Source organism: Roseibium sp. AS2, assembly GCF_038900065.1.
Taxonomy (GTDB): domain Bacteria; phylum Pseudomonadota; class Alphaproteobacteria; order Rhizobiales; family Stappiaceae; genus Roseibium.
Genome location: NZ_JBBMQN010000001.1, coordinates 1,030,056 through 1,086,745, shown reverse-complemented (window position 1 = coordinate 1,086,745; position 56,690 = coordinate 1,030,056). Strand labels below are relative to the sequence as shown.

The following is a 56,690-nucleotide window of genomic DNA, read 5'->3' as shown; positions in this document are numbered from 1 at the left end:
TGCCGTCGACCGTGGGCGCCGGAGCCATCATGTCGAGATCGACGCCGACGATCGAATTGATGGTGTTGATCAGCGAGACCGCGTCCGCCCCGCCGGCACGGGCGGCCTGGGCAGGCTTGCGGACATCCGTGATGTTCGGGGTCAGCTTGACGATGCAGGGCATGCGCGAATGCTGTTTGACCCAGCGTGTGACCATCTCGATGTATTCGGGTACCTGTCCGACCGCGGAACCCATGCCGCGTTCGCTCATGCCGTGCGGGCAGCCGAAATTGAGCTCGACCCCGTCCGCGCCGGTGTCCTCGACCTTGCGCAGGATGTCGATCCAGCTCTGTTCCTCGCACGGGACCATCAGCGATACGACGAGTGCCCGGTCCGGCCAGTCCCGCTTGACCTGCTTGATTTCGCGCAGGTTCACCTCAAGCGGCCGGTCCGTGATCAGCTCGATGTTGTTGAGGCCGATCAACTCCCGATCCTTGCCGTGGATGGCGCCGTAGCGCGGTCCGTTGACATTGACGACCGCCGGGTCCTCGCCCAGCGTCTTCCAGACGACGCCGCCCCAGCCGGCCTTGAAGGCGCGGACGACATTGTATTCCTTGTCGGTCGGCGGCGCGGAGGCCAGCCAGAACGGGTTCGGCGATTTGATGCCGATGAAATCAGTACGCAAGTCAGCCATGGGAACTCTCCCTCAAAATACGGGGCGCCGAACGCCTGGTGGTATCAGGCGCTCAGGGCGGCGTTGATGCTTTCGGCGGCAATCTTTCCGTCCTCGACGGCGGTGACCGTCAGGTCCTCGCCGCCGGACACGCAATCGCCACCGGCCCACACATCCGAAAGGCTGGTCCTGCGGTCGGCATCGACCACGATGCGGCCCTTTTCCAGGTCCAGCGCCCCGCCGAGATCTGTCTGCACCAGCGTCTGGCCGACGGCCTTGAACACCATGTCCGCGGGCAGCGTGATGGTTTCTCCCGTCCCGGCCAGCATGCCGCTCCGGTCCTCGGTTCGTTCCAGCTCGACCGCGGTGACCGCGCCATTCGCGCTGACCAGCGCCTTCGGCTGTGCCCAGGTCACGATCCTGACGCCATTGGTCTGGGCCAGATGCTGCTCATATTCCGAGGCGTTCATGCGGTCCTGGCCGCGGCGGTAGGCGATGGTCACATCCTCCGCGCCAAGAAACCTTGTCTGAACCGCGATATCGACAGCGGTCATGCCGCCGCCGATCACGACGACACGGCGGCCGACAGGCAGCCGGGAGAGATCGGTGGCCTGACGCAGGTCGGCGATGTAGTCGACTGCATCGAGCGCGCCGCTCATGTCCTCGCCGTCGATGCCGAGCGCGTTGACCCCGCCCAGGCCGATGCCGAGGAAGACCGCGTCGTATTCGGCGCGCAGGCCGGCCAGATCGAGCGTGTCGCCCAGGCGCATCCCGGTTTTCAGCTCGATGCCGCCGATGGAGAGAATGAAGTCGGCTTCCCGGGCGGCGAAATCGTCGACCGACTTGTAGGACGCGATGCCGAATTCATTGAGGCCGCCGGCCTTGTCCCTGGCATCGAACAACGTGACATCGTGGCCGTGAACCGCCAGGCGGTGGGCACAGGAAAGCCCGGCCGGACCGGCGCCGACAACGGCGATCTTCCTGCCCGTCGGCGCGGCGCGGGTGAACGGCGTGGTGTCGTTTCCGGCCATGTAGTGATCGGTGGCGTAGCGCTGGAGTTCACCGATCTTCACCGGCTTGCCTTCCGCCACTTCGCGCACGCAGACCTGTTCGCACAGGGTCTCCGTCGGACAGACGCGGGCGCACATGCCCCCGAGGATGTTCTGCTCGAAGATCGTCTTCGCCGACCCGGTCGGGTTGCCGGTCGAGATCTGGCGGATGAATTGCGGAATGTCGATGCTGGTCGGGCAGGCCTGCATGCAGGGCGCATCGTAGCAAAAGTAGCAGCGGTCGGCTTCGACCCGTGCCTCATGCGGTTCCAGCAACGGGTGCAGGTCGCTGAAATTGTCAGCGTATGCGTCCTCAGGCAAGCGCCCGGCGGCAATATCGGAGCCGGCTTTGGTCTGGGTCATGGAGATCTCCGGAAGGTTGGCGATCGTTTTCTGGCGCGGCCGCCTTCGTTGGTCGAGGAAGCTCACACCGTCATTGGAAGAAAATTTGAACAGTTAGTCAAATTTTTTTTGGAATGATTATAAACTTGAGAAAAATAGTCATAAATAAAGATGCCGATAAAACAGCAGCTTAATCGAAAAACATGCAATTGATGAAATTAGCGCCATGGCGCGGAATCCGGCTCTGGATCAGGCCAAACGCCGGGAATGCGTGCGGTTCGGGCGCATTGCGGACAGGCTCAGCACTACAAGCGTGGCCGGCCAGAATACCGCGGCGACCAGATCCCCCATCAGCTGGAAAGGGTTGCCGGGGCGGCCGGCCCGGACCCTGGTCGAGGCCACGATCAGATAGACAAGCGTGACGGCGCCATACATCACGGCTCCGGCGAAGAAAGCCAAAAACATGTCAGTCACCCATCTTCATGGTACCCGGGCCCATATCTCCCGGGTCGCGTCCTTTGCCCCGCAGTCTATCCCGCAGCACATCTATGGAATAATTGTGACCGCTGCCCTCCCGCGCCTGTAAAAACCGGGTCAAGGCATCCGCTGCTGTGGAGGAATGGGGATAAGTTCCGCCATGCCTGCCGGGCGAAGACCGGAATTTCGGGCCGGGGCAGGAGCGCGCCCGCCAGCAGCAGGGGGCGCCCCTGCCGCGGGTCCCGAGCCGCCGGATAACACGGTAATTCCGCTGGTGAAGGGTCTCGCGGCCATTGACGCGTGCGTTCGCCCGCACACAAAAAGGCATCGGCCTGCGGACATAATGATGCTTTTCATGTGCCGCTGACTTGCCTACGCCATCAAGACCGGATCGCGGGATGACGAGTGGGGCGCAACAGATGGCAAAGCAATTTTTCTGGAACGAACTGAATGCTGCGGATTTTGCCGGGCTCGATCCGGAGCGTGTCATTGCCATCCTGCCAACCGCTTCGACGGAACAGCATGGGCCCCACCTGCCGATCGCGACCGACGTGGCCATTGCGGACGGAATGCTGGCTGAAACGCGCAGGCAGCTTCCGGACGACCTCGACATTCTGGTGCTGCCCGTCCAGGAAATCGGCAAGGCGAACGAGCACAAATACGGACCGGGCACTCTGTCCTTCGGTGCCGAGCTGCTGATTCCGATGTGGACCGCCATCGGTCAGAAAGTCTTCGAGGCGGGCATCCGCAAGATGGTGATCGTCAATTCGCATGGCGGCAACACGGACATCATCAGCATTGTCTCCCGGGAACTGCGCGTCCGGTTCGACATGGCGGTCCTGGTGACCCATTGGGGACGATTCGGCCATCCGGAGGGTCTCATCTCTGCTCACGAATCCAAATTCGGCATTCACGGCGGCGAGGTCGAGACGTCGCTGATGCTCCATTTCCGCCCGGAACTGGTGCGGATGGACAAGGCGGAAAACTTCGTGTCGAAGGCCGAAGACATGCTGAAGCAGTCGAACTACATTCAGCCGACCCCTCCGCACGCTCTGGCGTGGATCGCCCACGACCTCAATCCGGCCGGTGTGGTCGGCGATGCGTCGAAGGGCACGGCGGAGAAGGGGGCGGTGATCAGCGCGTATCAGGCAGGCCGCTTTCTGGAAATGCTGCGCGATTTCGCCAATTACCCGCTCGCCGGCCTTTACCGCCCGGACTGATCTTTCGCGCGCGCACACGGCTCGGTCCAGCGCCGTCGCCTCTCTGTTCCCCCGGCATTTGGTTTCTCCGGCCTTGCGCCCCCGAAGTTTGCTTCCCCGGCCTTGCGCCCCCAAAGTTTGTTTCCCCGGCCTTGCGCCGGGGTCTAGGGGCAAGCCTTGGGGCAGGTCCGGGACGGCGCGGAGGAGCGGTTTGGTCTCTGGCTGCACAGCCTATCCGTGAAGTGCCGGTGCCGGAAGCGTTCCGCCGGCGAGGAGGTGTCAAACCGGCAGGCTGCCCTCTTTCTGCAGTTCCTCCACCTGTGCGACGAGTTCCTGAATCAGAAACTCGATGAACAGGCTCGTCGCCGCATCCGCCGAGGCGCGTGCACGGGTGAACAGCTTCATCGGCTGATGCTGGCCCCGCGCCGCGTTCAGCGGGCGGAACACAAGTTCGCCCCGCCGGCATTCCGCGATCACGTCGAGTGGATTGAGCAGACTGATGCCGATGCCGCGCCGGACCAGCTGGCGGACGGTTTCCGAAGAATTCGTCTCCAGGACGGGTTCCACCGGGATCGGGACGGAGGACAGCACGAGATTGATCACGTCGCGCAGGCTGGTGCCCGACTGGGCCAGAACCAGACGTTCCTGAACGACGTCGACCAGGTCGACCGGCCCGGTTTCCTGCGCCAGCCTGTGGTCGGGGGGGAACACCGCGCCGATCGGGATGTCGAAGGTCGCCAGCGTGCGCAGACCGGGCGTCGTTGCGATGTTGAAGCCGAGACCGATATCGACCTCGCCGGTGAGGACCGGATTGACCGTCGTCGTGCCGCCGTCGCTGCGCAGCTTGATGTGCACGCGCGGGTTCTTCTCGATGAATTTGGAGATGATTTCCGGCAGCGGGCCCGAGGCGAGCCCGACCGTCGTCGACAGCGACACCTGCCCCGCCTGCGGCATCTTGAGCGCCCGTATCCGGGTTTCCAGCCGCGCATAGTCTTTCAGGACGCTGCGGATATGTTCCACGCAAAGCTCTCCCGCCGCGGTGAGGCGCAGTCCGCGCGGCAGCCGCTCGAACAGCGGAACCCCGAATTCCTCTTCCAGCGCAAGGACCTGGCGGTTGATGGCCGAGGAGGACACATTGAGACGGTCTGCCGCTTTGCGGATCGATCCGGCGCGTGCAATCTCGTCAAGGTAGATCAGCTTGCGCGAGTGGAGCAGGGCCAAGGCGTGCCTCCTTTTTGGGCATGTGGCATAATTGAACGCCAGAAAAGGCAGAGATGACAAAAAGGCATCGCTGCGGGCGAATTTTGATGCTTTTCAACGCGCACTACAAGAGCTCAACTAAAGCTGAAAATATGCGGTTTCAAGGCAATTTGCTTTACTGGAGGGTATCAAATGACAGTTTTCCCATCCGCGAAGACACTTCTCGCGGCTGTTCTTCTCACCGGGACCGCTGCTTCCCACGCAGTCGCCCTGGACGAGGTGACCTACGGCACCAACTGGCAGGCGCAGGCCGAACACGGCGGTTTCTACCAGGCCGTCGCCGACGGCACCTATGAAAAATACGGTCTCAAGGTGACGATCGCGCCGGGCGGCCCGCAGGCCGCCAATGACGCGCTGCTGATCTCGGGCAAGATCGATTTCTACATGGGCGGAACCCTGAAGGGCTTCGACTACGTCAAGCAGGGCATTCCGCTGATCAATGTCGCCAGCATGTTCCAGAAGGATCCGCAGATCCTGACCACGCATCCGGATCAGGGCATCGACACGTTCGAGGATCTTGCCAAGCTCGAAACCATCTACATGGGCAAGGACGGGTACGTCACCTACTTCGAATGGATGAAGAAGAACTTCGAAGGCTTCTCCGATGCCCAGTTCAAGCCCTACACATACAACCCGGCGCCATTCATCATCAATCCCAAGGCGGGGCAGCAGGGCTACCTGACCTCCGAACCCTATGAGATCGAGAAACAGGCCGGCTGGGCCCCGAAAGTGTTTCTCCTGGCAGATGCGGGGTGGACCCCCTATTCGACGATGATCACCACCTCCACGTCCCTCGTCGAGGAAAATCCGGACCTGGTGCAGCGGTTCGTCGATGCCTCCGTCGAAGGCTGGTACAACTACCTCTACGGCGACAACGCCGCCGCCAACGACCTGATCAAGGCGGATAACCCGGAAATGACCGACGGTCAGCTCGCCTATTCGCTGGAAAAGATGAAGGAATACGGCATCGTCGATTCCGGCGACACCCTCGAAAAAGGCATCGGCTGCATGACCGACGCGCATTTCAAGCAGTTTTTCGACACGCTGGCGTCGATCGGTGTCGTGGAGGCTTCCCTGGATTATTCGAAGTCCTACACGACGGAATTCGTCTGCAAGGGTGTCGGTCTCGACCTGAAGAAGTAAGATAGCCCTGACGACAGACAATCCGCTCCGCGCTTGCGTGCGGGGCGGCCGCCTCCAGATACAGAGTTCAGTATGGCCATAGCCGAACAGGGCAGCACACACGCCGGCGCACCGGCGGCCCGCAGTCCCAGATCTTCCCGTCCACTTGTCGCCATGGACACTGTTTCAAAGGTCTTCTCCAACGGCACAGTTGCGCTCTCGGGCATGTCGATGACCGTCCGTCCGGGAGAATTCATCAGCCTGCTGGGGCCCTCCGGCTGCGGCAAGTCGACCGCTCTCAGGATCATCGCCGGTCTCGGCGGCATCTCCGAAGGCGCCATCGACTGGCCGAGTTTCAGGATAAATGCGCGCGGCCTGCCCGATGGAGACATCGGTTTTGTGTTCCAGGAACCGACGCTGATGCCCTGGCAGACCGTTTTCGGCAACGTCTACCTGCCGCTGCGCCTCAATGGCATGTCGAAAAAGGCGGCGGCCGGCCGTATCGACGCAGCGCTGGAAAGCGTCGGCCTCAAGGATTTTCACAAGGCCTATCCGCGGGAACTGTCGGGCGGCATGAAAATGCGCGTGTCCATCGCCCGTGCCCTGGTGACGGAACCCAAACTGCTGCTGATGGACGAACCGTTCGCGGCCCTCGACGAGATTACCCGCCAGAAACTGAACGACGATGTTCTGGATCTGTGGAAGACAACCGGGATCACGGTGATCTTCGTGACCCATTCGGTCTACGAATCGGCCTATCTGGCCAACAGGATCGTGGTGATGAAGGCCCGCCCGGGCCGTGTCCATGCGGATTTTCCGCTGCACACGAGTCTTGAAAGGGATGCCGAATACCGCGTCTCCGAAGAATACCGTCAGGCTTGCGCAGAGGTCTCCGGCATGCTGTCCGAAGCCATGGGAGGCGAGGAGCATTGACGATGTCTTCCACCACTGAAACGGCCGATCGCGTGCCGGCAGGCGGGGCGGCCGGCACCGGCCAGGAGCCGGTCCGCGCCCGCATCCCGGCAGCCGTCAAGCTGCCGACGAAGGAGAGCGCCGCCGCGGCCAAACGCCGGGACCGCGTCCTCACCATTCTCGTGCCTCTGTGTGTGATCGGTGTACTGATCGGGCTCTGGCAGGTCATGGTCACGGTCAATGACATCCCGCCTTACATCCTGCCGGGTCCGGGGCTTGTGCTGAATTCGCTGCTGACCGACTGGCCCGTGCTTCTGCCCGCCCTTTGGGTGACGACAAAAATCACGCTGGCCTCCCTGGCCCTGGCGCTGATCGGCGGCGGCGGCATGGCGATCCTCCTCGTCCAGTCGCGCTGGATCGAGACCGCGCTTTATCCCATCACGGTGATCCTGCAGGTCACGCCGATCATCGCGGTCGCGCCGCTCATCCTGATCTATGCGCCGACGACCCAGTCCGCGCTGCTGATCTGCGCGTTCGTGGTCGCCTTCTTCCCGATCCTGTCCAACATGGTCCAGGGCCTGAAAAGCGTCGATCACAATCTTCTCAACCTGTTCGAGCTCAATGGCGCTTCGCGCTGGCAGACGCTGATCTACCTGAAGCTGCCGGCCTCCCTGCCCTATTTCATGACCGGGCTCAGGATCGGCGGCGGACTCGCGCTGATCGCCGCCGTCGTTGCCGAATTCGCCGCCGGATCCGCCGGGGCGGGCTCGGGTCTTGCCTTCCGTCTTCTTGAGTCCCAGTTCCGTCTCAATATTTCCCGCCTGTTCGCCGCGCTCTTCCTCCTGGCCAGTCTGGGTGTGGTGATCTTCGCGATGACGTCCTTCATTTCCTGGTGGACGCTGCATCGCTGGCACGAAAGCAGCCTGAAGCGGGAGAACTGATGGTGCTGGATCTTCCCAGAAGCGACAGGTTCGCGCTGCGCGCCGCGACCCTTCCCGCAGCCGTGGTGCCCGGATTTTCCGGTCCGACGGCAAACGGGCTCTGCAGCGCGGATCTCATCGTTGCGCAAGGAAAGATCGAGGCGGTGCTTGCCGCCGGCATGGCACCTGCCGGGATCGAGGGCCCGGACCTGCGGCACAAGATGGTCTGGCCCTGCTTTGCCGACATGCACACCCATATCGACAAGGGTCATATCTGGGACCGCGAGCCCAACCGGACCGGTGATTTCGAAGGGGCGCTGGCGGCGGTGCGGACCGACCGGGAAGCCAGCTGGACGGCGGACGATGTCAAGACGCGCATGGAGTTCTCGCTGCGCTGCGCCTATGCCCATGGCACCGGCCTGCTGCGCACCCATATCGACAGTCTTGCGCCCCAGCACCGGATCTCGTTCGAGGTGTTCCGTGACATGCGCGCGCGCTGGAAAGACCGGATTGCCCTGCAGGCGGTGGCGCTGTTTCCGATCGACGCTCTGGACGATGAAGCCTATTTCGCCGACCTGGTCTCGGTGGTTTCCGCGAGCGGTGCCTTGCTGGGCGGCGTCACCTATCCGATGCCGGATCTCGACCGGCGGCTGGATGTCCTGTTCCGGACAGCATCGGACAACGGGCTCGATCTCGATCTCCATGTCGACGAAACCCAGGATCGGAATGTCCTGACGCTGCGCGCGATCGCCGAGGCCAAGCTGCGCAACAGGTTTGAGGGCGCCGTCACCGTCGGCCATTGCTGTTCGCTGGCGCGCCAGGACGACAGCACGGCGGAGGCCACGATCGGCAAGGTCGCAGAAGCCGGCCTTTCCGTGGTCTCGCTGCCGATGTGCAACATGTATCTCCAGGACCGTCAGCCGGGACGCACGCCGCGCTCGCGCGGCATCACCCTGCTGCACGAGTTGAAAGCGGCCGGCGTGCCGGTGGCCGTCGCCTCCGACAACACCCGTGATCCGTTCTATGCCTACGGCGATCTCGACATGGTGGAAGTGCTGCGCGAAGCCGTCCGGATCGCGCATCTGGACCATCCTCTCGATGACGCGGCCACGGTTGTCACGTCGCTGCCGGCCGATATCTTGAAGGTGCCGGAGGCCGGGCGCATCGCGGCCGGGCTGTCCGCCGATCTGGTCATCTTCAACGCCCGAAGCTGGAGCGAATTTCTGTCCCGTCCGCAGGCGGACCGCATCGTGATGCGGAATGGCATGGGCATCGACCGCCGCCTGCCGGATTATTGTGAACTTGACCCGCTGATGAGAGGCTGATCATGGCCGACTACGAGAAGATCAAGGCCGAACTCGACGGCATCGCCGTGGAAGACAATCCGCGGCTGGTACAGGCCAAAAGCCGGGATTTCTACTGGTATTCCCCGATCCTGAAGAACCAGCTCGACAATGTCACCGGCGATCTTCTGGTCTCTCCGAAGGATGAGGGCGAGGTGATCCGCGTGCTCAGGACCGCCTTCGCCCATGGCGTTCCGGTCACGCCGCGTGGTGCAGGCACCGGCAATTACGGCCAGGCGATGCCGCTCTCCGGAGGTATCGTGCTCGACATGTCGAAGATGGACGAGGTCAGGGAAATTGCGCCGGGCCGCGTGGTCTGCGGACCGGGCATCGTGCTGGCGAAACTCGACAGGCAGACGAAGGAACACTCCGGTCAGGAGCTCCGGTTTCATCCATCCACGGCCCAGACGGCAACAATCGGCGGCTTTATTGCCGGCGGGTCCGGCGGTGTCGGGTCCGTGCATTGGGGCGGCCTCCGGGATCTCGGCAACATCCTGCGCTTGCGCATCGTCACGATGGAGGCGGAGCCCCGCGTGATCGAGCTGTCCGCCTGGGACCTGCAGAAGGTCAGCCACGCCTACGGCACCAACGGCATCATCACGGAAGTCGAGATGCCGCTGACGACCGCCTACGACTGGGTCGACGTCATTGTCGGCCATGACACCTTCATGGATGCGGTGGTCTTTTCCGACAGGCTGGCACGCAGCAACGGTCTGTTGCTGAAGGAAGTGGCTCCGATTTCAGCGCCGATTCCGTTCGACTATTTCACGCGGCACAAGCCCTGGCTGAAGGAAGGCGAGGCGGTCACCGTGCTGATGGTGGCACCGCATTCCATGCCTTCGGTGCTGGCCCTGGCCGAGCGGATGAAAGGCGAGGTCCGCTTCCGCTCCGACGAAGTCGAGAGCATGAAGGGCATTCCCCACGCCTATGAGCTGGCATGGAACCACACCACGCTCAGGGCGCTCAAGTTCGACAATTCCTTCACCTATCTCCAGACCCAGTATCCGGGTCCGGATCATGTGGAGCTGGTGCGCAAGACGACAGAAATGTTCCCGGGCGAAATCTTCGGCCACCTGGAATTCCTGCGTTTCGACGGCCAGGTCCAGTGCTCCGGCCTGCCGCTGGTCCGCTACACCACCGAGGAACGGCTGGAGGAAATCATCCGCCTTCATGAGGACAACGGCTGCCGGATCTTCAATCCGCACCGCTATACGCTGGAGGAAGGCGGCATGAAGCAGACCGACCAGGTGCAGCTCGCCTTCAAGAAGGAGACCGATCCGAGGGGCCTGCTCAATCCGGGCAAGATGATCGCCTGGGACAATCCGGATTTCGATTTCAATTCGGGCAAGAATTACCTGTTTCCGGGCCTTCAGGCCTTTGCCGAGGCATAATCCATGCGTGTACTGGTTGTTCACTCCCACCCGCAGGAGCAAAGCTTCGGCCGGGCGCTTTATCAAAGGACCTGTGAAGGCCTTGAAAAGGCGGGCCATGAGGTCGACGGCTGCAACCTCTATGAGGAAGGCTTCGATCCGGTCCTGTCGGCGCATGACCGGGACATCTACCATGACGTTCCGGAAAACCGGCAACGGGTCGACGCCTATTGCGAGCGCCTCAAGGCCGCCGAAGGTCTGGTGATCTGCACACCGGTGTGGAACTTCGGCTTCCCCGCCATGCTGAAAGGCTATTTCGACCGGGTCTGGCTGCCCGGCGTGTCCTTTGATCTGGAAGACGGCAAGCTGACGCCCACCCTGCGCCACATAACCAAGCTCGCGGCGGTCATGACCTATGGCGGCAGCCGGTGGCGGGCCTTCCTGGTCGGCGACCCGCCGCGCAAGATCGTCACAAGGGTCGTCCGGGCGCAGATCAAACTCGGCGCCCCCGTCAGGTACCTTGCCCATTACGACATGAACAACGCGACACCGCAGACCACCGGCGCGTTTCTGGACAAGGTCGGGCAGACGATGGAGCGGTTCTGAGAGAGCGGTTCTGCTTCAACGCGCCAGCGCAGCAAGACCGCAAAACGCCGATTGGCCAGAAGCTTGCGTCTCGGTCATCAGAGCGACCCCTGATAAAATGTTAGGCCGTGGTGTCTGAGCGAATCCGAATCGGCCTTCCCCGCCTCCGAGCGGGGATCCAATCCACTTCGGAGCCTGTTGCGATGGACACTTCCTCCGCGCCCTGCCGCTCTGGAAAAGATTGGATCCCCGATCAAGTCGGGGAAGGCCACGAGGGGGGGCCAACTTGATGTGACTGGAAACGCGGGGACCGGATCTGTGTGAGCATGGCCGGGGTGGGACGCGTTTTGCGCAGCCGGATCTCTGTCCCGGATGAGTTTTCTGCACCAGCCGCAAGCTTGTCTCACCCGGCTAGAAAACCTTCGCCGCCGTCACTTCCACCTCGACCACAAACTCCGCGCGGGTGAAACCGCCGACGATGAGCAGGGTCGACACCGGCTTGAGCGCACCGGTGTAGCGGTCGCGGACGGCCATATAGGCCGGGAAATCTTCCCGCTTGGTGACGAAACCGGAGATCCGGATGACATCCTCGAACCCCATGCCGGCCTCTTCCAGGATGGCGCCGATGGCCTCGAAGCAGATTTCGGCCTGTGCCGTGACGTCCGGAGGGATGGTGTCGTCCGGCCGAATGCCGAGCTGGCCTGACGTGACCAGCAGGCTGGCGCCTGCCGGCACCAGAAGACCGTGGTTATAGTCCCCGAAGGGCGTGCGCACGGAAGGCGGATTGAAAACGGTTTTGTCGTGGGGACCGGCCATGGTCACGAAAACTCCAAAGCATTGAATGTTCCCGGCATTTTCAGGCAGATTGGCCGCAATGTCACCCTTTGAAACGCGGCCCGGCCACGCCTATTCCGGATACCAGAGCCTGGCCTTTTCCGCGCCGCGTTCGATGATCACGTGACTGTTGGCGAAGACACGGTAGGCGTGGCTCCAGTCCCCGTCCGGCCATTTGATGCGGATGTTGGCACGTTCGGCGACCCCGAGGCCGAAATGGACGAACCCCAACTGGCCGGAGGCATGCCCGGCGCCGATCTGGATGTCCTTCACCCGTGTGTGATTGCCGGTCTTGACGCTGATCCGTGCCCCGACCGCGCGTCGGTTGGACTGGCCCGGCTGGCGGATATCGACCGCGAGCCAGTTGCCGAGCGGTTTCGGCGCTTCCGCCGTTCCCTGCCCGAGGTTCCGGAACAGGCTGACGGGCGCGGCCCGGTTGACGACGACCAGATCCAGCAGCCCGTCCGAATTGAAATCAGCCAGGCCCGCACCCCGGCCGCGCCGGTCGAGGCCGATGCCGGCAAGTCCGCCGGCTTCGGTGAACCGGCCGTCCCACTGGCCGATCAGAAGATTGTCCGGATCGACGGCGGCGAAATCCGGCATCGCCTCGACATTGCCCTTGGCGATAAACAGGTCCCACAGGCCGTCATTGTTGACGTCCTGGAATTCGGAATGCCAGCCGGTCGAGGGCTTGAGGTCCTCGCCCTTGTAGGGGCGGTGGGCGGTAATCCCGAGATCGAAGGCGATGTCCTGGTAGACCGGAACGGTTTCGTCCGTTTCCGCGTCCAGTTTCTGCAGCTTGGTATCGCCCATGCTGGTCAGGGCGTATTCGGGAAAGCCGTCGACATCGAGATCGATCGAGGCGATGCCCATGCCCCAGATCTTGAGATGCTGCCAGCCGTCGGACTTGCGGTATGGCCTGGGCGGGCGGCCCGCAGGCACGGCCCAGAGCTGTTCCTCGCCGCCGCGGTAATAGTGCCGGTCGTTCGAGACCCGGAGCGCGGCTTCGCCGGACCGGTTCCAGTCGGTGAACAGGATCGACAGCGTGCAGAACCCGGGCGACAGGCGCGTCGGCTCCGGATAGGAGGCGCTGCCCTCCGCCGTCTTGTCCGGCCGGAACAGGAAATTGTCGTGGCAGGTGCCCCAGGGCGAACCGGGTGCGGAGCGGTCGACATAGTTGCCGAAGGCCAGTGTCGGATAGTCGAGGTCCGGCTCGAACGTGGCCGAGAACGCGGTTGTCCAGTCACGCCCGCCATCGAAGCCGAGAGCCCGGTTGGCCACCTCGAAGCGGCAGTCCCCCTTGCCCTCGAGCAGCAGGTTCTCACCCAGGCGTAACACCGCGAGATCAGGCACGTCGTCATTGTTGAAGTCGAGCGGATACGCGCCGAGGACCCGAACCGCCTGCCGTTCGTTCATGCCGGTCGGCAGCGCCGTGAAGGTGAGCGGTCCCGCCGTCGGGCTGCCGTTTTGAAAGAGCTGCGCCGGGTTCCTGCCGCCGGCCAGGAACAGGTCCGGTCGCCGGTCGCCGTTGCAGTCGAAAATGGCCGCGCCGCCACCGACGAAGAATTCCCAGGCCCCGTCATACCTGTGCTCGATGCCCGCGCTCCCAGCTTCCTCCACGAAGGAAGGCACCGGTGCGAGGGAGGCTTCGGGTACGCTGTCCTGAGCCAGACCCGGGGACGCTGCGAGCAGTGCCGGCAGCATGACGGAAAGTTTGAAGGCCGCACGGCTCATTCGGCAATCTCCAGACTGCGCAGGAAGGCGACGATGGACTGGCGGTCGGTCTCCGGCAGTGCCGCATAGGCCTTGCGGCTCTCCGTTGCCTCGCCGCCATGGGCCAGGATCACTTCACTGAGTGTGGTCAGGTCGCCGCGGTGGCCATAGGGCGCCGTGCTGCCGATGCCCCACAGTTCCGAGGTGATGAAGACATCCCTGGCGACAAAACGCTGCGCCAGCAGTTCGTTGCCGAAGGTGTCGTTCTGTGCGTCGGCGATCCTGTGGCGCTTCAGATCGCCGTAAAGCGGCACCAGAACCCGGCCCTGTTCGTCGCGCGGCAGGGCCTTGACCCAGTCCAGCGTGCCGAGATCGTAGACCAGCGGCGTGGCGACATCGCTCTGGCGCAGGGTGCCGGCAGTGTCGTACGGGCCCGGGTCCTGAAATTTGAGGGAGTCCAGCGGCAGGGCCGGAATGTGGCAGGACGTGCAGCCGATCTCGCCGAACAGGGTCTCGCCCTGGCCGGCGGCGCTCTGCCACAGATCCGGCAGGTCCTGTTTGCGCCCCGGTGCGGGCAGGGTGGCCTGCCACGCGACCAGCGCGGAGATCTGGCCCGGTGTCATTTCGTTGCTGTGGCCGTCGCCGTCGAAATCGTCCGTGCCGGTCCAGGCCGCGCCGAACCGTTCCTGTGGCTGAATGCCGTGGTGGGCGTTCATGGCGTTGACTGTGAACTGGCGCAGGGAGGCAAAGACCCCCTTCTGGCTGAACGGGCGCAGGGTCAGGTCGTCGTCGATCCCGTCCAGGCCGGACACGTCGAGCGTGCCGTCCGGAAAGGCCTTCAGCGATCCGAAGGAAACCCCTTTCGCTTCCAGAGCGATCTCCTCCGGCCGGCCGCTGGAGCGCGTCTTTTCCAGGACCGATTGCCGCTGGATTCTCAGCTCCGCCGTCATTTCACGGGCAAGCAGCTCGATCAGGCCCGCGCCCTGAAGGGCGTTGGTATTGCGTTCGTTGGAAAACTGCGGATCGATCGTGTCGAAATCGGCGCTCTCGAAACCTTCGGAGACGAAGACATTGGCCGTGAAGGCGCCGGCACCGCCGATGACGGGTTCATTGTGGCAGGACGCACAGGCATTGGCATCCATGCCGGCAAGCCGCTGGAAGGCGAGGTGGGAGCGGCGGCGCACCTTTGTCGGCACGATGGCCCCGGTCGCATCCGGCCGGCCCGCGCCGTCCAGCGAGGTGAACTTGGCCTCGAAAAGCCGCTCGCCGATCGGCTGCAGCACCGCGACGGGATCTTCTCCGGAGGCTGCCAGAGCCTCGATGTCGACGTCCTCGACAAGGACGCGTTCACTCCAGGGAAGAACGGGAGGTTCGGCGCCGGCCGCTCCGGCCGGCATCAATGCGACCGCAAGCCAGACGACCCCTGGCAGGAAGTTTCGCGGGCTCATGCCGGGGTCTCCGGACCGTCGCTGGGCGCCTCACGATCGGGGGAACTGGGGGAACCGGTCTCCAGTCCGAGAAAATCCATGTCCAGCCGTTCCATGGACTGGGCGATCAGCCCGCTGCGGATGAGGTTCTCGTTCCAGGGCATCACGTCGAGGGTGAAATTGTGCCTCAGGTCAGCGACCAGAGCATCCTCGAGCCCTTCCCACATGCCTTTTTCCATGAAGGCGAAGGCACGCATCGCGGCGCCCGTCAGCACCACCCGCTTCGGGTCGATCATCGCGATCATCCGTGCAAGACCGTAGCCGAGGACCCGGCCGGCCTCGTAAAAGGCGTTGCAGGCATCCGTGTCGCCCGATCCGGCCAGCGCGATCAGCCGGGCCAGGCCGTCGACACCGGCCTTGATGGTGACGGGATCGGTGTCTTCCGGCAGGTGCGAGGCGGCCCGGACCAGCGCATAGTCGGACAGGTAGGCCTCGATGCAGCCTTTCTTGCCGCACCGGCACAGCGCGCCGTCCGGCAGGTGATTGGCGTGGCCGAATTCGGCGGCGGTGCCGCTGGCGCCGGAAAAAAGCCGGTTGTCGAGATAAAGACCCATGCCGACGCCGTAATCGAGCATGATCACCGCGAAAGTGCCGCTGTAGCGGTTCGGGTCCGACCAGTGCAGCGCCTCGGTGATCATGTTGGTATCGTTGGAGATATGACAGTCGGCACCGAATGCCTCATGCAGCGGACCGACGATCGGGATCTTGCGGCCGGCAAAGGCCGGGCTCCAGGCGACCATGCCGGTTTCCGTTTCGACAACCCCCTGGGCGGCGACGCCGATCTCCCGGACGCGGTCCGGGCCGATGCCGGCTGTCTGCAGGAACAGCCTGATGGCTTCGGTCAGCGTGTCCGGAAAGCTCGACGCGTCCGCGGATGCCGTGTCGAACCGCAGGCGCTCTTCCGTCACCACCTGACCGGAAAAATCGACCAGCGACAGGTCGATGCTGTTGACGGCAAGGCGAACCCCGACGGTATAGACCGCTTCCGGATTGAGCTTCAGCAGCGCGCGCGGCCGGCCGCGCGCCAGCGGTGCCTTGGGCTCTTCGCTTTCCAGATTTAGGATCAGCCCCTGCTCCAGAAGGTCCGACGTGATCGCCGTCACTGTGGCGGGGCTCAGGCGGGTTGCCTGCCCGAGGTCGATGCGTGCCATCGGGCCGTTCCGGCGCAGGGCCTGTAGAACAATACTGCGGTTCTGGCGCCGGATCTGATCCCGGTCCGCTTTGCGTGTCATGCTCGCTCAGCTCTTCCCTCGGTGTTTCCTCAGTCCCGGGTTTTTCCCGGCGTTTCCGCCCTTTTTCGGAAGATCGCGCTCCCGCTGGGCAGAGTTTTGTAAAACCATGTTGACAGGAGCAGCGCTTTCCTGCAACTTTTTTTCGGGGACCAAAAAAAATAGCAACAAGGTTGTCCTATCTGAAGGCGTCTCCAAAAGTCGCTTCAACATACAAGTATATTTCGGTGCGGCCGATCGACGTGAGCTGCGCCACCTGGAGGAAACATCGCAATGCGTAAAATCACCACTTTGCTGGCGGGCGCCCTGCTGTCCGCAACCGCAGTAACCGTAGCCAGCGCGGAAGACATTGTCGTCGGCGTGAGCTGGTCCAATTTCCAGGAAGAACGCTGGAAGACCGACGAAGCCGCCATCAAGGGCGCGCTGGAAGCTGCCGGTGCGAAGTACATCTCCGCCGATGCGCAGAGCTCGTCCGCGAAACAGCTGTCCGACGTTGAAGCGCTGATCGCGCAGGGCGCGACGGCTTTGATCATCCTGGCCCAGGACTCGCAGGCCATCGGCCCGGCTGTTCAGGCCGCAGCCGACGAAGGCATTCCGGTTGTCGGTTACGACCGTCTGATCGACGATCCGCGCGCATTCTACCTGACCTTCGACAACGTCGAAGTCGGCCGCATGCAGGCACGCGCTGTCCTGGCCGCCGCGCCGAAGGGCAATTACGTCATGATCAAGGGCTCGCCGACCGACCCGAACGCGGATTTCCTCCGCGGTGGTCAGCAGGAAGTGCTCCAGTCCGCGCTTGATGCAGGTGACATCACCATCGTCGGCGAAGCCTACACCGACGGCTGGCTGCCAGCGAACGCACAGCGCAACATGGAACAGCTCCTGACGGCCAACGACAACAAGGTCGATGCGGTCGTGGCGTCCAACGACGGCACCGCCGGCGGTGTTGTCGCCGCGCTGACCGCGCAGGGCATGGACGGCATTCCGGTGTCCGGCCAGGACGGCGACCACGCCGCTCTGAACCGCGTTGCACGCGGCACCCAGACCGTGTCCGTGTGGAAAGACGCCCGCGAACTCGGCAAGGCAGCCGGTGAAATCGCGGTCTCCCTGGCGGGTGGCAGCGAGTTGTCCGGTGTTGACGGCGCGGCCGTCTGGACGTCTCCGTCCGGCTCCGAGCTGACCGCCAAGTTCCTGGCGCCGCTTCCGGTCACCAAGGACAACCTGACCGCCGTCGTCGACGCGGGCTGGATCTCCAAGGAAGACCTGTGCCAGGGCGTGGAAAACGGTCCGGCTCCCTGTAACTGATAAGAACGCGTACTGAATACGGCCCCGGTTGATGGAACCGGGGCCGCTCCAACAGGGACGGCCGCAAGAGCCGCTCTCCGGGATGGGCCACCCGATGCGAAAGCGTACTGGTCTCCAAGCAGGAGTAACCTCGATGTCCGACACCGCACTGTCGGGGCAGAAAAGCCCGACAGCACGAAACTTGTTTGCCGCATTGCAGCTCGACACCCGGTTTCTTGGCATGATCGGAGCGTTCGTCGTTCTGTGCCTGGTGTTCAATGTGTTCACGGATGGCCGGTTCCTGACACCGCGCAACATCTTCAACCTGACGATCCAGACCGTGTCCGTCGCCATCATGGCGACAGGAATGGTGTTCGTCATCGTCACCCGCCATATCGATCTGTCCGTGGGTTCGGTCCTTGCCACCATCGCGGCGGTCATGGCGGTCGTCCAGACCGATTTCCTGCCCGAAATCCTGGGTCTCGGCCACCCCGCCAACTGGATCCTGGCGATCCTGGCCGGGGTCGTCGTCGGTGTCCTCATCGGCGCGTTTCAGGGCTGGATGATCGGCTATCTCGCCATTCCGGCGTTCATCGTCACGCTCGGCGGCCTGCTGGTCTGGCGGAACGTCGCCTGGTTCATAACATCCGGTCAGACGATCGGCCCGCTCGATGAGACCTTCACCAAGATCGGCGGCATCGGCGGCACCATGGGCGAAACCGGCTCCTGGATTTTCGGCGTACTGGCCGTCGCGGCCGCATTGTGGCTGCAGATCGCCTCGCGCCGCCGCAAGGCCTCCCACGGATTTCCGGTCAAGCCGGCCTGGGCCGAAGCGGCCATGGCGATGATCACCGCCTGTGCCATTCTCGGTTTCGTCTGGGTCCTGAACGCCTATGACATTCCAAAGGCACGGCTGAAGCGCATTTTCGAGGCCAGCGGCGAGACCCTGCCGGAAGGCCTGACAATGGGCTACGGCATTCCCTATTCGGTGGTCCTCCTGATCGTCGTGGCCATCGTCATGACGGTGGTTGCCCAGAGAACCCGCCTCGGCCGGTATATTTTCGCGACCGGCGGCAACCCGGATGCGGCGGCACTGTCGGGCATCAACACCCGTTTCCTGACCGTCAAGGTCTTCGCCATCATGGGCGGGCTGGCGGCACTGGCAGCGGCTGTGGCCGCCGCCCGGCTCGGCTTTTCGACCAACGACATCGGCACCCTCGACGAACTTCGGGTGATCGCGGCTGCGGTCATCGGCGGCACGGCCCTGGCCGGCGGGATCGGAACGATCTATGGCGCGATCCTGGGTGCCTTGATCATGCAGTCCCTGCAATCGGGCATGGCCATGGTCGGCGTGGACGCGCCGCTTCAGAACATCGTGGTCGGCACCGTGCTGGTCCTCGCCGTTCTGGTCGATATCATCTACCGCAAGCGCACGGGAGACTGAGCGATGGCAACACCTCTCGTAGAACTGAAAGACATGAGCATCTCCTTCGGCGGAGTGCAGGCCGTCGACCGGGTCTCCGTGGATCTCTACCCCGGCGAAGTGGTCGGACTTCTGGGCCACAACGGCGCTGGCAAGTCGACGTTGATCAAGATGCTGTCCGGTGCCTATCGGGCCGACAGCGGCGAGATCCGCATCAACGGCGAGGAAGTGCACATTCATTCGCCGCGCGACGCGCGGGCACAGAATATCGAGACCATCTACCAGACGCTCGCGCTGGCGGACAATCTCGATGCGGCGTCCAATCTGTTCCTCGGACGGGAACTGACCTCGCCGCTCGGCTTTGTCGACGACGATGCCATGGAAGCGGAAACCCGCAAGATCCTGGGCAAGCTCAATCCGAATTTCAGCAAGTTCCACGCACCCGTGAAAGCCCTGTCCGGCGGCCAGCGCCAGTCGGTCGCGATTGCCCGGGCGGTCTACTTCAACGCCAAGATCCTGATCATGGACGAGCCGACGGCGGCGCTCGGGGTTCACGAGACCCAGATGGTGGCCGAACTCGTCCAGGAACTGAAAAAACAGGGCCTCGGCATTTTCCTGATCAGCCATGACATTCATGACGTGTTCCAGCTCTGCGACCGGATCGCGGTGATGAAGAACGGCCAGCTTGTGGGATCCGCCCGCACCACGGATGTGACCGACGACGATGTGCTCGGCATGATCATTCTGGGCAAATGCCCGGAAGGCGCGACACCCGGACCGGGCGCCCTTGTGGACGACACCGTGCTCGGCTAAACCGGATGGCTCCGCGGGCTGCTGTCCGCGGAGCTTCGGCTGTCCGGGCGACGCCGGATGGCATTGTTCGGCAGGAACAAGACCCTGTGCCGAAATCTCGGAAAACGGGCCTCGGCATTCTTTTTTACTCTTCTTGAGGAACGCACCTCATGTACATCGGTCTCGATATCGGCACGAGTTCGGTCAAAGCCATTCTCCTCGACGAGGACCAGGCACTGATCTCCTCCGCGACTGCGGAGCTGACGGTGGAACGCCCTCATCCGGGCTGGTCCGAGCAGGATCCGGACAGCTGGTGGACGGCGTGTGAAACGGTTCTGGACGCGTTGAAAAGCCGGGCCCCGCAGGCGATGGCCGCGGTCAGGGGCATCGGCTTGTCGGGACATATGCACGGTGCCACCCTGCTGGACGATGCCGGCAGGACCTTGCGGCCGTGCATCCTCTGGAACGACGGCCGGTCCGGACGGCAATGCGCCGAGCTGCAGGCCGTCGAGCCGAAGTTCCTGACGCTGGGCGGCAATCTGGTGATGCCCGGCTTCACGGCGCCGAAGCTGCAATGGGTGCGCGAAAACGAACCCGACATTTTCGCCCGGACAGCCATGGTACTGTTGCCCAAGGACTATGTCCGCTTCAGGCTGACCGGCGAGTATGCGGGCGACATGTCCGACAGCGCGGGCACGCTCTGGATGGATGTCGCGAAGCGGGACTGGAGCGACGACCTTCTGGGGGCGACGGGACTGACCCGTCGCAACATGCCCCGCCTTGTGGAAGGCTCTGAAGCTTCCGGCATATTGAAACCGGACCTGTGTGCCCGCTGGGGTATCGACGGGGCGCCTGTTGTCGCGGGTGGCGGCGGAGACAATGCCGCCTCGGCGTGTGGTGTCGGGGCCGTCGATCCCGAATCGGCCTTCGTCTCGCTTGGAACATCCGGTGTTCTGTTCGTCACCAACGACAGGTTCTCGCCCAATGTCGAGGGGGCCGTTCATGCCTTTTGTCACGCGGTGCCGGACACATGGCACCAGATGGGGGTCATCCTGTCGGCGACCGACAGTCTGAACTGGCTCGCCGGAATCTTGCGCAAATCACCGGCGGATCTGACCGGTCTGCTCGATCGGGTCTCCGGCCCGTCTCCGGTCTCTTTCCTGCCTTATCTGGGCGGCGAGCGAACGCCTCATAACGATGTCGATATCCGCGCCGGCTTCCTGGGCATTTCCCACGAGACCGGCGAAGCGGAGCTGACCCACGCCGTGCTGGACGGCGTTGCCTTCGCGCTGATGGACTGCATGCAGGCCTTGAGCGTCGCGGGCACGAAATTCGACCGGGTCCTTGCTGTGGGCGGGGGCTCGCGGTCACGGCTCTGGCTGGAGATTATCGCCAGCCTCTTGAACGTCACGGTGGACGTGCCGGTCGATGGCGATTTCGGCGCATCGCTCGGGGCTGCCCGTCTCGGCCAGGCCGCGGCGCTCGGCACGACGGAAGCGATCTTCGCCAGGCCGGCGCTCAAGGCCAGTATCGACCCGGTACCGGCCCTGACGGAAACCTATGCCGAAGCCTATGGCCAATGGCGCAAACTTTATCCGGCGCTCAAACAAGCCGGTTTTTGAGGAGACAGAAGATGAGCACTGGTTTTTTTGGCGATCTGCAGCCGATCCGATACGCTGGACCCGACAGCCGTGATCCGCTGACCTACCGCCACTACAACAAGGACGAGGTGATCCTGGGCAAGCGCATGGAAGACCACCTGCGTCTGGCCGTGTGTTACTGGCACAGCTTCTGCTGGCCGGGTTCGGATCCGTTCGGCGGCGAGACCTTCAATCGCTCCTGGATGGCCGCGGGCGGTGACCCGATGGAACAGGCCAGGCTGAAGGCGGACGTCGCCTTTGAAATGTACCAGATCCTCGGAATGCCGTTCTTCACCTTTCACGACCGCGACATCGCGCCGGAAGGAAACACGCTGGCGGAAAGCAACGCCAACGTGAACGCCATTGCCGACATCTTCGAAAAGAAAATGGCGGCGACCGGCGTGAAGCTGCTCTGGGGCACCGCCAACATGTTCTCCAACCGCCGCTTCATGAGCGGCGCTGCCACCAATCCGGATCCGGACGTCTTCGCCTATGCCGCCGCCCAGGTCAAAAACGCCATGGACGTCACGTATCGGCTCGGCGGTGAAAACTACGTGCTGTGGGGCGGGCGCGAAGGCTACGAAACGCTGCTCAACACCAGCATCGGACAGGAACTCGACCAGCTCGGCCGCTTCCTCAACATGGTGGTGGAGTACAAGCACAAGATCGGCTTCAAGGGAACGATCCTGATCGAACCGAAGCCGCAGGAGCCCAGCAAGCACCAGTACGACTATGACGTCGGCACCGTCTTCGGCTTCCTCAAGGCCTATGGTCTCGAGAACGAGGTCAAGATGAACATCGAGCAGGGCCACGCCATCCTGGCCGGCCACTCCTTCGAGCACGAACTGCACATGGCCCGCTCGCTCGGCATCCTGGGCTCCGTCGACATGAACCGGAACGACTACCAGTGCGGCTGGGACACCGATCATTTCGCCATGAACGTACCCGAACTGGCACTGGCCTATTACGAGATCCTGATGGATGGCGGCTTTACGACGGGCGGCACCAATTTCGACGCCAAACTGCGCCGGCAGTCCATCGATCCGGCCGACCTGATCCAGGCACACGTCGGCTCTGCGGACGCGATCGCCCGTGGTCTGAAGGCGGCCGCCGCCGTGATCGAGGACGGGCGCCTGAAGGGCTTTGTCGATGACCGCTACGCAGGCTGGAAGAAACCGGAAAACGCGGCGATCCTGAATGGCGGCTCGTCTCTGGAAGCCCTGGCCGAACGGGTTCACGGCGAAAACCTGGAACCGCAGCCGAAATCCGGCAGGCAGGAACACCTGGAGAGCCTGGTCAACCTGTTCGTCTGAGCCTGTTGCCGACCAGCAGCGGCCGTTCCGGCATTGGCGCCGGGACGGCCGCGACGGGTTTTGGAAGCTGTTTCTAGAGCCGGTCGAACAACTGCGTGCCGTCCGGGTCGGTCAGGTTGTGCAGCCGGTAGGCGGCATGGCGGGCGAAACGGAGGGTCACGGCCTTCCTTGTGGCGGGGGGCAGCTTGTGAACCGGGGCTTCGCGCAGGATTTCCGCGCCAAATCCGTCCGAGACGATCAGGCCGGCCTCTTCGGGAAAAATGTCCAGGGGCACATCCGGGTGGGTCGCGAAATAGAGCCGGTCGCAATGCTGGCGGTACTCGGGCCACTTGCTGTCGGCCCGAAGATCCGCGATCGACGATTTGACTTCCACGATCCACAATTCGTGCCTGGGGCCGAGCGCCAGCAGGTCCGCGCGGCGGGCGGAGGCCAGGGTCACTTCCGCAAGGCAGGCGAAATCGAACTGGCGCAGCAGCCGGGCCGTGCCGCGCCAGACCTTGAGCGCGGTCTCGGACTGGCGGCCGTCCTTGAGCGGGTCGTCCAGCAGGATTCTTCCGGCAGGTGGCTGGCTGTCGTCGTTCATTCTTTTTTTGTTCCACTTTTGTTCGGAAAATACAAGCGTCACTAACGTCAAGGTTGCTTTTTGCGAGACGATTTGCCTGTTCCCGCTTCAAATTGCATAATCTGGAAAGTGACATGTCAATCGGGAAGGAGAATGCGGTTGAACGGTTTCAAGGGACGGGCCTTGCTGGCAGCTCTCTTCGTGCTCGTCGGCGGGCCGGCGCTTGCAGGCAAGGGGGACCTGATCTTTCAGGTTCCGAAGGCAGCGCCACTGCTCCAGGGAAGAACGCTCGACCTGAGATTCGCTGATTTCGCGCAAGGGATCTGGGTGCGGGATCTTGAGCAGTGCCCGGCTCCGCAGATCGATCGAAGCCCACCGGGCTCGGCGCTGGCCATCTACCGGGGCCTGCTGGAGACACCGGGCCGGATCTGTCAGGTCTATGGCGCGGAAAAGAGCGGCATCCGCACCCAGCGCGCGGCGATCAACTGCCAGTTGACCGATGGCGCCGAGGTTATCGAACTGGTCACCGTCCAGCCCCGCGGCTCCAAGGGGCTTCTGGTTCAGGAGGGCGAAAAACCACCGGTTCACTTCCGGTTCTGCGAGAAGATCGTGCCGATCCTGCAGTCTGCCCACAGCAGATGATCCCGGCGCTCCGCTTCAGCCCGGGACGGCTTGAAATCGCGGTGACCGGCGGAGCGCGGCGCTTTTCCGGCGTCGGGCCGGAACCGGCAGTGCGGACCCTAGATCTCCGGTCCCGACCAGATGTTTGACTGAGCCGCCTTCTTCGGGGTGCGGCTCTCGGAAATATGCGCCGTCTGCGGGTCGAGCGTGCACAGGGCTTCGTACTGGCTGAGAAACACCTGTCCGGTCAGATGCTCCAGGAAATCGGTTCGCTTCAGCCGGTCCATCACCGGTCCCTTGACCTCGGACAGGTGAAAGTTCACCCCGGAATCGGACAGGCGGTGGTTGATTTCCTCAAGGCTCTCCAGGGCGCTGGCGTCGATTTCGTTGACCGCCGGACACATCAGTACAACATGCTCGATCTCCGGTTTTTGCGCTACCAGGGCATAGACCTTGTCTTCCAGAAACCGGGAATTGGCGAAGAACAGGCTTTCGTCGACGCGGAGCGTCAGGACCTTGTCGCCCGTCGCTGCCGTGTGCCGGTCGACATTGCGGAAATGCTCGGTTCCCGGAACGATGCCGACGATCGCCATATGCGGCCGGCTGCTGCGGTAGAGATACAGCGCGATCGACAGCGCCACCCCGGTGACCACGCCCGGCTCGACCCCGAAAAACAGGGTGATCACGATGGTCGCGGCCATGGCGGTGAAATCGCTCCTGGAATAGGCGAAGGTCCGCTTGATCGCGCCCAGATCGACCAGCGACAACACGGCCACGATGATGGTCGCCGCAAGTGTCGCCTGCGGCAGAAAGGTAAGCAGCGGTGTCAGGAACAGGGTCGCCAGCGCGATGCCGACGGCGGTGAAGGCACCGGCTGCCGGCGTCGCCGCGCCCGCATCGAAATTGACCACGGACCGGGCAAAGCCGCCGGTCACGGGATAGCCGCCGGAGACAGCCGAGGCGATGTTGGAGGCGCCCAGGCCGATCAGCTCCTGGTCGGGTTCGATGCGCTGGCGTTTCTTGGCCGCCAGGGTCTGCGCGACGGAGACCGATTCCACGAAGCCGATCACGGATATCAGCAGGGCGGGCCCGGCCAGGGCCAGCCACAAGTCGCTGTCGAAGGCGGGCAGGTGGGGCATTGGCAGGCCGGAGGGAATGTCGCCGACGATCCGCACACCCTTCTCGCCGAGATCGAAAGCGGCGGAAATCACGGTCGTGACCGCGACGGCGGCAACGGGGCCTGCCTTGGTCAGGATATCGGCCAGGAACGGCTTGAAACCCAGGGCAAGCAGCCGTTTTTTCAAACCCTTGCGCACCCAGAAGAGAAAGCCGGTTGCCGCGGTGCCGATCGCAAGGGTGATCCAGTTGATCTCGGTCAGATGCGTGGCGATGGACAGCAGGATTTCATAGAGCGTGTGGCCATTGGCGGGCACGCCGAGAATATGTTTCAGCTGGCTGGAGGCGATGAGCAGGCCGGAGGCCGTGATGAAGCCGGAAATCACCGGATGACTGAGGAGATTGGCCAGAAAGCCGAGCCGGAACAGCCCCATGGCGACGAGCATCAGTCCGGACAGGAAGGCGAGCACGATGGCCGCGCCGAGATATTCCGGTGTGCCCTGACGGGCGAATTCGCCGACGGCGGAGGCGGTCATCAGCGAGACCACGGCGACCGGACCGACTGCGAGCGCGCGGCTCGTGCCGAACAGGGCATAGGCCACCAGCGGCAGGATCGACGCGTAAAGACCGACTTCTGGCGGCAGCCCGGCCAGCAGCGCATACGCAAGCGACTGCGGGATCAGCATGATTGTGACGATCACCGCGGCGACGAGATCGCTGGTCGCGGTTGTCTTGTCGTAGCTTCTGCCCCAGTCGAGAATGGGCAGGTAGCGCTGCAGCCGGATCATTGCATGACCTTTTGATCTGATTGGAACAACGCGAGCCGGGGATCCGGCTCGCGTATCAGGTACTGATGGCACCCCTTTTCAGGAAGTGCTTATGCCGCCGAGACTTTTTCCGGCTTGGCCAGCCACTCCTTGCCGCGCAGCATGGCGCGCCAGTAAACGGGCGGCAGGATCCGCTCCTTCAGCAGCCATGCAGTCCGCGTTGGCCTGGTCCCGTCCACCAGCCAACGCGGAAAGCTCGGCAACAGCGTTCCGCCATAGCCGAATTCCGCCAGAACGATCTTGCCACGCTCAACCGTGAGCGGGCAGGAACCGTAGCCGTCATATTGCGCCGTCGCGCTGTGTCCGCGAATGTCGGAAACGATATTCGCGGCGACAACGGGCGCCTGTTTGCGCGCCGCGGCGGCGGTCTTGGCGTTCGGGGCGTTCATCACGTCGCCGAGCGACCAGACATTGTCGTAAGTCGCGTGGCGCAGGGTCGCCTGGTCGACATCGACCCAGCCTGCGGCATCCGCAAGCGGCGAGACCCGGATGAAATCCGGCGCGGTCTGCGGCGGCGTCACGTGGATCATGTCGAACTCCGTTTCGATCCGGCGCACGTCCTTGTCCGGCTCCTTGACCTCGAACACGGCCTTTCTGGCCGGTCCGTCGATCGAAACCAGATTGTGGAAATAATTGAGATCGGCGTCGTAGCGCTTCACGTATTCCATCAGCGCGGGAACGTAATCCTTGACGCCGAACAGCACGCCGCCGGCATTCATGAACTGAATGTCGATCTTGTCCAGGCGTCCGCTCCTGAGCCAGTGATCCCCCGAAAGATACATCGCCTTTTGCGGCGCGCCGGCACATTTGATCGGCATCGGCGGCTGGGTGAACAGGGCCCTGCCTTCCCTCATGTTCTGAACCAGCTCCCAGGTATAGGGCGCCAGGTCGTAGCGGTAGTTGGAGGTCACACCGTTCTTGCCGAGTGTGTCGACCAGCCCTTCAACCCGGTGCCAGTCCAGTTTCAGGCCGGGGCAGACCACGAGCCGGTCGTATTTGACCACCCGGCATCCGTCCAGGATGACCGCGTTGTCCTTCGGCTCGAAGGCGGCAACGGCGGATCTGATCCAGTGCACGCCCCTGGGGATGAGCGAGCCCATGGTCTTGGCCGTGTCGGCGGCCTCGAAGATGCCGCCCCCGACCATGGTCCAGCCCGGCTGGTAATAATGGACGTCCGCCGGATCGATGATGGCGATGTCGAGATCGCTGTTGCGTGACAACAGGCTGGAGGCCACGGAGATGCCGGCCGCGCCGCCGCCGACGATCACGACGTCGAAACGCGCATCTTCGGCTGTTTCCGTCGGTGTGCGCCCGCCGTTGGCAATCCGGCGCACGACCCCGCTCATGTCGTATCCGGCGGCCCTGGACTGCGCCAGAATGTCGGACAGGGGCTGTTTGTCTGCCTGGGAGAGAGACCACAGCGTGGCTGACCGCGTTCCGGTCCGGCAATAGGCCAGCACCGGCTTCGGCAGGGTGTCCATCAGCTCACCGAAGGCGTCGGCATCCGCGTCGCGGACCTTGCCCGCGACGATGGGAAGATAGCGCACCTCGAGCCCGAGGCGTTTCGCTGCCGCCTCGATTTCCTCGAACACGGGCTGGTCCGCGCCTTCGCCGTCCGGGCGGTTGCAGATCACGGACCGGAAGCCCTGCTGGGCATAGTCCGCCAGATCTTCGGGACGGATCTGCGGGGCCACCGAGATCTGCGAGTTGATTGCCTTCATGATTGTCTCCCGCCGCTTGCCGGCGCTGATGTGTTCCGGCCGGACCCGACCGCGGTCCGTCCGCCGAGATGGCGGACAGGCCGGTGGTTGTGTTCCGGTCTTCTAGAGGCCGTTGACCGGCACCTTCAGGAAGGTCTTGCCGCTGTCATCGGCGGGCGGCAGTTTCCCGGCGCGCATGTTCACCTGCAGCGACGGAATGATCAGCTTGGGCATGTCGAGCTGGGCATCGCGCTCGGTCCGGAACTTGACGAAGTCCTCCTTTGTCTTGCCGCCACCGACATGGATGTTGTGTTCCTTTTCCGCGCCGACCGTGGTTTCCCACTGGATGTCCCGGCCATTGGGGCCGTAGTCGTGGCACATGAACAGGCGCATGTCGTCCGGCAGGGAGAGCACCTTCTGGATCGAGTCGTACAGTGTTGCCGCGTCACCGCCCGGGAAATCGGCCCGGGCCGAGCCGCCGTCCGGCATGAACAGCGTATCGCCGACAAAGGCGGCATTGCCGATGACATGCACCATGCAGGCCGGCGTGTGGCCCGGCGTGTACATGGCGAAGGCCGTCATGCCGCCGATCTGGTAGGTGTCGCCGTCCTGGAAAAGCTGGTCGAACTGGCTGCCGTCGCGCTGAAACTCGGTGCCTTCGTTGAAGACCTTGCCGAAGGTGTCCTGCACAACGGTGATCTTGTCGCCGATGCCCAGCTTGCCGCCCAGTGCCCGCTGGATATAGGGCGCGGCCGACAGGTGGTCGGCATGGACATGGGTCTCGATCAGCCATTCCAGCTCCAGATCGTTGGAGCGGATGAAATCGATGATCTTGTCCGCGTGATCATAGGTGATCCGCCCGGCCGCGTAGTCGATGTCCATGACACTGTCGACAACAGCGCAGGACTGCGAGGCCGGATCCTTGACCACGTAACTGATGGTGTTGGTTGCCGGATCGAAGAAAGCGGTGACGTCCGGCTTGAGGGTCATGTCGACCGGGTAATTTGAACTGCTCATGTGAATCTCCCATGTGTGTTGCCGGCGAAGGCCGTCCGTTCAGGCCTTGGCCGGGGTATCGCGATAGGTCTGGGCCATCATCCAGCGGGCGGTCACGATGCCGGCGGCGATGGCAAAAGCCGTGATCAGGGGGTCCGTTCCAAGGCCGATCACCGGAATGAGGCCACCGGGACAGAAGCCGCTCAGGCCCCAGCCGATGCCGAACACTGCCGACCCGCCGACAAGTTTCAGGTCCAGGTCCGTCCTGGTCGGCAGGGTGAAAGCCTGTGCCAGCACCGGCTGGTTCATCCGGAACACCAGGCGGTAGCCGATGGCGGTGACGAGGAGGGCACCGCCCATCACGAAGGCAAGGCTCGGATCCCAGGTTCCGGCGATGTCGAAGAAATTCAGCACCTTGGCCGGATTGCCCATGCCGGAAATCAGGATGCCGCAGCCGAAAACGATGCCGAAGGCGAATGCTGTCAGGAATCTCATACCATTATCCTCCGAACACGTGGCGGGTGAGGAACACCGTCACGACGGCGGTTGCCATGAAGGTCAGGGTCGCGACGATCGAGCGCGCCGAGAGCCGCGACATGCCGCAGACACCGTGTCCGCTGGTGCAGCCGGACCCGTAGGTCGTGCCGATGCCCGTCAGAAAACCGCCGACCAGCAGAAGTACGGGCGAGGACGGAACGCTGATTGCCGGAAGCTGTCCTGTCAGTCCGAGCAGGACCAGCGGGCTGACGATCATGCCGCCGAGAAAGGCGGCGCGCCAGGCCCAGTCCTGCTTGAACTGGGTTGTCAGGAAGCCGCTGACGATGCCGTTGATGCCGGCGATGCGTCCGTGAACAGCCATCAGGGCGACTGTGGCCAGGCCGATCAGCGTTCCTCCGAGGAAGCTGAGTAGGGGTGTGAATTCGGTCATGGTGCGCTCTCAATTATTATATATTCGAATATATGAATATATAGACGGACTTTCAAGGGGCCTGTCCCGGGCGTCAGGCTGACAGGTTGGCAAAAAAGATCAAGCTGGTGGCTTCACGTAATTTGCGGGCAATTTGATCCGGGCGACGGAAGGCTGGTGACGAGGCCGGCAAGGTCGACCGGAGGAGGAATTGCCACCGGGCCGCGCCTGGCCTCAGGTCATTGCTGATGTTTTCTCTGCGCCCGGGACCTTGGCTTGTCCGCTTCCGCCATCGGAACCGCTGGCCTTGACCCGAGCGCCAGAACCACACGTGTCCCGTCCGCTCTTTCGCGCACGACGGCACCCGGCAGCAGCAGGGCCGGGTTGTCCTCCGGGTGGGGAACCTGAAGGTCCGTGCGCGGACCGGAAAATTCGCCCATCGGCCTGAGGATGTCCTCATGGACGACACTGCCGAGATAGAGCGCCCGCAATCTGCCGGTATCCAGGATCTGGTAGCGGCTCGGCCAGAGCCTGAGCACCCAGCGCCCGCCTGCCTCGTCCTTCCGGATCAGGACCAGATCCGGCTGGCGGCCGTTCTGGCTGCGCGGCAGGATCGGCAGCGAGTCGGGCGGTGTCTTGCCCTCGACAAAGCCGCCCGCGGTGGACAGCGACCATTTCGGCGGCCGTTGCCAGCCGGCCTTTTCGGCGGTGCCGGCAAACCCGTCGAGTGAGCCGCTGTACTGGACCACCAGCGGTTCTTCCCGGTCGCCGTTCAATTCGATCCGCCGGGCCGGCAGCGCCTGCCAGGCGCCGTCCAGCCAGCCGGAGCCGGTGAGCACCTCCTTGTCGGAACGCGGCTCGTAGGTCAGCAGCGCCTTGTCATAGGTGCCGGACAGATGCCAGCCACCGAAGACGGCAAGCGTCGCGACGACAATGGCGGCCAATGTTCTTCGGCCGACTTTCTCGTTGTGGATCGGGCCGAACACGAAGGCGAAAGCCGAGACCATGGCCGTGCCGAACAGAAGACCGGCCAGCACGTCCGACATCCAGTGGGCTCCCAGATAGATGCGGGAAAATCCGATCGTGATCACATAGGCCGCCGTGACGGTGAAGACACTGGCCTTGGCCCACCGGCTGAGGTCGTGGACGATGAGCACCGCGCAGATGCCGAACAGCACGGCGTTCAGCGTCGCGTGGCCGCTCGGGAAACTGTAGGCATGCGCGTCCGAATAAAGCTCCAGCGGACGTGAGCGGTGCAAAAGCAGCTTGAACAGCGGCACGAACAGCGCCGTGACCGTCATGGCGATGATGAAGCCGGTGGCGCGCCGCCAGGCCTTGCGCGCGAACAGATAGGCCCCGACGACAAGGGTCACGGCGGTGACCACGATCCCGTCGCCGAGCGAGGTCACGAACACCATGATCCGGTCGCCGGCCGGCGTGCGCAGGCTGTCGAACAGGTTGAGGATGGCCAGATCCGCCCGCACCATCGTTTCGCCCGGGGCAACTTCACCCATGAGCCAGAAGAAGCTCGGCATGGTGATCAGCAGCAGCAGCGCGGAGGCGAGCATGCCGCTGGACCGTGGGTGCGCCGGATCGAAATTGCGCGCGATCCACTGCGAAATCCGGCCCTGGCGTCTGGCGAAGCCCTTGACGATGGCTGCGTGGGCGTTGGGAAACAGCGGCAGGATGATCAGGATCAGCCAGCGGCCCAGCATCACGATCAGGAAGATGACCAGGAGCAGGGCGCCCAGAACCAGGGCCAGCCGGCCGCTGATCTGGCCGATGGCGCCGAGCGCCGATCCGGCGATGATCCCCGGTCCCATATGGGCGATGGTCCAGGCGATGGCCGAGGTGACATTGACCACCGAAAAACGTGTGAAATTCATGCCCGCCATGCCGGCGATGCCCGGGACGACCGATTTTACGCCCGGCACGAACCTGCCGATGAAAACGCTCTTGCCGCCGTGGCGCTTGAAGAAGGCCTCGCCGCTTTCCACCATGTGGGCATACCGTTTGAGCGGCCACATGTTCTTGAGCTTGTCCTTGAACGTGTAGCCGACCCAGTAGGAAATGGCATCGCCGGCGGTCGCGCCGAGCGTCGTCCAGATGAAGATCGGCACCACATCGAGCTTGCCGAGACCGACCAGCGTTCCCGCGCCGACGAGCACGACCGTGCTCGGGACAAAAAGGCCGACGAGAAAGAGCGCTTCGCCCATGGCGGCAAGAAAACAGATCAGGCCCGCGAGCGACGGGTTGTCCGCGATAAAGGTCAGAACGGGATCTAGAAATTCGGTCACGGATGTCGGTCGGGTTCGGTCTCGAAAACGTTGAACAAGGAACACTGGCCGGGTCGCGGCCCTGCCGTCTGATTCGGGTATCGTTTCATATAGGCGCGCGCTCTTCCATCCAACAGCGAAAAATCCGGTTCTCCCGGATTAGCGCAATGCCGTTCGAGAGATGGTTTTTTAAGCGCGCCTGGGTCAGGATGCATTCAGCGCGTCTTTTACAGGAGATCTTCGTGTTCGAATCCGCCCGCCTGCCGCAGAAGATGACCAAGAAAACCTTCAAGAAGCTTGAACCTGAGCTTCGCGAGGCCTTGCTTGGCGCGCAGCTGCCGGTCATAGAGAAGCAGCCGTTTTCGACCATGATCCTGGTCGACGGTCTCGACGGCGCGGGCAAGGGCGAAGCGGTCGCCAGGCTCTACGGCTGGATGGACGCGCGCCACCTGGTCTGCAATGCCTATGGCGATCCGATGGACGAGGCCCGCCTGCGCCCGCCGCTGTGGCGCTACTGGCGCGACCTGCCGCCCAAGGGCGAGACCGCGATCGTGTTCGGCAGCTGGTACCAGAAGGTTCTCAGGGACCGGATCTACAACAAGATCGACGAGGACGCCTTCGAGAAGGAACTCGCGCGTATCCAGCGGTTTGAGGAAATGCTGGCCAACGAGGATGTGCTGATCCTCAAGTTCTGGTTCTTCCTGCCCAAGCAGGTCCAGAAGGAGCGGCTGAAAAAGATCGAGAAGAAAAACGCCGCCCGCCACGTGCTGGCGGACTGGGCGGCGCTCAAGCATCACAAGAAGGCGAGCGAGACCGGCGAGAAGATCATCCTGGAAACCAGCAAGGGGCACGCCCCCTGGTTCGTGATCCCGTCCCAGGACCCGGAATACCGCGATGCCGCCCTGGCCCAGACGGTGGCGAACGCCATGAAGCTGAAACTGAAGGACGGCGAACCGAGATCGGTTGCCGCTCCGCCTGTCATCGGCGGCCTGAAACGCGAAACCGCTGTCGACATGATCGACCTCTCGGAGAAGCTGGACAAGGCCGACTACGAGGAGCAGCGTGACAGGTATCAGAAGCAGTTGTCCGATCTGTCGGACCGCAAGGCGATGTCGAAGACCGGCGTCGTGCTCCTGTTTCAGGGCAACGACGCGGCCGGCAAGGGCGGGGCCATCCGGCGGGTGATCCGCCCGCTCGATCCGCGCATCTACAAGGTCCATCCGATTTCCGCGCCGAGCGACGAGGAAAAGGCCCGGCCCTATCTGTGGCGCTTCTGGCGCCGGGTGCCGCGCAAGGGGCACTTCGCGATATTCGACCGGTCCTGGTACGAACGGGTTCTGGTGGAGCGGGTGGAAGGCTATGCCGGTCACGACGACTGGCTGCGGGCCTACAACGAGATCAACGAGTTTGAACAGGAACTCACCAACTTCGGCTACATCGTCTGCAAATTCTGGCTGGCGATCTCCGAGGAGGAACAGCTGCGCCGGTTCAAGGCCCGCGAGGACACGGCCTACAAGCAGCACAAGATCACCGACGACGACTGGCGCAACCGCCTGAAATGGGATCAATACGCCATCGCCGCCGGTGACATGGTCGACCGCACCTCCACCCACTACGCCCCCTGGACGCTCGTCTCCGCCGAAAACAAGAAACACGCCCGCATCAAGGTGCTGAAGACGATATGCGAGAAGCTTGAGGAGCGGCTGTGAGGGGGCTTGGCAGAGCCCACGTCTTTTCTCCGTGACCGTGTCGGTGCGCCTCAAAAGTCGTGACTTTTGAGGCGAAAGTCTTTCCCGAAACCTCAACGCCGGTTTCGAGGCAAGTCTGGTGTTCTGACCCATGACGCCCCTCAACCTCCCCCCCGCCGGATAATCCATCGCCGCCTCGACACCCTTGCCGGCGAATCCTGTCGACCCGTCATTCCCCCTTCCGCGAGGGCGTCAGCGTATGCTAGCGTTCTGCAACCATGGGCGGTTGGGGTGTCGAAGTGGCAGATATCACGTTAACGGAAAAAGGCTGCTGGACACATGCAACTGCCACTGAGCGACAAGAGATATGGTGTTCCCGGCATCGCGTGGATGTGGGTGCAGAAGACGGGTGAGATCGACGTTTACCACGGTCACTCCCTGAGCTACTATTCCAAGGCGATCTACGGTAACTTCAGCCATATCAACGAGTTCTACCGACCCGGCGAGAACGGTGGCCTGCAGGAGATCGTCAACAAAGACCTGATCCGCATCGGCGAGAAAATCATCTGGAAGCCGCAATATGACTACTACATAGAGATGAACGGGCCCCGCTCGGGGACCTCCGTGACACTGCCACCGGACCAGGCGCCGTTCTTCACCGGGGCGGAAATCATCGCCATCGAAACCACCTACTCCTGGGATGATGCTGCCGGACTGTTGGAAACCGTCACCACGTTCGGGGAAGTCCAGTTCAACAGCATGCCGACCTTCGTCGACGGCGTGCTCAGCGCGCTCGGGACCCGCTCGCTGTCGGTGCTGCATGTCCAGGTGCATGGCAGCTCGGAGGGGAGCGGCATAGATTTCGGCTCTCACGACATGTTGCGTGAGGGCACTTTCCATAATTACGAGCCGTTGTTGCGCAAGCTGGCAGGGCGATTCCGCGCCGATGGCTGGGTGTTCTTCCGGGCCTGCTTCGGCGGTCAGTACCACGTCCTGATGCGCCAGATCCGTGACCTGTGGCAATGCAACGTCATTTCCGGCGTGAACTGGCAGAGCAACTGGTTACCGCTGCAAGGTGGAGATTTCAACCAGGGCGCCTATTATGTGGTGAAGGCCAACGGTGAGGAGTATACGACCCAGATGCTGCCGGGCAGCCTGCGGCATCTTACGGGGCGCCGGTTGATCCGCTGGGCGACGGGCGAGTGACCATTGCCTCGACCGGGCAACCCCTGAACGCGGTCAAACGGGGTCCGGTCGGGTGGGTCCGGTCGGGTGGGTCCGGTTCACGGGCATTGCCAGGGTGGACTGACCTCACAGCGCCTCCGCCAGATACTCCATCGCCGCCTGAACGCCTCCGTTTCCGTGCGGAATGTCCAGCTTCTTGAAGCCCAGTTCGATCGCCGACAGGGTTCCCAGCAGCATCACCGCGTTGACGTGGCCCATGTGGGCGATGCGGATGCCCTTGCCGGCGAGATCGCCGATGGTGCCGCCGACGGTGACACCGCAGATCTCCCTGGTGAAGGCGCGCAACGCGGCCGCATCGCCCTCGTTGAAGCGCAGCACGGTGACGGAGTTGGAGCGGGCGTGCGGATCGGCGATGTTGAAATCGATCGCGCCCGCTTCGGCCCATACGGAAACGGCGTGCCGGGTGGCTTCGGCGAGAAGCGCATGGCGGTGCCACACCTGTTCCAGACCTTCCTCGAACAGCATCTCCAGCGCCTTTTGGAAAGCGTAGAGCAGATGCTCCGGCGGCGTGCCGCAATATTTCTGATAGTGCTCGGAGCCCTGACGAAAGGTCCAGTCGGTGTAGTTGGTCCTCAGGGTCGCGCTCTCATGCGCCTTGTCGGCCTTGGGGCCGGCGGCGACGAATGACAGTCCTGGCGGACACATCAGTCCCTTTTGCGACCCGGTCAGGGCGACATCGACACCCCAGGCGTCCATTTCGAACGGCATGCAGCCGAGCGAGGCGATGGTGTCGACCATGAAAAGCGCGGGATGTTGCGCGGCGTCGATCGCCTTGCGCAGGGCTGCGATGTCGTTCCAGACGCCCGACGCCGTGTCCACCTGCACCACCAGGATCGCCGCGATCTCGTGACCGGTGTCCTGCCGGAGCCGTTCTTCCAGGCGCGCCGGATCGACACCCCGGTCCCAGCTTCCCGGAAGGATTTCCACGTCGAGGCCGGCGACGCTCGCGGCCTCGCCCCACCCAAGCGCGAAACGGCCGGATTCCAGCGCCAGAACCTTGTCGCCGCGCTTCAGGGTGTTGCACAAGGCCGCGTCCCAGGCGCCATGGCCATTGGCGGCGTAGATATAGGTCCTGCCTTCTGTCCGGAACAGACGTTTCAGGCTGGACAGGCAAAAGTCGGTAGTCGCCAGCAGCGGCCCTTCGTAAATATCCACGGCGGGCCGGTGCATGGCTCTCAGAACTTCTTCCGGCACGTTGGTGGGGCCGGGGATCATCAGGAATTCCTTGCCATTGCGGAGCGTCATGGCGGGTCCTCGTATTGAAAATTCGGATCTTGGCGGTGATGGCGGATCGGTGGCGGGAGCAGAATGTGTGTCCTGCAAGGTTGCCCGGCAGCGGGCATTCGTCAAGCGAAAGACGGCCCCGGGGAGCCATTGAAGCCGGCGGTGGAGGCAGCAATGAAATGGGGCCTGAAGGGACCGCGCCCGGAAGTGGTGGACCCGTTGAAATGGGGGCTTGCGCATACATTGTGTGCGTGAGACACCATGGCCTTGCCAAGTCAGGCTGGGAGTTCCTGTCCGGCAATTCGCCGGAAGGAAAGGCGTTTTCTGAGTATTTTCTTGTCGGTATCGGGTTCGATATCTTGGAATTGTAAAGAAAATGTCTTGTTTCCGCTAAGTAAATTATCCAAGCTGGAATCCGTTTCGTGATTTTTGAAAGTGCTCCGGGCGCTACAGCATGATCCTTGTTGAAGAAGGTCAAAGTCCCCTCATTCTCTGTCTGCCTCACAGCGGCACGGCGATCCCCGATGCTATCGAGAAACGCCTCAATGCAACGGGCCGGCTGCAGGTGGATCTGGGCTGGCGGCTGGAGCGCATTTTCGATCTGCATGACGACCTCGACGTGACGGTTCTGCGATCCTCGATATCCCGCTATGTCATCGACGTGGACACGGATCACACCGCGCCGGCTACGGATCCCGCGCGCACGCTCTGCCCGACGACCACGCTCGACGGCAAGCGCATCTATCAGGAGGGCGAGGAGCCCGGGCCGACGGAGGCCGAGCAGCGCACGCTGCTGTTTTACGCGCCGTTTCACAAGGCCTTGCGCGCCCAGATCGACAGGCTGTTGCGCCGCCACGGCAAGGTCATCGTACTCGACTGCCAGTCGATGCGCTCCCACATCAAGGGGGTCACGGACAAGGGCCTGCCGCTGGTCAGCGTCGGCACCGGGGGCGGCGTCTCCTGCGACCCGGACCTGCGCGACCTGCTCGTCGGGTCCTTCAGCGGGCAGGAGGGTTTCACGGTCAGTGTCGACGAACAGACGCAGGGCGGGTTCATCACCAGCACCTTCGGCCGGCCGGAGCAGGGCCTGCATGTGATGACGCTGCTGCTCGCGCAGCGGTCCTACCTGCGTCATGAATCGCCGCCCTTCGAGCCGGACAAGACGCGGACCGGACGGCTCCGCGCCATCGTGACGGACACCGTGTCCCGCCTTCTCGACTGGGCCGCGATGCCCGCCCGGCAAGCCGCCGCAACCGAACCTGCCGCCGATGCGCAAGAGACCGGCACCCCCGAGGTCGACCCGGTCGATCCTCCCGCGCTTCCCAGGGTGGGCAGGGCCACAACCGCCCAGGTTGAGGACAAGCCGGTGACGTCGGTGCTTGTGGCCGAATAATGCCGGCACAGGGGACGGTGAAGGGGATTGAAGCGGCCGCCGGGCGCTTCACACGACGTTGATCTCCACGATCGGCCTGTTGTCCTTCAGCCTGTCGATTGCCAGCGGCGACAGGTCGAGCGTCCTGTAGGATCCCGTCGTGATCAGTTCGGCCAGGCCGCGTCCGACCGCCGGCGCCTGCTGCAGGCCGTGGCCTGAAAAGCCGAGCGCGAGAAAAAATCCGTCGAGACCGGGTACGGCGCCCACGAAGGCGTTGTGGTCGAACAGGTTCATGTCATAGCTGCCGGCCCAGGCCGCCCCCGGCCTGATCGTTTCGAACGCGGGCACGCGGGCCGCCAGTGTCGGCCAGATATGCTCCTCGAACAGTCCATGATCGACGTCGAAATCGGTGCACTCCGGATCCGCATCCGCCGCTGGCGCCGATCCGCAGATATAGCCGCTGCCTTCCGGGCGGACGTAGGTGCCCGACGGATCGACCAGCAGCGGAAACCGCTCGAGCGGTGCCTTGCAGTCGAAGGTGAAGACACAGCGCTTTTTGGAGACGATCGGCACGTCCAGTCCTGCCTGGCGGCAGATCCGGGTGCCGCCTGACGCTCCGGCGCAATTGACGACGACGGGCGTGGACACCGTTTCGCCCGTGGACAGGTGCACAAGCCAGCCGCCGCTGCCGTCGCCGCTCACCGTGGCGCCGGCGGAAACATAATCGACATCGAGAGAGCGGGCCTTCTTGCGAAAGGCCTGCATCAGACCGTAACCGTCGAACCAGCCTTCACCGGACAGCCCGTGGCAGCCGGCCGCGAGATCGGATGTTTCCAGCCAGGGAAACCGCGTTTTCAGGCAAGTGGCATCAAGAAAGCGGATATCGGCGCCAAGCTCCTGCTGCAGACGGTGGTTTGCCGTTAGGATATCCAGCTTGTCGGGCGTTGCCAGGAACAGATAGCCGCCCTCGTGAAGGTCGATTTCGGGCCTGTCGCCGTTGACCGCGAGCCGGACGCCGATTTCCCTGAGGAAACGGATCCCGTACAGCGAGATGTCGATATTGACCGCGCAGGAAAACTGTTGCCGGATCGAGGCGGCGGAGCGGGCGGAGGCGCAGACCCCGTAGGACGGATCCGCCTCGGCGACGACGACGCGTCCGTTGAAATCGGGGCTCATGGCCAGGTGGCAGGCGACGGAAGATCCCATCACAGCTCCGCCGACGATCACGACATCCGCAGTCTGGTCCGTCATGAAACCTCTCTTGGCCCGGTGATTGGGTGGCGCCGGCGCCGCGCCGGATTCGCTGTTGAGTGCAAGACGGGACGGGCGGCCGTGCCGCCCGCCGGTGAGGACGTGCCGGAGGCGTTCTAGAAAAACGCCTGCAGGCCGGTCTGGGCGCGGCCGAGGATCAGCGCATGGACGTCGTGGGTGCCCTCGTAGGTGTTGACGGTTTCCAGGTTCTGGGCGTGCCGCATGACATGATACTCCTCCTGGATGCCGTTGCCGCCGTGCATGTCGCGGGCCTGCCGGGCGATGTCCAGGGCCTTGCCGCAATTGTTGCGCTTGATCATCGAGATCATTTCAGGTGCCGCCTTGCCGGCGTCGAACAGCTGTCCGACCCGGAGCGCCGCCTGCAGGCCGAGCGTGATGTCGGTCTGCATGTCGGCGAGTTTCTTCTGAAACAACTGGGTCTGGGCCAGCGGGCGGCCGAACTGTTCCCGGTCTAGGCCGTATTGGCGGGACCGCATCCAGCAGTCCTCTGCGGCACCCATGGCGCCCCAGGCGATGCCGTAGCGCGCCCGGTTGAGGCAGCCGAACGGGCCTTTCAGGCCGGACACGTTCGGCAGCAGCGCGTCCTCTCCGACTTCGACGCGGTCCAGTACGATCTCTCCCGTGATCGAGGCGCGCAGCGACAGCTTGCCGCCGATCTTCGGGGCCGTGAGACCCTTCATGCCCTTGTCGAGCACAAAACCGCGGATGGCCCCGTCATGGGCCTCCGATTTCGCCCAGACCACGAACACGTCCGCGATCGGCGAGTTGGAAATCCACATTTTCGAGCCGGTGAGCCGGTAGCCGCCGTCGATCTTTTCCGCGCGGGTGCGCATGCCCGCCGGATCGGAGCCGGCATCCGGTTCGGTGAGGCCGAAGCAGCCGACAAACTCTCCGCTTGCCAGTTTCGGCAGGTATTTCATCCGCTGCTCTTCCGAGCCGTAGGCATGGATCGGATACATCACCAGCGAGGACTGCACGCTCATCATGGAGCGGTAGCCGCTGTCGATCCGCTCGATCTCGCGGGCCACCACACCATAGGACACGTAGGAAGCGCCGGCGCAGCCATAGTCTTCCGGCAGGGTGATGCCCAGAAGGCCGAGTTCGCCCATCTCGTTGAAGATCGTCCGGTCGGTCTTTTCCTCGCGGTAGGCCTCGATGACACGCGGCAGCAGCTTGTCCCGCGCATAGGCGCGGGCGGTGTCCTGGATGAGCTGTTCGTCTTCCTGCAACTGGTCGCGCAGATGGAACGGATCCTGCCAGTCGAACGTGCCGCCGCCTGCGGGCGAGGATTTGATTTTCGCGGGTGCGTTCATGATCGTGTCTCCCGAAGCCTTCTGAATCCAGGCTCTTGGATCGCAGCCGTATCTGGCTGCCAGTCATTCTGTTTTCGCCAGTCTTGCCGTAATTTCATTTGCGGAAAAGCGAAAGCTCCGCCATCGTTCATGCCAAATTGGAATGAACTGGATGGAAAACATGCGCCGCGCCTTTGTCCCGCCTGCCGATACTCTGATCGCTTTCGAATGTGCCGCCCGGCACCTGAGTTTCACGCGCGCGGCGGAAGAACTGCACCTGACGCAAGGCGCAGTCTCCAAGCAGGTACGCCATCTGGAGGACCGGCTCGGGGTCGAGCTGTTCCGGCGCGTGCGTCAGCGCATCGTCCTGACCGACGCGGGGCGGATCTATCTGCACGACATCCGGGGCGCGCTGGAGCAGATGACTTCGGCGACCCGCCAGGTCATGTCCTACGCCGGCAGTGCCGATGTCCTGAATCTGGCCGTACTGCCGACTTTCGGCACCCGCTGGCTGGCGCCCAGGCTTGCCGATTTCGCACGCCGGTTTCCGGATGCGGGCCTGAACCTGAGCGTGCGCCTGCAGCCCTTCGACTTTGACGAGGAACCCTTCGACGGTGCCATTCACCATGGCGATCCCGTCTGGGCGGGCGCGATCGCCGAACGCCTGTTCGACGAGGAGGTCATCCCGGTGGCGTCGCGTGCGTTCCGGGACCGGCACCAGATCCGCAAGCCGGCCGATCTTGCGCGGGTGCCCCGTCTTCAGCTCGCAACCAGGCCGCTCTCCTGGCGGCAGTGGTTCGATCTGGCGGGCGTCGAAACGGATGCGGCCTTTCAGGGCGCGCGCTTCGAACAGTTTGTCATGATCTCTGAAGCCGCGATCCACCATGCGGGCGCGGCGTTGATCCCACGCTTCTTTGTGGAGGCTGAACTCGCCTCGGGCCGCCTGGTCAGACTATTTGATCTGTCCCTTGCGCAACAGACTGCCTATTATTTCGTTTACCCGGAAGGACGGACCATGAGGCCCGTCGTGTCGGCCTTTCGAAAGTGGCTGATGGAAGAGGCAAGATCCGCCCGCGCCGGCCGTGAAACCATGCTGCCGGGCTGATCTGCAACAAGGATGAAGGTATTGGAAAAACAGCACTTGCGCCTGATCCTGAATGGCAAGTCCTCCGACAGGAAGGATGTCCGCGCAGCCGTTGCGGCGGTCCGCGACATGGGCCATGACGTGTCCGTCCGGGTGACCTATGAAGCCGGTGACGTTGCCCGGCTCGCCGCAGAAGCCCTGGCCGACCATGCCGACACCAGGATCGACACGCTGGTCGCCGCCGGCGGCGACGGCACCGTGCACGAGGTGGTCGACGAAGTCCTGCGCCTGATGCCAGGCGCTGAAAAACCGCCTTTTGCCTTTGCCGTGCTGCCGCTCGGCACCGCCAATGATTTTGCCCATCACATCAAGCTTGATCCCTCGGACATTCCCGGGTGTCTGCGCTTTGCCGCGAGGGCATCGGCGAAACCGACGGATGTGGGCGAGGTCAACGGCCAGGTTTTCGTCAACATGGCAACGGGCGGTTTCGGAACAAAGGTGACCGCGCAGACCGATCCGAATCTCAAGCGCGTGCTTGGCGGGGCCGCCTATCTGTTCACCGGACTGCACCGGTTTTCCGAACTGGCCGCGTGTGAAGCGCGGGTGGAAGCGGAGGATTTCGAATGGGAAGGGTCCTTCCTGGCCCTTGCCATCGGCAACGGCCGGCGGGCCGGCGGCGGCATCCGGCTCTGCCCCCGTGCCAAGCTCGACGACGGTTTTCTCGACCTGACCATCGTTCCCTACGCCGCCAGCGAAACGGTGCTCGACCTTCTGTCGACGCTTCTGGAGAACGGGGTCGAAGGCCTGGAAGCGGGGCTGGTCCAGCGGCGGGTCCGCAACATCACCATCGAAACCTCCGAACCGGTGCAGTTCAACCTGGATGGCGAACCGATGACCGGCACGTCCTGGCGGATCGGCATCCGCCAAAACCAGATCGACCTCAGGCGCTGACTTCGGCTGTGATTGTCCGGCGGGCAGGGGCAGGCGGTTATTTAACCCGCTTCAGCCAGCCGTCGGGAGCGGCGGAAATCAGCAGCTTGTTGTTGATCTCCTGATCGATCTCGAATTCCGGATGGGTCTTCAGGAATTCATGCACGGCGGTCTTGGCATTGTTGCCCGGTGCCCAGGGCCGGTCCGGGAAGGTCCCTTCCGGCAGATCCTCGATCACGGTGTCGAAGACGAGGCAGTAGCTGTCCCGGGAGGCGAGTGACGCATAGGCGTTCAATTCGGCCAGCACATGATCGTGGGTGTGGTTGCTGTCCAGGCAGACCAGCACGCGTTCGAAGGTGCGCGCGTGGTCATGGACCCGGCGGATCATGGGTTCTTCGATCGAGGACCCTTCGAACATGTCGATCTTGGTGGACATCGGGTGGGCCTCGATGGCCTGCCTGTTGTGCGCCCGGATGTCGATGTCGATCCCCAGAACACGCCGCCCGGCGGTCTTCGGATCGACCACGCCGCCGCTTTCCACCGCGTCGCAATAGTCGAGCATGGCCAGCAGCGAAGCGCTCATCACCAGCGAGCCGCCATGGGCGATGCCGGTCTCGATGATCAGGTCCGGCCTGGTGGCCCAGACGATTTCCTGAAACACGGCCATGTCGGTCGGCAACTGGATGATCGGCCGTCCGCCCCAGGCAAAATTGTACATGTACTTCCGGTCGAACGCGGTCTTCAGCCAGTCCAGGGACGAGGCCTGCCAGCCGCGCTGGTCGCCATAGCCGGAAATCCGGTCCGTTCGTTCCGCCTCGAAGCCGCGGATCGGGTCGCTTGTGTTGCTCATGTGTGTGCCTCTGAATTGGCCGCGTTGTGTCCGGCCGCGCACAGCAATGCCGGCAGGTCGTCGAGCACGGAACGCGGCGAGAATGCGAATTCGTTCTGGAGCCTGGTGATGTTGATTGCCGGAAAGGTCCTGCAGGCACCGCCCGGTGCGAATGTGCAGGAGACGCCCGCAGCGCCGGCGGCCTCGGCAAGGTCGATATGCCGGACCGGCTGCCCGCTTGCCAAATTGTAGGTCCGGTGGCGGCCGCCGCGCGCGATCCTTTCCGCGAGGGTGACGACATCGGAAATGGATACATAGTCCTTTGAGGAGTCCGGAGCTTCGCGGATCACCGCGTACCCGGTCCTGGCAAGGTCCTCGACAAGCGAGCCCAGGAAGGTGGCCTTGCTCTGGTCCGGACCATAGACGTTGGACAGCCGGATCACCTTGACGGCGGGCTGTTCAAGCGACATGCAGAGCGCTTCGCCCAGCAGCTTGGACAGGTCGTAGGTGGTGTCGGCCGATGGCCGCACCTTGATCGGGGCATCTTCGATTGTCTCTTCCGGACCGGCCTGCGCGTAGACCCGCGTGCTGGAAAAATAGATGAACGAACTGAACTCGGCACGCTCCAGCAGCCGGGCCAGCAGTCCGGCGTGGGCTTCGACGGTGGCAAGGGGCCTGTCACGGAAGTTGCCGGTCATGCCGATGCAGTAGAAGACGTGACCCAGGTTACCGCGCGGATCGCCGGCGGCTTCGCGATCGGGGGTGGCGACCACGTAACCGATGTCACGAAGATGGGCGGCAAGGTTGCGGCCTATGAAGCCGCTTGAGCCGAAGACCGTGGCTTTCATGACCGGGTTCCGATCCTGCGCAGGGGATTGCCGGCCATGACCGAATAGGCCGGCACCTCTTCTTTCACCACGCTTCCCGCGGCGATGACGCAACCGGTGTTGACGACGGCGCCGTCCAGGAAAACGCAGTTCGCACCGATCCAGACATCGTCACCGATGAGGATGCCGCCCCGGCTGGGCTGGAAGCCCTGCTCCCTGATCAGCCGGTGCCGGTCCTGAAACGCGTGGTTGACCGGGGCGAAGGTGCAGTTCGCCGCGATGGCGACATTGTCGCCGATTGTCAGGCCGTGTCCGGTGTAGATCACGCAGCCCGAATTGAGCGTGACGTCGGCGCCGATGACAACATTGCCGGATCCGCCCGCCGGCTTGATCTTGACGAAACTGTCGATGACCGAGCGTGCGCCGATGCGAATGAGCGTACCGCGTACGCTGTCTTCGATGTCGGCCAGCTTTGAAATACGCGCGGTCGCGTCGAACTCCAGGGTCATGCAGGATCGCCCAGGACACGGGTTTCGGGAATGAAGGTTACGAACTGTGTGCCCTTCTCGGCAAGCTCCGCATTCTGCCTGCCGATCTCGTCGGCGATGTTCCAGGGCAGAATGATCAGATAGTCCGGTCTGTGGTCCTTGAGGGTCTCGGGCGGCAAGACCGGAATATGGCTGCCGGGCAGGAATTTTCCCTGTTTCGACAGCGCGGCGTCACAGACAAAGGGCAGCAGGTCGGGCCGCACACCGGAAAAATTCAGCAGCGTGTTGCCCTTGGCCGCAGCGCCATAGCCGGCGATGGTCTTGCCGTCCCTGCGGGCTTTCAGAATAAACGCCAGGAACCGGTTCTTGACCTCTTCGGCGCGGCGCTGGAAACCGGCGTAATAGGCCGCGGTTTCCATGCCCCGGCGCTTTTCCTCGGTCAGCAGGCCGATGACCGCAGGGGTTTCCTCGTGACCGGACGCCTTCAGACAGCCATAGATCCTCAGGCTGCCGCCATGGGTCGCCAGTTCCTCCACGTCGAAGATCCTGAGGCCGGCCGCGTCGAACAGACGGACCACGGTGCCGAAGGAAAGATAGGAAAAATGCTCGTGATAGACCGTGTCGAACTGGCAGAATTCGACCAGGCGCATCAGATGCGGAAACTCCAGGGTAATCACGCCTTCCGGCTTCAGCAGCCCGGCGAGGCCGTTGGTAAAGTCGTTGATGTCCGGGACATGGGCATAGACGTTGTTGCCGACGATCAGATCGGCCGATTTTCCCGCAGCCGACAGCGAGTCCGCCAGACGCTGCCCGAAAAACGCCTGTTCGACGGGAATGCTAAGCGTTCTGGCGGCTCCGGCGGTGGAGGCCGTCGGTTCGATGCCGAGACAGGGGATGCCCGCCTCGACGAAATTCTTCAGGAGATAGCCGTCGTTGGAGGCCACTTCGACCACGTGGCTCGCGCCGGTCAGGTTCAGGCGCTGCGAAATCATGTCCGCATAGGCGGCAGCATGGGCCAGCCAGCTCTTCGAGGTCGAGGAGAAATAGGCATAGTCCTTGTCGAACAGGCTGCCCGCGTCTGCATAATCCTGTGTCTGGACCAGAAAACAGGTCTCACAGACCATCAGGCGCAGCGGGTAGGTCACTTCCGGTGCAAACAGATCCTCCGCCGCCAGATAGGCATTGGATGGCGGTGCGAAGCCCAGATCCAGGAATTGCCGTGTCAGGGCGTTCCCGCAATGGCGGCAGGCTTGTGTCATGAGATCGGCTCCACCTCGGCAAGGGGCGGGAGGTCCCGGTCGCGGTCCGATATGCTGGCGACCTCCAGTGGCCAGGTGATGCCGATATCGGGATCGCTGAAAAGGAGGCCGCCTTCGCATTCAGGGCTGTAGCTGTGCGAATGAAAATAGAGCAGCTCGGCGTTGTCGGTGAGCGTCTGGAAGCCGTGGGCAAATCCGGCGGGGATGTAGATCATCTCGCCGTTTTCAGCGCTTAGGGTCTGGAAGGTCCAGCGTCCGAAGGTGTCCGACCCGGCACGGAGGTCGACGATCGCATCGAACACCGCACCGGCCATGCATTTGACCAGCTTGGCATCGGCTTTCGGAGGCCGCTGGAAATGCAGGCCGCGCAGCGTGCCTTTCCGGACGCTGTGAGAGACATTGCACTGGGACCAGACCGCGTTCAGGCCCAGCCGGCCGAATTCCTCGCGGCAGAACATGCGGGCGAACGAACCGCGGTTGTCGCCGCGCCGTTCCAGATCGATCCGGAAGGCACCGGTCAGGGGAAGTGGCGTGAAGTTCATGCGGCGGCCTCGAAGGTCGCGATCTGGTCGCGGGTTAGCCGGGCGGGATCGGCGCCGCCATCGACAAGGCGGTACCAGTCGATTGTTTTTTCCACCGCGTCCTCGAACCGCCAGACGGGTGCCCAGCCAAGGTCGCAGCGCGCCTTGTCGATCGAGAGCGACAAGCGCCCGGCTTCGTGAAGGGCCTCCGGGTCCGAGGCATCGGTCCAGTACCCCGACCAGTGTTTGAGGATCGTTTCGGCAAGGGTGCCGACCGAATGCACGTCGGCGGGTTCCGGTCCGAAATTGTAGCCGGTCTGGAACCGGCCGCCGGAGGCCGTGTGCATCTGTTCGGCCAGTGTCAGGTAGCCATGCAGGGGGTCGAGCACGTGCTGCCACGGCCGGATCGACGCCGGATTGCGGATTTCGATTGAAGCGCCCGACCGGAGCGCCCGGATGATGTCCGGAACCAGGCGGTCTTCGGCCCAGTCGCCGCCCCCAATGACATTGCCGGCCCGCGCTGTGGCGATCTTGAACTGCGCGTTGCCGAAGGAACGCCGCCAGCTTGCGGCGGCAAGCTCGCACGCCGCTTTCGAGGCGGAATAGGGATCGTGGCCACCGAGAGGATCGTTTTCCCGGTAGGCATAGGCCCATTCGTTGTTCTCATAGACCTTGTCCGTGGTGACGATCACGGCCGTTACCGGCCGCTCCAGCCTGCGCAGGGCATCGAGCAGATGCACGGTTCCCATGACATTGGTGGCCCAGGTGCCCGCCGGGTCCCGGTACGAGCGGCGCACCAGCGATTGCGCCGCGAGATGCAGGACGAAGTCGGGCGCGAAGTCGGTGACCGCGCGTTCCAGGGCCGCGGCGTCCCGGATGTCGAGAAACGCCCCCGCCATCCGCGTGCCGAGCGAAAGCTGGGAAAACAGGTTGTCCGTGCCCTCCGGTGGCAGCGAAATGCCGGAAATCTCGGCTTCCCGGCCGATCAGCAATTCGCTGAGCCAGGCACCCTTGAAGCCGGTATGGCCCGTGATCAGCACTTTCTTGTCTTTCCAGAAGCTCATCCGCCTACCAGACCTTCCACGGTGCGCTGCCGGATTGCCAAAGGCGCTCGAGCTGGTTCTTGTCCCGGAGCGTGTCCATGGCCGCCCAGAAACCGGCATGCCGGTAAACCCCCAGCTGACCGTCCCGGGCGAGGCTTTCCAGCGGGCCGGCTTCCCAGGGGGTCTCGTCGCCGGCGACCCGCGACAGGACGGACGGTTCGCAGACGAAGAAACCGCCGTTGATCCATTGGCCGTCTCCCTGTGGTTTTTCCAGGAACCGGGTGACGCGGTCGTCGTCGATCGCGAGGGAACCGAAACGGCCGGGCGGCTGGATCGCGGTGACGGTGGCTTCAATGCCGCCCGCCCTGTGCCGGGCCACCAGCTCGCCGATGTCGATATCGGCGACGCCGTCGCCGTAGGTCAGGCAGAACGTGTCGTCGATATGGTCCGCCACCCGTTTGACGCGGCCACCCGTCATCGTGGCCTCGCCGGTATCGACAAGCGTGACCTTCCACGGTTCGGCCAGGTGGCGGTGAACCTCCATCCGGTTCTCGTCCATGTGGAAGGTCACGTCGGACATGTGCAGGAAATAGTTGGCGAAATATTCCTTGATCACATAGCCCTTGTAGCCGCAGCAGATGACAAAATCGGAGATCCCGTTCGCGGCAAAGATCTTCATGATGTGCCAGAGGATGGGCCGGCCGCCGATCTCGATCATCGGCTTGGGTTTCAGATGCGATTCCTCGCTGATCCGTGTGCCAAGTCCGCCTGCCAGAATGACTGCCTTCATGTCTCCCCCAGTTCCGTCGTGCCGGTGCGGACGGCACCAGACCTGATTGTTCGGTGACGGGCTTGCCCGAAGCGTGCCTTGAGTGGAAGTGTCATCATGATGCTACCGTCTCAGCCTCAGGACCCGGAGCAGATGGTCTTTCAGGTCGTAGCGGGTCTTCATCCGGGAATCGCGCCACAGCCGCCGGAACAGCTTGAGCCGCGTTGACAGGGAAACCTCCGGCAGCTTTTCGACAACACGGTAACAGCCGAGGCTGTAGTTGAGCCGTTGCCGGAACTTGCCGAAAAAGGTTTTCGCGCCGTATTTTTCAAACGACCCGGACCCTTCCATGAAGATGAATTCGGCGTCCCCGACCCAGACCGCCAGGTCGCGCATGACGAATTCCGCGACAACGTAAGACGCCACGCACCAGGCGTGCGGATATTCGCTCCAGCGCCGGATCAGGATTTCCGCGCCACCTTCCGAGCGGACGAGACCGTAACACCACTCCGAGGGGAAGGCGAGGCTGCGTGGAACAACGCCCTTTTGCAGCGTTGCGGGGTATCCGAAGATGATCGGATCCGGGTGCAGCACCCGCTCCTTGCCGTTGTTCACCCGCCGCACCGTGGGCGCGGCCAGAAGCTTGTCCGGATGATTGTCCAGCGCCCCGACAAGGGCCGACAGGTAGTTCAGGCTCGAAAAGTCGTCGCAGGCCCGCAGGCAGAAGTAGTCCGCATGGTCCCGTCCGTATCTCATGCAGAAGATGAAGTTGTCCACGGCGGATAGATGCACGTCATGGGTGAGGACCTCGAACCTGTCGTCCATCTCGCAATAATTTCGGGCAATATCGCCGGTGCGATCTGTCGATTTGTTATCGACGATCACTGCCCTGAAATTTTTGAAATCCTGATTGGCGATACAGTCGAGACTTTTTGTCATCGTTGCTTCGCCATTATAAATAGGGAAAAGAATCAATATGTTACGATTAATCAATTGAAAAGCCTCTTGGCTGAATTTGTGTGAATCGTGATTTGGATTCCCTTTCGAAATGAGTCTCTTTTTACTTTGATCAGACTCCGTGCGTCCGTCAACGGCTGAATTCCGGGGCACAATCGGCCCCGGCCAATCGCCGCGGTGAGGCGGAGCGGCGGCGTGGACCGGGCGCTGGGGGATTGCGGCCGGCCGGAGGGTTGACGACTGAGGTAGAGCGTGAAAAGGCAGTATCCGTTCAAGTGTTCCGGGCGAAAGAGGGTGCTGCCAGATGCTGCCGGTTTCCGAGGCGACACGGCGAAGGATCAAGGTCTCGCTTTCCAAGCGGGTGATCTTTGCCGGCCAGGGCTACAACACCAAGAATTTCTTCCACCGGGACAGCGTTGCCGTTTTTCCGGAATTGAAGCTGTCTTTCAATCGCATCAAGAAATCCGGCAACTCGAGCATCTGCCTGTATTTCGCGAAACTGTGCGGCTATGGCGACTTCGACACGCCGGAGGATTTGAAGGACAGGCTGCTCAGGCCGGGCCTCATGTCCCTTCCCCAGCTCGTCGAGTTGAGGTCGTACCATTCCCTCGTCGTCGTCAGGGATCCGTTCGAACGCGCGCTTTCGGCTTTTCTGGACAAGGTCGGTGGCGGTGTCGTGCCACGCTTTGCCGGATACGCCGGTTATGGGCAGGCCAATCCGGACGGCTTTGTGCATTTCCTGCGGCAGGTCGCCGAAAACCGGGAGGACCTGAACCGGCATTTCTGGCCGCAGACGCGGTTGATGTACAAGCCGGTAAAGTCTTTTTCTCTGGTTGCCAGGCTGGAAAACCTGCCGGAAGAGCTGCCGCCGTTCATCAGAAAAATCAGCGGAATCCAGGTCGACGGCGAAAGCTTCAAGAGCCCTCATCCCGTCGAGCGCAGGCAGAAGAACAAGATAACGGCGGCAAAGGAAAAACTGAACATGTTCTATGGCCCGGCAGCGGTCGATCTCGTGCGCCGGATCTATCGGGACGACTTCGCCCAGCTGGGATATTCGAACGATCTGACCGGATGATGAGATCGAACTGGAGGCCCGCAGTCCTGGTTCGCCGGGAGAGCGCCGGCCGGCACAGCGTATCTTTGCGGGCACCGGCGAGCCGCCGATTGGACAGGCCGAAAGGTTTCGGCTAAGGCACCTGCGGACCGCCGGTGGGCGATGCTGTGTGCGGACTGGAAAGCATGGACGAATATCAGATCAGGAACTTCCTCAAGTTCGCGCCGGCGCGGCTTGGCCTTGCGCCAAGGAAACATCTGTTCATTCACATCCCCAAGAATGGCGGCATGGCAATCCGGGAAGCCCCCCAGTTGCAGGGCCGGCTGGTGATCGCCAACCGGCGCCGGCTCAGGAGCAAGGCCTATGCGGATGGTCTCAAGCAGCATATGGGCGCAACAGGCCGCAACCCGGGCTACGAGCACGCCAGGCTGCGCGATGTCGACATGTCGGTCCGCAAGGCCACGAATGCATTCGCGATTGTCCGCAATCCCTGGTCGCGCACGGTCTCGCGCTTCAAGTTCGCCCTCCAGACGCGGCCCTACCAGGATGCAAGGCCGGACTGTTCGCCCGCCGAATTCGAGCTCTTCCTGGAAGAACGCTTCAAATGGGCGGGGGAACCCTATTTCTGGCACCGGGCCGTCTCCGGCTGGTATCCGCAGACGGATTATGTAACCGATGAGACGGGCGGCATCGCCGTCGACATCCTGAGGCAGGAGCGGCTCAGTTCGGAAATGCAGACCTATCTCGGTTTTTCCGGCGCGCTGGAACGGCGCAATACCAGCACCAGTTCGCGCGCGGATTACCGCGATCTCTACACAGACAGGACCATCCGGATCGTTGCCGACTGGTATGCGGCGGACATCGAGCGGTTCGGTTTCGACTTCGACACACCGGCGTCGAAGAACGTGTTTTTTGCGGATACCTGAATGGGACTCAACCTCGAACCGAAGGCGGCGTGGCGGTGATGACGCTCAGTGAACAGATCACGGAAGCATTCGGCACCCGCGCCGCGGACCGGTTGACCCTGCCGGGAGACGGCGTCGTCGCGGTCATCCTGGCCTACAACGAAGCCTTGCGGTTTCCCCATTTCCTGAAGCACTACAGGGCTTTGGGGGTGCGGCACTTCATCGTGGTCGACAACATGTCAAACGACGGCACCGCCGCGCTGCTGGACGGGCAGGCCGACATCAGCGTCATAAGGACGGCCAACCCCTACAGGGACTACAAGTCCGTCTGGCGGCAACTGATCTGCGACCGCTATCTTCAGGACCGCTGGGTGGTCTTCCCCGATGTCGACGAACTGCTCGTCTATCCGGGCTGGCCGGACCTGTCGATCGACGCGCTTGCCGGATATCTGGACCAGGGCGGCTACCAGGCTCTGTTCACGCCGATGGTGGACATGTATCCGGAGGGACCGCTGAAGGATCTGTCCTACCGGGCGGGCGACAGTTTTCAGGACGCCTGTCCGTGGTTCGACGGTGGCGGCTATCGCTACAATCCCTTGAAAGGCAGTCACGGCAAGCGCTACAGGACACCGGCAAGGCATGTCTTTGGCGGCACGCGCGAGCGCCTGTTTCACCAGCAGGCCAAGCGGCCGGCAAACGCGCTGGACCGGCTGCTCCTGTCGACCGTGTTTTCGCTGCACGCCAGGGTGCCCGAAACCCGGCCGGGCCGCAAGCTCGACCATCTCCTGTTCAAGCTGATCAAGAACGCGCTGCCGAGCCCGGCCGCGGTCCAGAGCAAGGTCCCGCTTCTGAAGTGGCAGGGCGGCACCGTGTTTTCCGGCGGCGTTCACGGCATCGACAGGCAAGTCACGGTGGCGCCGGACTGGGGCGTGCTGCTCCATTTCAAGTATCTCGACGATTTCAGGAGCAAGGTGACCGAGGCGCTCGCGCGCAAGCAGCATACCGACAATGCCGGTCATTATCTCGATTACAACTCCCGGATGGACGGGCTGATGGAAGAGGGGCTGCGCTATCCGGGCAGTGTCCGGTTCACCGGTGCGGACGCGCTGATCGCCTGCGGCCTGATGCGCGAGAGCGACGCCATGAAGCGCTGGCGCAAGCAGGCAGCGGGGACCTGAAAGCAGCCTGCTTCAGGTCCGCGCCGGTCCGCCAAGGAGCTTGTCATAGGCCGCCACGACGCCGGCCTCCGAATAGTGTTCGCTCAGTTTGGCCTGTCCGCCGCGCGCCAGCGTTGACCGCAATTCCTGCGAGCCGAGAACACGGCCGATAGAGGCCGCCAGGGCCTCGGCATCGCCGCAGGGCGACAGCAGGCCGTTCTTGCCGTCGTCTATCAGCCAGCTCGGGCCGGGGGAGGCGGTCGCCACCACGGGCAATCCGGCGTTCCAGCCTTCCAGCACGATGTTGCCGAGCGGTTCGGCGTCGGTCGGGCAGAGCAAAATGTCGGCCGCTTTCAGGAAGGGCGCGGGATCGCGCTGCCAGCCGAGAAAATGGACGCGGCTTTCGACACCTTCGGCCTTTGCGAGTGCCTTCATGTCGTCCAGGAGGTCGCCGTCGCCGATCAGCCAGGCATGCACATGCCCGGGCAGGCGCGCGACTGTCCGGATGGCCAGATCGAAGCGCTTGCGCTCGACGAAACGGCCCAGATGGATCAGCACAGTGGCGTTTTCCGGCGTGTCGTGATCCGCGCGCGACACCGGCCCGGGCTCCGCCGGCAGCGGGTCGACGAAATTGCTGATCACATGCGCCCGCGCCTCGGGCCAGCCCATCTCGACCGCCTGCCGGACGATCTCCGGCGTGTTGCCGATCAGGTCCTCGACATTGCCGTAGGTGTGAAAGCCGTCCGGCCAGTCACCCAGGCGCAGGAAGGTGCGCATGGAGGGGCCGGGCCTGGGCAGCCATTTGCTGGCCGGGCTCATCCAGCCGAGGGTCGCGGTGGCGCCGAAAGCGCGGATCTGCCGGGAAATACCCCAGCGCACGAAGTGACGCTTCAGATGCGACCGGCTGAACTTGAGTTCACGCACCTCGCAATGCTGTGCGAGTTCGTCCCGCCATGGCCGGTCCTTCCGGATGAAGGCGATCTGGTCGACGCCCTTGCGGGCCAGCGCCCCGGAAAGCCGCACCAGAAACCGCTCCGCGCCGCCATCGACGCCCAGGTGGATATGGGCAAGTTTCTTCAGGTTCGCCGGCGGGTCAGTGGCCATCGATCACGTCGTAGTAGTTATGGGCCCGGCCCAGAAGCCCGCGCAGGTTGCCGGAGCCCTTCATCAGCCGGATGAGGCCGTAATAATAGAGCTTCTCGCCGCGTTTGCGGAAAAAAGGCTTGATCACGAAACCGGCGACGGTCGCCAGCAGGCCGAAGATCATCCGTCGCAGGCTCTTGGGAATGAAATGCAGGGCCGCCTTGAGGCGTCCTTCCCGGAGCACGATGTTGAACGCGCCCGAGGTCGCGGCCATGTGCATGCGGCTGAGCAGGCGGCCGGTGGTCACCCGCGAGGCCGGGATGTCCTCTTCCACGAAGGCATCATCCACCCAGATCATCTTCGCGCCCGCCGCATGGGTGCGGCGGAAGAAGTCGATGTCCTCGCTGCCGAAGGTCAGGCGCTCGTCGAACCGGAGGCCAAGCCCGTCCTTCGCGACGATGCGCGCGCTCAGGAGGACGTTGTTGGTCGGGGCTTCGGTGATCACCGATCCGGTCGGCCGCGGTTTCAGAAGCTGGGATTTCCACCAGTGCGGTGCCGGCTGCTCGTAGATCCGCCGCACAGGTCCGTTGCCGACCTCGGCCCCGTGGGCCTTGCAGGCGCGCAGCAGCTTCTCGATCCAGTCCGGCTCGGCGCGCTCGTCGTCGTCGATCAGCGCGATCCAGTCCGGGGCGTGCTCCAGCGCGGCTTCCAGCGCGCGGTTCCGGGCAAACGGAATGCCCTTGCGGGGCTCGTGATGAAAGAAAACGGGAAGCGACAGCCGCTCCTTCAGCGCCGTGGCCGCCGTGCCGGTGAAATGCGGTTCGGCATCGTTTTCCACAACGACGATTGCCATTTCCATCGCGTCGGGCTCGGTCAGCCTGTCGAGGCTTTCCAGGCACGCCTGCAGCATCTTGGGCCGCTGCGCGGTGCAAACGGCAATGACCAGTTTCTGGGTCATGCGGAGATCTCAATCGTTCCAGTCGGCCATTCCATGCGGCCATCCCATTCGGCTGGAGGCAGGGTTTGGCGCAAGAGCCGGTCCCTGTCAAAGGGTTTCCGGGAAATTGACCTTTCAACGCAGGGGTGCCCGCGCTAGGCTTTGCGTACAAGCCTTTGAAGGACCGCAACAAGCGGCCGTGTTCTGGGAGGAAACACATGAAGGGCATGATGATGCACCGTCCGCTGAAAATCGCGGATCTCATCACCTTTGCCGCCGACACCTATCCGGACGGGGAAATTGTCTCCGTGCGCACGGAAGGCGATATCCACCGCACCACCTACCGGGAAACCGCCGGACGGGTCGCCCGGCTGGCCCACGGCCTGCGCGGTCTGGGTGTGGGCGACGGCGACCGGATCGCGACGCTGGCCTGGAACGGCTATCGTCATTTCGAGCTCTATTATGCGGTTTCCGGCATCGGCGCCGTCTGTCACACGATCAACCCGCGCCTGTCCGCGGAACAGATGATCTATATCGTCAACCATGCGCAAGACCGGCTCCTGTTCGCCGACCTGACCTTTGTTCCGGCTCTGGAAAAGCTGCGCCCGCATTTTCCGGCGGATCTGCGCATCGTGATCATGACAGACCGGGCGCATATGCCCGAGACCACTCTTGAGGGTGTCCTGTGCTACGAGGACATTCTGGACGGCCAGCCTGCTGAAATCGACTGGCCGGACTTTCCGGAGGATCGGGCCGCGGGGCTTTGTTACACCTCCGGCACGACAGGCAATCCCAAGGGAACGCTTTATTCGCACCGGTCCACGGTGCTGCACGCGCTGGGCATGTGCGTGACCATTCCGCAGGCACTGAAGGAAGGCTCCCGGATCCTGCCGGTGGTGCCGCTGTTTCATGTCAATGCCTGGGGCCTGCCTTATGGCGCTCCGCTGTCCGGAGCCAGCCTGATCTTTCCGGGCGCTGCGCTGGACGGCTCCAGCCTGTTCGAGCTGATGGACAGGGAAAAGGTGTTTTCCGCCTGGGGCGTGCCCACGGTCTGGATGGGCCTGATGAACGAGATCAGGCAGCGGGGCCGCCTGCCCGAAGGGTTCGGCGATATCGTCGTCGGCGGGTCGGCCGCATCGCGCGCATTGATCGAGGCGTTCGAGACGGAGGGCGTCAATGTCTGCCATGCCTGGGGCATGACGGAAATGAGCCCGCTCGGCACCCAGTGCAACCTGCCGCCCGCCATGGCGGATCTTCCCCTGGGTAAGCGGGTCGACCGGAAACAGAGCCAGGGACGGCGCGTCTTCGGCGTCGAGTTGAAGCTCGTCGACGACGCCGGCAAGCGTTTGCCTCATGACGGCGCCACGCCGGGACATCTTTATGTGCGCGGCAACACCGTCACCAGCGGCTATTACGAGGACCCGGAAGCGACCGCACCGGTGTTCGACGCCGAGGGCTGGTTCTGCACCGGTGACATTGCCACCATCGACCCGGACGGCTTTCTGGCGGTCACCGACCGCTCCAAGGATCTGATCAAGTCGGGTGGCGAATGGATCAGTTCGCTCGACCTGGAAAACATCGTGATGTCCCATCCGGGCGTCGCCAGTTGCGCGGTGATCGCCGTGCCCGATGCCAAATGGGAGGAACGCCCGCTTCTGATCGTTCAGGCGCGGGAGGATGCGCAGCCGCAAAAGGAGGAGATCCTCGGACTTCTTCAGGACCGGGTCGCCCGGTGGCAGGTGCCCGACGAGGTTGTCTTTGTCGAGGCTCTGCCGATGACGGCAACGGGCAAGGTCTCCAAACTGATGCTCAGACAACAATACGCGGAGGACAGCGCGTGACGCCGGAAAAGCTGTTCGGTCTGGCCGGCAAGACCGCCCTGGTCACGGGCGGGGCCACCGGCATCGGCCGTATGGCCGCCGAAGGCCTGATGGCGGCCGGTGCCCGGGTCCTGATCGCCAGCCGCAAGGAAGAAGCCTGTCAGGCAGCCGCCGCGGACCTCAACGCGTTGGGCTGGTCCGGAAAGGCGGAAGGGTTTGCCGGCGACGTGTCGAGCGAGGACGGTGTCGCCGCGCTCGCGCGTGAAGTCGCCGACCGCACGGACAGCCTGCCGATCCTGATGAACAATGCCGGGACAAGTTGGGGGGCACCGCTCGGTGAATTTCCCCATTCCGCCTGGGAGCGGGTGATGCGGGTCAACGTCACCGGGCTGTTCCAACTGACCCAGAGCCTGTTGCCGTTGCTGGAAGCGGCAGCCGATGACGACGATCCGGCGCGGGTCGTCAATGTCGGCTCGGTGATGGGGGAGACCGCCCATGGCGACCGGGCCTACAGCTACGCGGCATCCAAGGCGGCGGTGCATCATCTGACCCGCATCCTTGCCAAGGAACTTGCGCACAAGCGCATCACCGTAAATGCGCTGGCCCCCGGCCCCTTCATCAGCAACATGACAGCCTTCGCGACGGCGGACGAGGACGTGCGCTCCCGCGTCGGGGCGCAGGTGCCGCTGGGCCGGGTCGGCCGTCCCGGGGACATCGCTGCGGCGATGCAATACCTGTGCGGTTGGGGCGGTGCCTATGTGACGGGCGCGGTCCTGCCGATCAGCGGCGGCATCAATGTCGAGACGGGCCCCGACCTCTTCCAGGAGGCCTACTGATTGACGGCGGATCTCCAGGCCGGACCGCTTCGTGTGGAAGACCTTGAGCCTCTGGTGGGGACGGAAGTCGGCGTGTCGTCCTGGCGAACGATCGATCAGGCGCGGATCGATGCGTTCGCGGAGGTCACCGGCGATCACCAGTTCATC

Annotated in this window: 52 protein-coding genes (2 of these 52 cut by a window edge); 24 read left to right on the top strand and 28 right to left on the bottom strand. The window is 63.3% G+C overall.

Going from position 1 to position 56,690, the window contains the following annotated elements:
* The 3 genes from preA to WNZ15_RS04925 all read right to left on the bottom strand — a co-directional run.
* Positions 1-673 carry the 5' portion of an NAD-dependent dihydropyrimidine dehydrogenase subunit PreA gene (gene preA / locus WNZ15_RS04935; RefSeq protein ID WP_342891815.1) on the bottom strand. Its footprint begins 641 nt before the window's first position, so 673 of the gene's 1,314 nt are visible here — the first part of the coding sequence; the start codon lies at positions 671-673; its stop codon lies off the left edge, out of view.
* Between the two features lie 44 nt (positions 674-717).
* A complete protein-coding gene (locus WNZ15_RS04930) occupies positions 718-2,064 on the bottom strand; it encodes an NAD(P)-dependent oxidoreductase (RefSeq protein WP_342891814.1) in 1,347 nt (448 codons plus the stop codon).
* Positions 2,065-2,292: 228 nt separating this feature from the next.
* Entirely contained in the window at positions 2,293-2,508 is a 216-nt protein-coding gene (locus WNZ15_RS04925) for a hypothetical protein (RefSeq protein WP_342891813.1), read from the bottom strand.
* Positions 2,509-2,939: 431 nt separating this feature from the next.
* Here WNZ15_RS04925 and WNZ15_RS04920 point away from each other — a divergent pair, with 431 nt between their 5' ends.
* On the top strand, positions 2,940-3,740 hold the full coding sequence (locus tag WNZ15_RS04920) for a creatininase family protein (RefSeq protein ID WP_342891812.1): 801 nt from the start codon (positions 2,940-2,942) through the stop codon (positions 3,738-3,740).
* Between the two features lie 258 nt (positions 3,741-3,998).
* On the opposite strand, the gene WNZ15_RS04915 is transcribed toward WNZ15_RS04920, so the two are convergent.
* Positions 3,999-4,934 (bottom strand): LysR family transcriptional regulator, encoded by a 936-nt coding sequence (locus WNZ15_RS04915; RefSeq protein ID WP_342891860.1) that lies wholly within the window; start codon positions 4,932-4,934, stop codon positions 3,999-4,001.
* 177 nt (positions 4,935-5,111) lie between these two features.
* Between WNZ15_RS04915 and WNZ15_RS04910 the strand changes: the two genes are divergently transcribed.
* The 6 genes from WNZ15_RS04910 (at position 5,112) to WNZ15_RS04885 (ending at position 11,252) form a co-directional block, all read left to right on the top strand.
* On the top strand, positions 5,112-6,122 hold the full coding sequence (locus WNZ15_RS04910) for an ABC transporter substrate-binding protein (protein ID WP_342891811.1): 1,011 nt from the start codon (positions 5,112-5,114) through the stop codon (positions 6,120-6,122).
* 72 nt (positions 6,123-6,194) lie between these two features.
* The gene (locus WNZ15_RS04905; RefSeq protein ID WP_342891810.1) at positions 6,195-7,034 is read left to right on the top strand and encodes an ABC transporter ATP-binding protein; all 840 of its coding nucleotides are present in this window, start codon (positions 6,195-6,197) and stop codon (positions 7,032-7,034) included.
* Positions 7,035-7,036: 2 nt separating this feature from the next.
* Positions 7,037-7,954, top strand: coding sequence for an ABC transporter permease (locus WNZ15_RS04900; RefSeq protein ID WP_342891809.1), 918 nt, complete (start codon positions 7,037-7,039; stop codon positions 7,952-7,954).
* Positions 7,954-9,258 carry a cytosine deaminase gene (locus WNZ15_RS04895; RefSeq protein WP_342891808.1) on the top strand — a complete coding sequence of 435 codons (1,305 nt, stop codon included), beginning with the start codon at positions 7,954-7,956 and terminating at the stop codon, positions 9,256-9,258. Before WNZ15_RS04900 ends, WNZ15_RS04895 begins: the two co-directional genes overlap by 1 nt.
* Before the next feature lie 2 nt (positions 9,259-9,260).
* On the top strand, positions 9,261-10,667 hold the full coding sequence (locus tag WNZ15_RS04890; RefSeq protein ID WP_342891807.1) for an FAD-binding oxidoreductase: 1,407 nt from the start codon (positions 9,261-9,263) through the stop codon (positions 10,665-10,667).
* A gap of 3 nt (positions 10,668-10,670) precedes the next feature.
* Positions 10,671-11,252: an NAD(P)H-dependent oxidoreductase gene (locus tag WNZ15_RS04885; RefSeq protein ID WP_342891806.1), complete on the top strand. Its 582-nt coding sequence runs from the start codon at positions 10,671-10,673 to the stop codon at positions 11,250-11,252.
* A gap of 390 nt (positions 11,253-11,642) precedes the next feature.
* Here the strand turns inward: WNZ15_RS04885 and WNZ15_RS04880 are convergent, their stop codons facing one another.
* From WNZ15_RS04880 to WNZ15_RS04865, 4 genes are all read right to left on the bottom strand, one after another.
* The gene (locus WNZ15_RS04880; RefSeq protein WP_342891859.1) at positions 11,643-12,047 is read right to left on the bottom strand and encodes a Rid family hydrolase; all 405 of its coding nucleotides are present in this window, start codon (positions 12,045-12,047) and stop codon (positions 11,643-11,645) included.
* 90 nt (positions 12,048-12,137) lie between these two features.
* Positions 12,138-13,799, bottom strand: coding sequence for a CRTAC1 family protein (locus tag WNZ15_RS04875; RefSeq protein WP_342891805.1), 1,662 nt, complete (start codon positions 13,797-13,799; stop codon positions 12,138-12,140).
* Positions 13,796-15,226: a di-heme oxidoredictase family protein gene (locus WNZ15_RS04870; protein ID WP_342891804.1), complete on the bottom strand. Its 1,431-nt coding sequence runs from the start codon at positions 15,224-15,226 to the stop codon at positions 13,796-13,798. The genes WNZ15_RS04875 and WNZ15_RS04870 overlap by 4 nt, the downstream gene beginning before the upstream one ends.
* Complete coding sequence (locus WNZ15_RS04865; RefSeq protein ID WP_342891803.1) at positions 15,223-16,497, bottom strand: ROK family transcriptional regulator; 1,275 nt, start codon at positions 16,495-16,497, stop codon at positions 15,223-15,225. Before WNZ15_RS04865 ends, WNZ15_RS04870 begins: the two co-directional genes overlap by 4 nt.
* Positions 16,498-16,767: 270 nt before the next feature.
* Between WNZ15_RS04865 and xylF the strand changes: the two genes are divergently transcribed.
* The 5 genes from xylF (at position 16,768) to xylA (ending at position 22,946) form a co-directional block, all read left to right on the top strand.
* Positions 16,768-17,799, top strand: coding sequence for a D-xylose ABC transporter substrate-binding protein (gene xylF, locus WNZ15_RS04860; RefSeq protein WP_342891802.1), 1,032 nt, complete (start codon positions 16,768-16,770; stop codon positions 17,797-17,799).
* A 133-nt stretch (positions 17,800-17,932) separates the two neighbouring features.
* Positions 17,933-19,222 (top strand): sugar ABC transporter permease, encoded by a 1,290-nt coding sequence (locus tag WNZ15_RS04855; protein WP_342891801.1) that lies wholly within the window; start codon positions 17,933-17,935, stop codon positions 19,220-19,222.
* Between the two features lie 3 nt (positions 19,223-19,225).
* Positions 19,226-20,014 (top strand): ATP-binding cassette domain-containing protein, encoded by a 789-nt coding sequence (locus tag WNZ15_RS04850; RefSeq protein WP_342891800.1) that lies wholly within the window; start codon positions 19,226-19,228, stop codon positions 20,012-20,014.
* Between the two features lie 149 nt (positions 20,015-20,163).
* Positions 20,164-21,615: a xylulokinase gene (gene xylB, locus WNZ15_RS04845; protein ID WP_342891799.1), complete on the top strand. Its 1,452-nt coding sequence runs from the start codon at positions 20,164-20,166 to the stop codon at positions 21,613-21,615.
* 11 nt (positions 21,616-21,626) lie between these two features.
* Entirely contained in the window at positions 21,627-22,946 is a 1,320-nt protein-coding gene (xylA, locus tag WNZ15_RS04840; protein ID WP_342891798.1) for a xylose isomerase, read from the top strand.
* A gap of 73 nt (positions 22,947-23,019) precedes the next feature.
* Here the strand turns inward: xylA and WNZ15_RS04835 are convergent, their stop codons facing one another.
* Positions 23,020-23,529 (bottom strand): MmcB family DNA repair protein, encoded by a 510-nt coding sequence (locus WNZ15_RS04835; protein WP_342891797.1) that lies wholly within the window; start codon positions 23,527-23,529, stop codon positions 23,020-23,022.
* A 132-nt stretch (positions 23,530-23,661) separates the two neighbouring features.
* Here WNZ15_RS04835 and WNZ15_RS04830 point away from each other — a divergent pair, with 132 nt between their 5' ends.
* Complete coding sequence (locus WNZ15_RS04830) at positions 23,662-24,150, top strand: hypothetical protein (protein ID WP_342891796.1); 489 nt, start codon at positions 23,662-23,664, stop codon at positions 24,148-24,150.
* Between the two features lie 98 nt (positions 24,151-24,248).
* Here WNZ15_RS04830 and sulP read toward each other — a convergent pair whose 3' ends face one another.
* From sulP to WNZ15_RS04800, 6 genes are all read right to left on the bottom strand, one after another.
* Positions 24,249-26,033, bottom strand: a complete 1,785-nt coding sequence (gene sulP / locus WNZ15_RS04825) for a sulfate permease (RefSeq protein WP_342891795.1) — start codon at positions 26,031-26,033, stop codon at positions 24,249-24,251.
* Between the two features lie 89 nt (positions 26,034-26,122).
* On the bottom strand, positions 26,123-27,793 hold the full coding sequence (locus tag WNZ15_RS04820) for a TIGR01244 family sulfur transferase (protein WP_342891794.1): 1,671 nt from the start codon (positions 27,791-27,793) through the stop codon (positions 26,123-26,125).
* A 102-nt stretch (positions 27,794-27,895) separates the two neighbouring features.
* Positions 27,896-28,789 (bottom strand): MBL fold metallo-hydrolase, encoded by an 894-nt coding sequence (locus WNZ15_RS04815; RefSeq protein WP_342891793.1) that lies wholly within the window; start codon positions 28,787-28,789, stop codon positions 27,896-27,898.
* A gap of 39 nt (positions 28,790-28,828) precedes the next feature.
* The gene (locus WNZ15_RS04810) at positions 28,829-29,263 is read right to left on the bottom strand and encodes a DUF6691 family protein (protein ID WP_342891792.1); all 435 of its coding nucleotides are present in this window, start codon (positions 29,261-29,263) and stop codon (positions 28,829-28,831) included.
* A gap of 4 nt (positions 29,264-29,267) precedes the next feature.
* The gene (locus WNZ15_RS04805; protein ID WP_342891791.1) at positions 29,268-29,696 is read right to left on the bottom strand and encodes a YeeE/YedE thiosulfate transporter family protein; all 429 of its coding nucleotides are present in this window, start codon (positions 29,694-29,696) and stop codon (positions 29,268-29,270) included.
* Between the two features lie 218 nt (positions 29,697-29,914).
* Positions 29,915-31,972 (bottom strand): VTT domain-containing protein, encoded by a 2,058-nt coding sequence (locus WNZ15_RS04800; protein ID WP_342891790.1) that lies wholly within the window; start codon positions 31,970-31,972, stop codon positions 29,915-29,917.
* A 221-nt stretch (positions 31,973-32,193) separates the two neighbouring features.
* Between WNZ15_RS04800 and pap the strand changes: the two genes are divergently transcribed.
* Both pap and WNZ15_RS04790 read left to right on the top strand, forming a co-directional pair.
* Entirely contained in the window at positions 32,194-33,660 is a 1,467-nt protein-coding gene (pap, locus tag WNZ15_RS04795; RefSeq protein WP_342891789.1) for a polyphosphate:AMP phosphotransferase, read from the top strand.
* Between the two features lie 318 nt (positions 33,661-33,978).
* Positions 33,979-34,845, top strand: coding sequence for a hypothetical protein (locus WNZ15_RS04790; protein ID WP_342891788.1), 867 nt, complete (start codon positions 33,979-33,981; stop codon positions 34,843-34,845).
* Positions 34,846-34,950: 105 nt separating this feature from the next.
* On the opposite strand, the gene WNZ15_RS04785 is transcribed toward WNZ15_RS04790, so the two are convergent.
* Positions 34,951-36,129: an aminotransferase class V-fold PLP-dependent enzyme gene (locus WNZ15_RS04785; protein ID WP_342891787.1), complete on the bottom strand. Its 1,179-nt coding sequence runs from the start codon at positions 36,127-36,129 to the stop codon at positions 34,951-34,953.
* 433 nt (positions 36,130-36,562) lie between these two features.
* On the opposite strand from WNZ15_RS04785, the gene WNZ15_RS04780 reads away from it, so the two are divergent.
* A complete protein-coding gene (locus WNZ15_RS04780) occupies positions 36,563-37,501 on the top strand; it encodes an N-formylglutamate amidohydrolase (protein WP_342891786.1) in 939 nt (312 codons plus the stop codon).
* A 48-nt stretch (positions 37,502-37,549) separates the two neighbouring features.
* Here the strand turns inward: WNZ15_RS04780 and WNZ15_RS04775 are convergent, their stop codons facing one another.
* Both WNZ15_RS04775 and WNZ15_RS04770 read right to left on the bottom strand, forming a co-directional pair.
* Entirely contained in the window at positions 37,550-38,731 is a 1,182-nt protein-coding gene (locus WNZ15_RS04775) for an FAD-binding oxidoreductase (protein WP_342891785.1), read from the bottom strand.
* Positions 38,732-38,847: 116 nt separating this feature from the next.
* A complete protein-coding gene (locus WNZ15_RS04770) occupies positions 38,848-40,065 on the bottom strand; it encodes an acyl-CoA dehydrogenase (RefSeq protein ID WP_342891784.1) in 1,218 nt (405 codons plus the stop codon).
* A 160-nt stretch (positions 40,066-40,225) separates the two neighbouring features.
* Between WNZ15_RS04770 and gcvA the strand changes: the two genes are divergently transcribed.
* A complete protein-coding gene (gcvA, locus tag WNZ15_RS04765; protein ID WP_342891858.1) occupies positions 40,226-41,149 on the top strand; it encodes a transcriptional regulator GcvA in 924 nt (307 codons plus the stop codon).
* Positions 41,150-41,170: 21 nt separating this feature from the next.
* Entirely contained in the window at positions 41,171-42,079 is a 909-nt protein-coding gene (gene yegS / locus WNZ15_RS04760) for a lipid kinase YegS (protein WP_342891783.1), read from the top strand.
* Between the two features lie 37 nt (positions 42,080-42,116).
* On the opposite strand, the gene WNZ15_RS04755 is transcribed toward yegS, so the two are convergent.
* The 8 genes from WNZ15_RS04755 to WNZ15_RS04720 form a co-directional block, all read right to left on the bottom strand.
* Complete coding sequence (locus tag WNZ15_RS04755; protein WP_342891782.1) at positions 42,117-42,908, bottom strand: cephalosporin hydroxylase family protein; 792 nt, start codon at positions 42,906-42,908, stop codon at positions 42,117-42,119.
* Complete coding sequence (locus WNZ15_RS04750; RefSeq protein ID WP_342891781.1) at positions 42,905-43,735, bottom strand: NAD(P)-dependent oxidoreductase; 831 nt, start codon at positions 43,733-43,735, stop codon at positions 42,905-42,907. The genes WNZ15_RS04755 and WNZ15_RS04750 overlap by 4 nt, the downstream gene beginning before the upstream one ends.
* Positions 43,732-44,223 (bottom strand): acyltransferase, encoded by a 492-nt coding sequence (locus tag WNZ15_RS04745; RefSeq protein ID WP_342891780.1) that lies wholly within the window; start codon positions 44,221-44,223, stop codon positions 43,732-43,734. Before WNZ15_RS04745 ends, WNZ15_RS04750 begins: the two co-directional genes overlap by 4 nt.
* Entirely contained in the window at positions 44,220-45,461 is a 1,242-nt protein-coding gene (locus tag WNZ15_RS04740; RefSeq protein WP_342891779.1) for a class I SAM-dependent methyltransferase, read from the bottom strand. Before WNZ15_RS04740 ends, WNZ15_RS04745 begins: the two co-directional genes overlap by 4 nt.
* Positions 45,458-46,003: a dTDP-4-dehydrorhamnose 3,5-epimerase gene (gene rfbC / locus WNZ15_RS04735; protein ID WP_342891778.1), complete on the bottom strand. Its 546-nt coding sequence runs from the start codon at positions 46,001-46,003 to the stop codon at positions 45,458-45,460. The genes WNZ15_RS04740 and rfbC overlap by 4 nt, the downstream gene beginning before the upstream one ends.
* Positions 46,000-47,046: a CDP-glucose 4,6-dehydratase gene (gene rfbG, locus WNZ15_RS04730; RefSeq protein ID WP_342891777.1), complete on the bottom strand. Its 1,047-nt coding sequence runs from the start codon at positions 47,044-47,046 to the stop codon at positions 46,000-46,002. Before rfbG ends, rfbC begins: the two co-directional genes overlap by 4 nt.
* A 4-nt stretch (positions 47,047-47,050) precedes the next feature.
* Positions 47,051-47,815 carry a glucose-1-phosphate cytidylyltransferase gene (gene rfbF, locus WNZ15_RS04725; RefSeq protein WP_342891776.1) on the bottom strand — a complete coding sequence of 255 codons (765 nt, stop codon included), beginning with the start codon at positions 47,813-47,815 and terminating at the stop codon, positions 47,051-47,053.
* Between the two features lie 102 nt (positions 47,816-47,917).
* Positions 47,918-48,769, bottom strand: coding sequence for a glycosyltransferase family 2 protein (locus tag WNZ15_RS04720; protein ID WP_342891775.1), 852 nt, complete (start codon positions 48,767-48,769; stop codon positions 47,918-47,920).
* 286 nt (positions 48,770-49,055) lie between these two features.
* Between WNZ15_RS04720 and WNZ15_RS04715 the strand changes: the two genes are divergently transcribed.
* The 3 genes from WNZ15_RS04715 (at position 49,056) to WNZ15_RS04705 (ending at position 51,888) form a co-directional block, all read left to right on the top strand.
* Positions 49,056-49,826, top strand: coding sequence for a sulfotransferase family protein (locus tag WNZ15_RS04715; RefSeq protein ID WP_342891774.1), 771 nt, complete (start codon positions 49,056-49,058; stop codon positions 49,824-49,826).
* A gap of 164 nt (positions 49,827-49,990) precedes the next feature.
* The gene (locus WNZ15_RS04710; protein WP_342891773.1) at positions 49,991-50,731 is read left to right on the top strand and encodes a sulfotransferase family 2 domain-containing protein; all 741 of its coding nucleotides are present in this window, start codon (positions 49,991-49,993) and stop codon (positions 50,729-50,731) included.
* Positions 50,732-50,769: 38 nt separating this feature from the next.
* Positions 50,770-51,888 (top strand): glycosyltransferase family 2 protein, encoded by a 1,119-nt coding sequence (locus WNZ15_RS04705; protein WP_342891772.1) that lies wholly within the window; start codon positions 50,770-50,772, stop codon positions 51,886-51,888.
* A 12-nt stretch (positions 51,889-51,900) separates the two neighbouring features.
* Here WNZ15_RS04705 and WNZ15_RS04700 read toward each other — a convergent pair whose 3' ends face one another.
* Both WNZ15_RS04700 and WNZ15_RS04695 read right to left on the bottom strand, forming a co-directional pair.
* Positions 51,901-52,971: a glycosyltransferase gene (locus WNZ15_RS04700; protein WP_342891771.1), complete on the bottom strand. Its 1,071-nt coding sequence runs from the start codon at positions 52,969-52,971 to the stop codon at positions 51,901-51,903.
* Positions 52,961-53,908: a glycosyltransferase gene (locus tag WNZ15_RS04695; RefSeq protein ID WP_342891770.1), complete on the bottom strand. Its 948-nt coding sequence runs from the start codon at positions 53,906-53,908 to the stop codon at positions 52,961-52,963. The genes WNZ15_RS04700 and WNZ15_RS04695 overlap by 11 nt, the downstream gene beginning before the upstream one ends.
* A gap of 197 nt (positions 53,909-54,105) precedes the next feature.
* Between WNZ15_RS04695 and WNZ15_RS04690 the strand changes: the two genes are divergently transcribed.
* The 3 genes in view from WNZ15_RS04690 to WNZ15_RS04680 are tightly spaced (each overlapping or abutting the next) and all read left to right on the top strand, a layout consistent with a single transcriptional unit that may run on beyond the window.
* Complete coding sequence (locus WNZ15_RS04690; RefSeq protein WP_342891769.1) at positions 54,106-55,728, top strand: long-chain fatty acid--CoA ligase; 1,623 nt, start codon at positions 54,106-54,108, stop codon at positions 55,726-55,728.
* Positions 55,725-56,543, top strand: a complete 819-nt coding sequence (locus WNZ15_RS04685) for an SDR family NAD(P)-dependent oxidoreductase (RefSeq protein ID WP_342891768.1) — start codon at positions 55,725-55,727, stop codon at positions 56,541-56,543. The genes WNZ15_RS04690 and WNZ15_RS04685 overlap by 4 nt, the downstream gene beginning before the upstream one ends.
* Positions 56,544-56,690 carry the 5' end (the start) of a MaoC family dehydratase gene (locus WNZ15_RS04680; RefSeq protein WP_342891767.1) on the top strand. Its footprint extends 348 nt past the window's final position, so only the first 147 of its 495 coding nucleotides appear in the window; the start codon lies at positions 56,544-56,546; its stop codon lies off the right edge, out of view.

Bases quoted from the DNA above. Each gene is read 5' to 3' on its own strand.
- WNZ15_RS04930 (WP_342891814.1), bottom strand. From the start codon at position 2,064: ATGACCCAGACCAAAGCCGGCTCCGATATTGCCGCCGGGCGCTTGCCT.
- WNZ15_RS04925 (WP_342891813.1), bottom strand. From the start codon at position 2,508: ATGTTTTTGGCTTTCTTCGCCGGAGCCGTGATGTATGGCGCCGTCACG.
- WNZ15_RS04920 (WP_342891812.1), top strand. From the start codon at position 2,940: ATGGCAAAGCAATTTTTCTGGAACGAACTGAATGCTGCGGATTTTGCC.
- WNZ15_RS04910 (WP_342891811.1), top strand. From the start codon at position 5,112: ATGACAGTTTTCCCATCCGCGAAGACACTTCTCGCGGCTGTTCTTCTC.
- WNZ15_RS04905 (WP_342891810.1), top strand. From the start codon at position 6,195: ATGGCCATAGCCGAACAGGGCAGCACACACGCCGGCGCACCGGCGGCC.
- WNZ15_RS04900 (WP_342891809.1), top strand. From the start codon at position 7,037: ATGTCTTCCACCACTGAAACGGCCGATCGCGTGCCGGCAGGCGGGGCG.
- WNZ15_RS04895 (WP_342891808.1), top strand. From the start codon at position 7,954: ATGGTGCTGGATCTTCCCAGAAGCGACAGGTTCGCGCTGCGCGCCGCG.
- WNZ15_RS04890 (WP_342891807.1), top strand. From the start codon at position 9,261: ATGGCCGACTACGAGAAGATCAAGGCCGAACTCGACGGCATCGCCGTG.
- WNZ15_RS04885 (WP_342891806.1), top strand. From the start codon at position 10,671: ATGCGTGTACTGGTTGTTCACTCCCACCCGCAGGAGCAAAGCTTCGGC.
- WNZ15_RS04880 (WP_342891859.1), bottom strand. From the start codon at position 12,047: ATGGCCGGTCCCCACGACAAAACCGTTTTCAATCCGCCTTCCGTGCGC.
- WNZ15_RS04875 (WP_342891805.1), bottom strand. From the start codon at position 13,799: ATGAGCCGTGCGGCCTTCAAACTTTCCGTCATGCTGCCGGCACTGCTC.
- WNZ15_RS04870 (WP_342891804.1), bottom strand. From the start codon at position 15,226: ATGAGCCCGCGAAACTTCCTGCCAGGGGTCGTCTGGCTTGCGGTCGCA.
- WNZ15_RS04865 (WP_342891803.1), bottom strand. From the start codon at position 16,497: ATGACACGCAAAGCGGACCGGGATCAGATCCGGCGCCAGAACCGCAGT.
- xylF (WP_342891802.1), top strand. From the start codon at position 16,768: ATGCGTAAAATCACCACTTTGCTGGCGGGCGCCCTGCTGTCCGCAACC.
- WNZ15_RS04855 (WP_342891801.1), top strand. From the start codon at position 17,933: ATGTCCGACACCGCACTGTCGGGGCAGAAAAGCCCGACAGCACGAAAC.
- WNZ15_RS04850 (WP_342891800.1), top strand. From the start codon at position 19,226: ATGGCAACACCTCTCGTAGAACTGAAAGACATGAGCATCTCCTTCGGC.
- xylB (WP_342891799.1), top strand. From the start codon at position 20,164: ATGTACATCGGTCTCGATATCGGCACGAGTTCGGTCAAAGCCATTCTC.
- xylA (WP_342891798.1), top strand. From the start codon at position 21,627: ATGAGCACTGGTTTTTTTGGCGATCTGCAGCCGATCCGATACGCTGGA.
- WNZ15_RS04835 (WP_342891797.1), bottom strand. From the start codon at position 23,529: ATGAACGACGACAGCCAGCCACCTGCCGGAAGAATCCTGCTGGACGAC.
- WNZ15_RS04830 (WP_342891796.1), top strand. From the start codon at position 23,662: ATGCGGTTGAACGGTTTCAAGGGACGGGCCTTGCTGGCAGCTCTCTTC.
- sulP (WP_342891795.1), bottom strand. From the start codon at position 26,033: ATGATCCGGCTGCAGCGCTACCTGCCCATTCTCGACTGGGGCAGAAGC.
- WNZ15_RS04820 (WP_342891794.1), bottom strand. From the start codon at position 27,793: ATGAAGGCAATCAACTCGCAGATCTCGGTGGCCCCGCAGATCCGTCCC.
- WNZ15_RS04815 (WP_342891793.1), bottom strand. From the start codon at position 28,789: ATGAGCAGTTCAAATTACCCGGTCGACATGACCCTCAAGCCGGACGTC.
- WNZ15_RS04810 (WP_342891792.1), bottom strand. From the start codon at position 29,263: ATGAGATTCCTGACAGCATTCGCCTTCGGCATCGTTTTCGGCTGCGGC.
- WNZ15_RS04805 (WP_342891791.1), bottom strand. From the start codon at position 29,696: ATGACCGAATTCACACCCCTACTCAGCTTCCTCGGAGGAACGCTGATC.
- WNZ15_RS04790 (WP_342891788.1), top strand. From the start codon at position 33,979: ATGCAACTGCCACTGAGCGACAAGAGATATGGTGTTCCCGGCATCGCG.
- WNZ15_RS04785 (WP_342891787.1), bottom strand. From the start codon at position 36,129: ATGACGCTCCGCAATGGCAAGGAATTCCTGATGATCCCCGGCCCCACC.
- WNZ15_RS04780 (WP_342891786.1), top strand. From the start codon at position 36,563: ATGATCCTTGTTGAAGAAGGTCAAAGTCCCCTCATTCTCTGTCTGCCT.
- WNZ15_RS04775 (WP_342891785.1), bottom strand. From the start codon at position 38,731: ATGACGGACCAGACTGCGGATGTCGTGATCGTCGGCGGAGCTGTGATG.
- WNZ15_RS04770 (WP_342891784.1), bottom strand. From the start codon at position 40,065: ATGAACGCACCCGCGAAAATCAAATCCTCGCCCGCAGGCGGCGGCACG.
- gcvA (WP_342891858.1), top strand. From the start codon at position 40,226: ATGCGCCGCGCCTTTGTCCCGCCTGCCGATACTCTGATCGCTTTCGAA.
- WNZ15_RS04755 (WP_342891782.1), bottom strand. From the start codon at position 42,908: ATGAGCAACACAAGCGACCCGATCCGCGGCTTCGAGGCGGAACGAACG.
- WNZ15_RS04750 (WP_342891781.1), bottom strand. From the start codon at position 43,735: ATGAAAGCCACGGTCTTCGGCTCAAGCGGCTTCATAGGCCGCAACCTT.
- WNZ15_RS04745 (WP_342891780.1), bottom strand. From the start codon at position 44,223: ATGACCCTGGAGTTCGACGCGACCGCGCGTATTTCAAAGCTGGCCGAC.
- WNZ15_RS04740 (WP_342891779.1), bottom strand. From the start codon at position 45,461: ATGACACAAGCCTGCCGCCATTGCGGGAACGCCCTGACACGGCAATTC.
- rfbC (WP_342891778.1), bottom strand. From the start codon at position 46,003: ATGAACTTCACGCCACTTCCCCTGACCGGTGCCTTCCGGATCGATCTG.
- rfbG (WP_342891777.1), bottom strand. From the start codon at position 47,046: ATGAGCTTCTGGAAAGACAAGAAAGTGCTGATCACGGGCCATACCGGC.
- rfbF (WP_342891776.1), bottom strand. From the start codon at position 47,815: ATGAAGGCAGTCATTCTGGCAGGCGGACTTGGCACACGGATCAGCGAG.
- WNZ15_RS04715 (WP_342891774.1), top strand. From the start codon at position 49,056: ATGCTGCCGGTTTCCGAGGCGACACGGCGAAGGATCAAGGTCTCGCTT.
- WNZ15_RS04710 (WP_342891773.1), top strand. From the start codon at position 49,991: ATGGACGAATATCAGATCAGGAACTTCCTCAAGTTCGCGCCGGCGCGG.
- WNZ15_RS04705 (WP_342891772.1), top strand. From the start codon at position 50,770: ATGACGCTCAGTGAACAGATCACGGAAGCATTCGGCACCCGCGCCGCG.
- WNZ15_RS04700 (WP_342891771.1), bottom strand. From the start codon at position 52,971: ATGGCCACTGACCCGCCGGCGAACCTGAAGAAACTTGCCCATATCCAC.
- WNZ15_RS04695 (WP_342891770.1), bottom strand. From the start codon at position 53,908: ATGACCCAGAAACTGGTCATTGCCGTTTGCACCGCGCAGCGGCCCAAG.
- WNZ15_RS04690 (WP_342891769.1), top strand. From the start codon at position 54,106: ATGAAGGGCATGATGATGCACCGTCCGCTGAAAATCGCGGATCTCATC.